This is a genomic window from Pseudoalteromonas sp. DL2-H2.2, assembly GCF_021532535.1.
GTDB classification, from domain to species: domain Bacteria; phylum Pseudomonadota; class Gammaproteobacteria; order Enterobacterales; family Alteromonadaceae; genus Pseudoalteromonas; species Pseudoalteromonas rubra_A.
The window spans coordinates 57,672-115,342 of record NZ_JAKGBD010000005.1 but is presented as its reverse complement, the minus strand read 5'-3'; the positions used below and the strand labels follow the sequence as shown (position 1 = coordinate 115,342).

56 protein-coding genes and 1 riboswitch (2 of these 57 cut by a window edge) are annotated in these 57,671 nt (G+C 50.9%); of the genes, 24 read left to right on the top strand and 32 right to left on the bottom strand.

Annotated features, from left to right (window positions below):
• The 5 genes from L1285_RS10410 to L1285_RS10390 all read left to right on the top strand — a co-directional run.
• Positions 1-287 carry the end of a protein-disulfide reductase DsbD gene (locus tag L1285_RS10410; RefSeq protein WP_442960492.1) on the top strand. 1,543 nt of this gene lie to the left of the window's left edge, so only the last 287 of its 1,830 coding nucleotides appear in the window; its start codon lies off the left edge, out of view; the stop codon is at positions 285-287.
• 236 nt (positions 288-523) lie between these two features.
• The gene (gene aroQ, locus L1285_RS10405; protein WP_235412282.1) at positions 524-985 is read left to right on the top strand and encodes a type II 3-dehydroquinate dehydratase; all 462 of its coding nucleotides are present in this window, start codon (positions 524-526) and stop codon (positions 983-985) included.
• Between the two features lie 19 nt (positions 986-1,004).
• The gene (gene accB / locus L1285_RS10400; protein WP_235412281.1) at positions 1,005-1,469 is read left to right on the top strand and encodes an acetyl-CoA carboxylase biotin carboxyl carrier protein; all 465 of its coding nucleotides are present in this window, start codon (positions 1,005-1,007) and stop codon (positions 1,467-1,469) included.
• Positions 1,470-1,490: 21 nt separating this feature from the next.
• Positions 1,491-2,831, top strand: a complete 1,341-nt coding sequence (gene accC / locus L1285_RS10395; RefSeq protein ID WP_235412280.1) for an acetyl-CoA carboxylase biotin carboxylase subunit — start codon at positions 1,491-1,493, stop codon at positions 2,829-2,831.
• A gap of 168 nt (positions 2,832-2,999) precedes the next feature.
• Entirely contained in the window at positions 3,000-3,185 is a 186-nt protein-coding gene (locus L1285_RS10390; protein WP_442960491.1) for a hypothetical protein, read from the top strand.
• A gap of 14 nt (positions 3,186-3,199) precedes the next feature.
• Here L1285_RS10390 and L1285_RS10385 read toward each other — a convergent pair whose 3' ends face one another.
• The 4 genes from L1285_RS10385 to L1285_RS10370 all read right to left on the bottom strand — a co-directional run bounded on the left by L1285_RS10385 (position 3,200) and on the right by L1285_RS10370 (position 6,238).
• Positions 3,200-3,706: a DUF2489 domain-containing protein gene (locus L1285_RS10385; RefSeq protein ID WP_010383749.1), complete on the bottom strand. Its 507-nt coding sequence runs from the start codon at positions 3,704-3,706 to the stop codon at positions 3,200-3,202.
• A gap of 3 nt (positions 3,707-3,709) precedes the next feature.
• Entirely contained in the window at positions 3,710-4,285 is a 576-nt protein-coding gene (gene yihI / locus L1285_RS10380; protein ID WP_235412279.1) for a Der GTPase-activating protein YihI, read from the bottom strand.
• Positions 4,286-4,307: 22 nt separating this feature from the next.
• Positions 4,308-4,958, bottom strand: a complete 651-nt coding sequence (locus L1285_RS10375; RefSeq protein ID WP_235412278.1) for a class I SAM-dependent methyltransferase — start codon at positions 4,956-4,958, stop codon at positions 4,308-4,310.
• 647 nt (positions 4,959-5,605) lie between these two features.
• Positions 5,606-6,238, bottom strand: a complete 633-nt coding sequence (locus tag L1285_RS10370; RefSeq protein ID WP_235412277.1) for a c-type cytochrome — start codon at positions 6,236-6,238, stop codon at positions 5,606-5,608.
• A gap of 370 nt (positions 6,239-6,608) precedes the next feature.
• On the opposite strand from L1285_RS10370, the gene yihA reads away from it, so the two are divergent.
• Positions 6,609-7,259 (top strand): ribosome biogenesis GTP-binding protein YihA/YsxC, encoded by a 651-nt coding sequence (yihA, locus tag L1285_RS10365; protein WP_235412276.1) that lies wholly within the window; start codon positions 6,609-6,611, stop codon positions 7,257-7,259.
• 31 nt (positions 7,260-7,290) lie between these two features.
• Here the strand turns inward: yihA and L1285_RS10360 are convergent, their stop codons facing one another.
• The 3 genes from L1285_RS10360 to polA all read right to left on the bottom strand — a co-directional run bounded on the left by L1285_RS10360 (position 7,291) and on the right by polA (position 11,569).
• Positions 7,291-7,821: a DUF1285 domain-containing protein gene (locus L1285_RS10360; RefSeq protein ID WP_235412275.1), complete on the bottom strand. Its 531-nt coding sequence runs from the start codon at positions 7,819-7,821 to the stop codon at positions 7,291-7,293.
• A complete protein-coding gene (locus L1285_RS10355; RefSeq protein WP_235412274.1) occupies positions 7,814-8,377 on the bottom strand; it encodes a YceI family protein in 564 nt (187 codons plus the stop codon). Before L1285_RS10355 ends, L1285_RS10360 begins: the two co-directional genes overlap by 8 nt.
• Before the next feature lie 438 nt (positions 8,378-8,815).
• Positions 8,816-11,569, bottom strand: coding sequence for a DNA polymerase I (polA, locus tag L1285_RS10350; protein ID WP_235412273.1), 2,754 nt, complete (start codon positions 11,567-11,569; stop codon positions 8,816-8,818).
• Between the two features lie 434 nt (positions 11,570-12,003).
• On the opposite strand from polA, the gene elbB reads away from it, so the two are divergent.
• The 3 genes from elbB to L1285_RS10335 all read left to right on the top strand — a co-directional run bounded on the left by elbB (position 12,004) and on the right by L1285_RS10335 (position 16,016).
• On the top strand, positions 12,004-12,654 hold the full coding sequence (gene elbB / locus L1285_RS10345; protein WP_046006101.1) for an isoprenoid biosynthesis glyoxalase ElbB: 651 nt from the start codon (positions 12,004-12,006) through the stop codon (positions 12,652-12,654).
• Positions 12,655-12,883: 229 nt separating this feature from the next.
• On the top strand, positions 12,884-13,273 hold the full coding sequence (locus L1285_RS10340; protein ID WP_125716966.1) for a c-type cytochrome: 390 nt from the start codon (positions 12,884-12,886) through the stop codon (positions 13,271-13,273).
• A 169-nt stretch (positions 13,274-13,442) separates the two neighbouring features.
• Positions 13,443-16,016, top strand: coding sequence for a sensor domain-containing diguanylate cyclase (locus L1285_RS10335; protein WP_235412272.1), 2,574 nt, complete (start codon positions 13,443-13,445; stop codon positions 16,014-16,016).
• Here the strand turns inward: L1285_RS10335 and rep are convergent.
• Entirely contained in the window at positions 16,013-18,025 is a 2,013-nt protein-coding gene (rep, locus tag L1285_RS10330; RefSeq protein ID WP_235412271.1) for a DNA helicase Rep, read from the bottom strand. The genes L1285_RS10335 and rep overlap by 4 nt on opposite strands.
• A gap of 127 nt (positions 18,026-18,152) precedes the next feature.
• On the opposite strand from rep, the gene ubiK reads away from it, so the two are divergent.
• A complete protein-coding gene (ubiK, locus tag L1285_RS10325; protein ID WP_125716964.1) occupies positions 18,153-18,422 on the top strand; it encodes a ubiquinone biosynthesis accessory factor UbiK in 270 nt (89 codons plus the stop codon).
• Between the two features lie 6 nt (positions 18,423-18,428).
• Here the strand turns inward: ubiK and can are convergent, their stop codons facing one another.
• The 9 genes from can to L1285_RS10280 all read right to left on the bottom strand — a co-directional run bounded on the left by can (position 18,429) and on the right by L1285_RS10280 (position 28,381).
• On the bottom strand, positions 18,429-19,097 hold the full coding sequence (gene can, locus L1285_RS10320) for a carbonate dehydratase (RefSeq protein ID WP_235412270.1): 669 nt from the start codon (positions 19,095-19,097) through the stop codon (positions 18,429-18,431).
• 9 nt (positions 19,098-19,106) lie between these two features.
• Positions 19,107-20,300 (bottom strand): methyltransferase, encoded by a 1,194-nt coding sequence (locus L1285_RS10315; RefSeq protein WP_235412269.1) that lies wholly within the window; start codon positions 20,298-20,300, stop codon positions 19,107-19,109.
• 75 nt (positions 20,301-20,375) lie between these two features.
• The gene (locus tag L1285_RS10310) at positions 20,376-21,431 is read right to left on the bottom strand and encodes an ABC transporter substrate-binding protein (RefSeq protein WP_235412268.1); all 1,056 of its coding nucleotides are present in this window, start codon (positions 21,429-21,431) and stop codon (positions 20,376-20,378) included.
• Between the two features lie 62 nt (positions 21,432-21,493).
• Positions 21,494-23,038, bottom strand: a complete 1,545-nt coding sequence (gene ilvA, locus L1285_RS10305) for a threonine ammonia-lyase, biosynthetic (RefSeq protein ID WP_235412267.1) — start codon at positions 23,036-23,038, stop codon at positions 21,494-21,496.
• Between the two features lie 2 nt (positions 23,039-23,040).
• Positions 23,041-24,897 carry a dihydroxy-acid dehydratase gene (ilvD, locus tag L1285_RS10300; RefSeq protein ID WP_235412266.1) on the bottom strand — a complete coding sequence of 619 codons (1,857 nt, stop codon included), beginning with the start codon at positions 24,895-24,897 and terminating at the stop codon, positions 23,041-23,043.
• A gap of 109 nt (positions 24,898-25,006) precedes the next feature.
• Positions 25,007-25,930, bottom strand: a complete 924-nt coding sequence (locus L1285_RS10295; protein ID WP_235412265.1) for a branched-chain amino acid transaminase — start codon at positions 25,928-25,930, stop codon at positions 25,007-25,009.
• 18 nt (positions 25,931-25,948) lie between these two features.
• Positions 25,949-26,188 (bottom strand): acetolactate synthase 2 small subunit, encoded by a 240-nt coding sequence (gene ilvM, locus L1285_RS10290; RefSeq protein WP_010383772.1) that lies wholly within the window; start codon positions 26,186-26,188, stop codon positions 25,949-25,951.
• Between the two features lie 32 nt (positions 26,189-26,220).
• On the bottom strand, positions 26,221-27,876 hold the full coding sequence (gene ilvG / locus L1285_RS10285; RefSeq protein WP_235412264.1) for an acetolactate synthase 2 catalytic subunit: 1,656 nt from the start codon (positions 27,874-27,876) through the stop codon (positions 26,221-26,223).
• Positions 27,877-27,979: 103 nt separating this feature from the next.
• Entirely contained in the window at positions 27,980-28,381 is a 402-nt protein-coding gene (locus L1285_RS10280; RefSeq protein WP_235412263.1) for a hypothetical protein, read from the bottom strand.
• A 12-nt stretch (positions 28,382-28,393) separates the two neighbouring features.
• Here L1285_RS10280 and L1285_RS10275 point away from each other — a divergent pair, with 12 nt between their 5' ends.
• Both L1285_RS10275 and L1285_RS10270 read left to right on the top strand, forming a co-directional pair.
• On the top strand, positions 28,394-29,275 hold the full coding sequence (locus L1285_RS10275; protein WP_235412262.1) for a TraB/GumN family protein: 882 nt from the start codon (positions 28,394-28,396) through the stop codon (positions 29,273-29,275).
• A 96-nt stretch (positions 29,276-29,371) separates the two neighbouring features.
• On the top strand, positions 29,372-29,986 hold the full coding sequence (locus tag L1285_RS10270) for a hypothetical protein (protein WP_046006112.1): 615 nt from the start codon (positions 29,372-29,374) through the stop codon (positions 29,984-29,986).
• On the opposite strand, the gene L1285_RS10265 is transcribed toward L1285_RS10270, so the two are convergent.
• Positions 29,970-31,727, bottom strand: coding sequence for a response regulator (locus L1285_RS10265; RefSeq protein ID WP_235412261.1), 1,758 nt, complete (start codon positions 31,725-31,727; stop codon positions 29,970-29,972). The two genes, L1285_RS10270 and L1285_RS10265, sit on opposite strands and share 17 nt — an antisense overlap.
• 173 nt (positions 31,728-31,900) lie before the next feature.
• Positions 31,901-32,077, top strand: a riboswitch (Lysine riboswitch).
• A gap of 113 nt (positions 32,078-32,190) precedes the next feature.
• On the opposite strand from L1285_RS10265, the gene dapA reads away from it, so the two are divergent.
• Genes dapA through L1285_RS10245 form a run of 4 tightly spaced genes read left to right on the top strand, consistent with a single transcriptional unit; the run spans position 32,191 to position 36,158 of the window.
• Positions 32,191-33,087, top strand: a complete 897-nt coding sequence (gene dapA, locus L1285_RS10260) for a 4-hydroxy-tetrahydrodipicolinate synthase (protein ID WP_235412260.1) — start codon at positions 32,191-32,193, stop codon at positions 33,085-33,087.
• Positions 33,088-33,097: 10 nt separating this feature from the next.
• Complete coding sequence (locus L1285_RS10255; RefSeq protein WP_235412259.1) at positions 33,098-33,838, top strand: 2,3,4,5-tetrahydropyridine-2,6-dicarboxylate N-succinyltransferase; 741 nt, start codon at positions 33,098-33,100, stop codon at positions 33,836-33,838.
• Entirely contained in the window at positions 33,838-35,043 is a 1,206-nt protein-coding gene (locus L1285_RS10250; RefSeq protein ID WP_235412258.1) for a PLP-dependent decarboxylase, read from the top strand. The genes L1285_RS10255 and L1285_RS10250 overlap by 1 nt, the downstream gene beginning before the upstream one ends.
• 2 nt (positions 35,044-35,045) lie before the next feature.
• Complete coding sequence (locus tag L1285_RS10245; RefSeq protein WP_235412257.1) at positions 35,046-36,158, top strand: succinylglutamate desuccinylase/aspartoacylase family protein; 1,113 nt, start codon at positions 35,046-35,048, stop codon at positions 36,156-36,158.
• A 136-nt stretch (positions 36,159-36,294) separates the two neighbouring features.
• On the opposite strand, the gene L1285_RS10240 is transcribed toward L1285_RS10245, so the two are convergent.
• A complete protein-coding gene (locus L1285_RS10240; protein ID WP_235412256.1) occupies positions 36,295-36,501 on the bottom strand; it encodes a hypothetical protein in 207 nt (68 codons plus the stop codon).
• Between the two features lie 170 nt (positions 36,502-36,671).
• Between L1285_RS10240 and L1285_RS10235 the strand changes: the two genes are divergently transcribed.
• Entirely contained in the window at positions 36,672-37,694 is a 1,023-nt protein-coding gene (locus tag L1285_RS10235) for a phospholipase A (protein WP_235412255.1), read from the top strand.
• A gap of 39 nt (positions 37,695-37,733) precedes the next feature.
• Here the strand turns inward: L1285_RS10235 and L1285_RS10230 are convergent, their stop codons facing one another.
• Positions 37,734-38,627 carry a bifunctional GNAT family N-acetyltransferase/hotdog fold thioesterase gene (locus L1285_RS10230; protein ID WP_046006120.1) on the bottom strand — a complete coding sequence of 298 codons (894 nt, stop codon included), beginning with the start codon at positions 38,625-38,627 and terminating at the stop codon, positions 37,734-37,736.
• Positions 38,628-38,842: 215 nt separating this feature from the next.
• Between L1285_RS10230 and L1285_RS10225 the strand changes: the two genes are divergently transcribed.
• Positions 38,843-39,532 carry a spermidine synthase gene (locus L1285_RS10225; RefSeq protein ID WP_235412254.1) on the top strand — a complete coding sequence of 230 codons (690 nt, stop codon included), beginning with the start codon at positions 38,843-38,845 and terminating at the stop codon, positions 39,530-39,532.
• 12 nt (positions 39,533-39,544) lie between these two features.
• Here L1285_RS10225 and dtd read toward each other — a convergent pair whose 3' ends face one another.
• Genes dtd through L1285_RS10210 form a run of 3 tightly spaced genes read right to left on the bottom strand, consistent with a single transcriptional unit; the run spans position 39,545 to position 41,856 of the window.
• Entirely contained in the window at positions 39,545-39,982 is a 438-nt protein-coding gene (gene dtd / locus L1285_RS10220) for a D-aminoacyl-tRNA deacylase (protein WP_235412253.1), read from the bottom strand.
• Positions 39,983-40,021: 39 nt separating this feature from the next.
• Entirely contained in the window at positions 40,022-40,963 is a 942-nt protein-coding gene (locus L1285_RS10215) for an alpha/beta fold hydrolase (protein WP_235412252.1), read from the bottom strand.
• Between the two features lie 11 nt (positions 40,964-40,974).
• The gene (locus L1285_RS10210; RefSeq protein ID WP_425331657.1) at positions 40,975-41,856 is read right to left on the bottom strand and encodes a virulence factor BrkB family protein; all 882 of its coding nucleotides are present in this window, start codon (positions 41,854-41,856) and stop codon (positions 40,975-40,977) included.
• 111 nt (positions 41,857-41,967) lie between these two features.
• Between L1285_RS10210 and L1285_RS10205 the strand changes: the two genes are divergently transcribed.
• Positions 41,968-42,630 (top strand): DUF2959 domain-containing protein, encoded by a 663-nt coding sequence (locus L1285_RS10205; protein WP_235412251.1) that lies wholly within the window; start codon positions 41,968-41,970, stop codon positions 42,628-42,630.
• A 55-nt stretch (positions 42,631-42,685) separates the two neighbouring features.
• Here the strand turns inward: L1285_RS10205 and L1285_RS10200 are convergent, their stop codons facing one another.
• Together L1285_RS10200 and L1285_RS10195 are read right to left on the bottom strand one after the other, a co-directional pair.
• On the bottom strand, positions 42,686-43,360 hold the full coding sequence (locus L1285_RS10200; protein ID WP_235412250.1) for a hypothetical protein: 675 nt from the start codon (positions 43,358-43,360) through the stop codon (positions 42,686-42,688).
• Positions 43,361-43,444: 84 nt separating this feature from the next.
• On the bottom strand, positions 43,445-43,717 hold the full coding sequence (locus L1285_RS10195; protein WP_235412249.1) for a hypothetical protein: 273 nt from the start codon (positions 43,715-43,717) through the stop codon (positions 43,445-43,447).
• A 206-nt stretch (positions 43,718-43,923) separates the two neighbouring features.
• On the opposite strand from L1285_RS10195, the gene L1285_RS10190 reads away from it, so the two are divergent.
• The 4 genes from L1285_RS10190 to L1285_RS10175 all read left to right on the top strand — a co-directional run bounded on the left by L1285_RS10190 (position 43,924) and on the right by L1285_RS10175 (position 46,268).
• On the top strand, positions 43,924-44,322 hold the full coding sequence (locus L1285_RS10190) for an RNA-binding S4 domain-containing protein (protein ID WP_235412248.1): 399 nt from the start codon (positions 43,924-43,926) through the stop codon (positions 44,320-44,322).
• 15 nt (positions 44,323-44,337) lie between these two features.
• Positions 44,338-44,778, top strand: coding sequence for a PaaI family thioesterase (locus L1285_RS10185; protein WP_125716942.1), 441 nt, complete (start codon positions 44,338-44,340; stop codon positions 44,776-44,778).
• Positions 44,779-44,868: 90 nt separating this feature from the next.
• On the top strand, positions 44,869-45,087 hold the full coding sequence (locus tag L1285_RS10180) for a hypothetical protein (protein WP_235412247.1): 219 nt from the start codon (positions 44,869-44,871) through the stop codon (positions 45,085-45,087).
• A gap of 83 nt (positions 45,088-45,170) precedes the next feature.
• The gene (locus L1285_RS10175) at positions 45,171-46,268 is read left to right on the top strand and encodes an NAD(P)/FAD-dependent oxidoreductase (protein WP_235412246.1); all 1,098 of its coding nucleotides are present in this window, start codon (positions 45,171-45,173) and stop codon (positions 46,266-46,268) included.
• Here the strand turns inward: L1285_RS10175 and L1285_RS10170 are convergent.
• The 5 genes from L1285_RS10170 to L1285_RS10150 all read right to left on the bottom strand — a co-directional run bounded on the left by L1285_RS10170 (position 46,265) and on the right by L1285_RS10150 (position 52,298).
• Entirely contained in the window at positions 46,265-46,774 is a 510-nt protein-coding gene (locus L1285_RS10170) for a DUF4124 domain-containing protein (RefSeq protein WP_235412245.1), read from the bottom strand. The genes L1285_RS10175 and L1285_RS10170 overlap by 4 nt on opposite strands.
• On the bottom strand, positions 46,771-47,562 hold the full coding sequence (locus tag L1285_RS10165) for a hypothetical protein (RefSeq protein ID WP_235412244.1): 792 nt from the start codon (positions 47,560-47,562) through the stop codon (positions 46,771-46,773). Before L1285_RS10165 ends, L1285_RS10170 begins: the two co-directional genes overlap by 4 nt.
• A 334-nt stretch (positions 47,563-47,896) precedes the next feature.
• Positions 47,897-48,637 (bottom strand): phosphoadenylyl-sulfate reductase, encoded by a 741-nt coding sequence (locus L1285_RS10160; protein ID WP_235412243.1) that lies wholly within the window; start codon positions 48,635-48,637, stop codon positions 47,897-47,899.
• Positions 48,638-48,701: 64 nt separating this feature from the next.
• Positions 48,702-50,426: an assimilatory sulfite reductase (NADPH) hemoprotein subunit gene (gene cysI, locus L1285_RS10155; protein WP_235412242.1), complete on the bottom strand. Its 1,725-nt coding sequence runs from the start codon at positions 50,424-50,426 to the stop codon at positions 48,702-48,704.
• A 54-nt stretch (positions 50,427-50,480) separates the two neighbouring features.
• Complete coding sequence (locus tag L1285_RS10150; protein ID WP_235412241.1) at positions 50,481-52,298, bottom strand: assimilatory sulfite reductase (NADPH) flavoprotein subunit; 1,818 nt, start codon at positions 52,296-52,298, stop codon at positions 50,481-50,483.
• Positions 52,299-52,620: 322 nt separating this feature from the next.
• On the opposite strand from L1285_RS10150, the gene L1285_RS10145 reads away from it, so the two are divergent.
• Positions 52,621-54,267 carry an endonuclease gene (locus tag L1285_RS10145; protein ID WP_442960489.1) on the top strand — a complete coding sequence of 549 codons (1,647 nt, stop codon included), beginning with the start codon at positions 52,621-52,623 and terminating at the stop codon, positions 54,265-54,267.
• Positions 54,268-54,383: 116 nt separating this feature from the next.
• Here L1285_RS10145 and L1285_RS23595 read toward each other — a convergent pair whose 3' ends face one another.
• Entirely contained in the window at positions 54,384-55,013 is a 630-nt protein-coding gene (locus L1285_RS23595; protein ID WP_268836024.1) for a TetR family transcriptional regulator, read from the bottom strand.
• 20 nt (positions 55,014-55,033) lie between these two features.
• On the bottom strand, positions 55,034-57,671 hold the 3' portion of the coding sequence (locus L1285_RS10135) for an efflux RND transporter permease subunit (protein WP_235412240.1). The gene runs 506 nt beyond the window's last position; 2,638 of the gene's 3,144 nt are visible here — the last part of the coding sequence; the start codon falls outside the window, past its right edge; it ends in the stop codon at positions 55,034-55,036.

The following is a 57,671-nucleotide window of genomic DNA, read 5'->3' as shown; positions in this document are numbered from 1 at the left end:
ATCTGTATGCCGAATGGTGTGTGGCCTGTAAAGAGTTTGAAAAATACACCTTTCCCACTGAGCAGGTACAGGCGCAGTTTGCCTACTTCGATACGTTAAAGCTCGATCTGACCGAAAGTAACGACACCACCATAGAGATCATGGAAGCATTTACGGTATTCGGTCTGCCCAGTATTTTGTTCTTTGATGCCCAGGGTAACGAGATCCCCGAACTGCGCATCACCGGATTCCAGGATGCCGACGAGTTCGCCGCTCACCTAGAAAAAGTACGCCAATACGTGCTGTAACCTGCTTTTTAGCGAATGATTCACCACTCATGACACAGAGGCCTGAAGAATTGCCTCTGTGTCTCGTCTCTTCCTATGCTGATTAGACCAGTATTTTGCTGCTATTTACCTTGAACTCTCTATAATAGTTCACGAACGTGAGAAATATTTGCTATTTACCGTGCATACGCTTAAGTTAACAAGGTCTTTTTCGAAAAAAGTCGCTTTGTTTTCTAAATAAAGGAATTTCACGCATTATGTCTACAAATTTGAAGATTTTAGTCCTAAACGGCCCAAACCTGAACATGCTGGGCCGACGCGAGCCGGACAAGTACGGGACCCGGACCTTGAAAGACATTATGCAGAGCCTGACGCAAAGCGCGGTAAATTTGAATGTTGAACTAAGTCACTTTCAGAGCAATAGCGAAGCAGAGCTGATTGAGCATATTCATGCGCAATATGAGCGTGTTGATTGCATCATCTTCAACCCAGCCGCTTTTACGCATACCAGTATTGCTTTGCGAGATGCCTTACTGAGCGTCAGCATTCCGTTTTATGAAGTGCATTTATCAAATGTTTATGCACGCGAGCCCTTTCGTCACAAGTCCTACTTTTCGGATGTGGCACAGGGCGTTATATGTGGATTAGGTACGCTGGGCTACGAGGCGGCATTAATGGCGGCCGTAGCCAAGCTGCGCAAACAAGATAACTCAAATTAACTAACAGGCGGGTCAAGTTATGGATATTCGCAAGATCAAAAAACTTATCGAATTAGTAGAAGAATCAGGCATTGCTGAGCTGGAAATCACCGAAGGTGAAGAGTCGGTACGCATCAACCGTCACAGCAGCGCGCCGGTTATTGCTCAGCCACAGCAATACTCACTACCAACAGCAGCACCAACGCCAGCAGCAGCTCCTGCTCCAGCACCAGCCGCGGAAGCACCAACTGCAGCCAGCGACGCGCCTGCCGGCCATCAGGTAAAATCACCTATGGTAGGTACTTTCTACTCAGCGTCTTCTCCAACTGCTGCGGCTTACGTAGAAGTGGGTTCAAAAGTTAACGTGGGCGACACACTGTGTATCGTTGAAGCGATGAAGATGATGAACCAAATCGAATCTGATAAAGCCGGTGTTGTAAAAGCGATCCTGGTTGAGAATGGCGATGCGGTTGAGTTTGATCAACCTCTGTTCATCATCGAATAATGCTCCTGGAAGGTTAACACTATGCTAGATAAAGTAGTCATTGCAAACCGAGGCGAAATTGCGCTTCGCGTATTGCGTGCCTGCAAGGAGCTGGGGATTAAAACGGTTGCAGTGCATTCAACTGCCGATCGTGATCTCAAACACGTGCTACTTGCAGACGAAACCATTTGTATTGGTAAACCCGCTGCCAGCGAGAGCTACCTGGATATTCCTCGTATCATCGCTGCGGCAGAGGTAACCGATGCGGTTGCTATCCACCCAGGCTATGGCTTCCTGTCTGAAAATGCCGATTTTGCCGACCAGGTTGAGCAAAGCGGCTTTGTCTTTATCGGTCCAAAAGGCGACACGATCCGTCTGATGGGTGATAAAGTTTCTGCAATCGAAGCAATGCGTAAAGCTGGCGTGCCTTGTGTACCGGGTTCTGACGGCCCGCTGACTGAAGATAACGAGCGTAACGTCCAAATCGCTAAGCGTATCGGTTATCCGGTGATCATCAAAGCTGCCGGTGGTGGTGGTGGTCGCGGTATGCGTGTAGTACGGAGCGAAAAAGAGTTATTAGACTCTATCGCACTAACGCAGACAGAAGCACAGCAATTCTTTGGTAATGGCATGGTTTACATGGAGAAATTCCTTGAAAACCCACGTCATATCGAAGTACAAGTACTGGCGGATGGTCAGGGCAATGCCATCCACCTGGGCGAGCGTGACTGTTCAATGCAACGTCGTCACCAGAAAGTGGTAGAAGAAGCGCCTGCACCAGGTATTACCGCAGAAATGCGTAAGTTCATTGGTGATCGTTGTACGCGTGCGTGTATCGAAATCGGTTATCGTGGTGCTGGTACGTTTGAATTCCTGTACGAAAATGGTGAATTCTACTTCATTGAGATGAACACCCGTATTCAGGTAGAGCATCCGGTAACTGAAATGGTGACTGGCGTTGACCTAATCAAAGAGCAGCTGAAAATTGCTGCAGGTCAGCCGCTGTCTATCACGCAGGATGATGTGGTTATCCGTGGTCATGCCATTGAGTGTCGTATCAATGCCGAAGATCCGGACAGTTTTATTCCGTCCCCAGGCAAGATCACGCGCTTTCACCCGGCCGGTGGGTTAGGCATTCGCTGGGACAGCCATATTTATGCTGATTACACAGTCCCGCCGCATTACGACTCAATGATCGGTAAACTGATCACTTACGGTGAAAACCGTGACGTGGCCATTGCCCGAGCACGTAACGCTCTGAATGAACTTGTGATTGACGGTATTAAAACCAATACCCCGCTACACAAGAAAATTCTGGCGGACGAAAACTTCCAAAACGGTGGTACCAACATCCACTATCTGGAAAAGAAACTGGGCCTGTAAGCCCGTCTACGCAGGGGATGTCATTCCCCTGCGTTAATCTGCTCGACCTCCCGGTGTAGACACTTTCAGAACTCACTGCATATTTTTCATTGCATCCAGACGCCACTTCCGTGACTTTAATAGCATGATCCACTTTATCTACGAGCAGGATCTATCTAAGGGAATATGATGTCATTGAGCAGCTGCCTGCTTCAGAAACCGGATATCGGCGCAGCATCGGCACATTTGGTATTAGATGAACAGGTTGGGATCAATACACTGGGAGGGATGATCTTGGTGTTAGGTGGAACTATGCTGGTGACGGGGTTTTCACCCGCCACCTGGCAAACAAAGCGCGCTGCGCGCGCCCGGTAAAGCCTGCTATTTAGCTACTGAAAAACCACGTTTTCGCTGCCTGGCAGCGGCTTAAACCGGCTCAACAGCTTTTCGCAGTCTTCCAGGATCTGCGCTTCCAGTCGCTCTTCAGCACGCCAGCGCTGCGCATCCATCTTATAGATCTCTTTCTTGCTGTATTTTTTGCGTGCTTCGTGGGTTGGCATTTCTTTGACTTCTTCGTACATTTCGTGCACGCCCGGATAGCTCTGACTCAGCTCTATCTCTTCGTCAAAACTATATTGAGACATCAGCACCCACACCCGCAAACAACCCTCAGAGTACTCGCACTGCTTTTGCTGCATCGCTTTGGCTATCAGGTTGATACTATCGGACAGCTTGGCATTGCGCTCCTGGCGAGACCGTGCCAGCTTTTCTTTTTGCTCCTGCTGCAATTTTGCAATCGTGTCTTTCTGTACTTTAAGCTGCCACAGCAGCTTGCCGGCGTAAAATGCCAGACCGGCGATGATCAACGCGCCTACCACAATCGCGGCTATCCACATAGTTTAACGCTCCTCGTCTTCGTCTGTTAACCACTCATTTGCCAGATCATTGCTCATCCACTGATCCAGCTCATCTTCCTGGGGCATATCAGCTTCTTCGAACTCATCGTCAATGCCCAGTAACTCACATAACTCCTGATGGCGTGCCACCGACTTATTGAAGTACTTGGCATCTTTGCCCGTTAATAGCTCACCACGCTCATGACGCTCTAACAGCGCCATCAGACGCTCATCATTTTCCAGTTGGCGCAGTTCTTCTTCCGGCGTTAATGCCACTGGCGCGACCTTCTTCAGCTCCACCTGAGGTTTGAGGTCACGATTAAGCTTAGGCTCGCTGGCCTGCTGTGGCTGAGGTACCAGCGCAACCGGCTTTTTACTGCCCGCACGCGGATCCTTCTTGCTGCCAGAAGTCTTACTCTCTTCTATTTTGGCTTCTTGCGCATTACGTGAACCCGGTTTTTTACCTTTGTGCTTTTTGTTGCGCTGCTCTTTAAGCGCTCTCAGCTCCTGAAGTTTCTCTTTACTTAGCCTAGGTGTGCCAATGTTGCCCACCTTACGGGATTTCTTCTTTCTGGTCATACTAGTCTTTACTCATTCTGTACTATCGCTTAGTCAAAATGATGACATCATTGCCTATCACTTCAACCTGGGTATTAAATTGCTCTGCAATGTAGGCAAATGTCTCACGACTAAAAAACGCGATATGGGTTTGGTCGTTTTTATAGTGCCAGTTTGCAAAACGTGCTGGATCTATTACCAGCTTAGTCATTAATGCCAATGGTGCGCCAGGCTTGAGCATGGCCAGCAGCTGGTGCAGCACTTTACCAGGCTGGGCCAGGTGTTCTATCACTTCACTACAGGTAATAAAGTCATACTGCTGATCCAGCACTTTGGGATCATTGGCATAGTATAAATCATATAGCGCCATCCGATGGCCTGCTTCGGTCAGCATTTTGGCCAACAGTGGGCCCGGCCCACAACCAAAATCCAGGCCAGATTGGGCCGCCGCCAAGCGCTCACACAGCGGTTCAGCCAGCCGGGATAAAAATCGCCGATAGCCGGGATCCATCAGATCATTTTCATGGCTGTCGTAAATGGCTTTTTCCTGCTCAGCGCTTAATCGCTGTTCGGGGGAGACAGACACCAGCTTGCAACACTGACACTGCCAGTAGTCTCTGAATTTGTCCTGATGGTAGTGCGTCAGTGAGTCGCCTTCACAAAGGCCGCAACGCCATGACTGTGGATTTTGCAACTGAGATAAACCGAAATGCCTTAAAGGCCGTATTGTAACAGCAATCAATTAGTGAACAAATATGCACACACAAATAAAAAAGCGGCAGAGATTGCTCTCTACCGCTTACTAATCTGAGCGTCACAAACTGGACACTTCTCCCTTCGACTTTTAAGTCATTATTATTTTTATTGTGGTATCTTCCGTTTTGTTTTTATTGTCACTTCCGTGAACACTTTCCATATTGTTATTGTTATCAAACTTCCAATGCATTTTTTATTTTCGGTCTTCTTGACACTTTCTTGGTCATCCTGCGTATTCAAAGAGAATACCTAATCTTGCCACCGACGCTTCCGATACGAATTGTCCCTGTTTTTGTATTATCTGGCGACAACGAATAATCTACGCCGATCTGAAACAGTTACAACTAAACAATAACAAAATTATTACCTGAATATTTTAGAACAACATTAAACCAATTTTATTACAAAGGGTTACAACTGAACACAGAATGAAATTAAGTCAATTCTTACACCGACTATAAGCACATATCTCACAGCGCTATTGAGATATATCTCACACCACTAGATCAAAAAAAGGCAGCCTGGTTGCTGCCTTTTTTACAATACCCAGAGTTTACACTGGGTCTGTTTTGCATCTATACGACTTTAGTGTAGGCCACCTAAGTATTTAGATAATACTTCAATGTCTTTGTCAGTCAGTTTCTTCGCGATGTCACCCATCATGCCGTTTGGATCGTTGTTACGATCGCCGCTGCGGAACTTTTCAAGCTGCGCTTTGATGTATTCAGGGTGCTGGAATGAGATTTTCGGGAACTTAGACAGAGACGTGCCGTTACCACGTGGACCGTGACATGCAGCACAAGACGGAATACCACGCTCAGCATCACCGGCTTTGTAAAGTTTCTGACCAACTTCAACCACATCTTCAGGTGTAGTACCTGACGACATTGGTAAAGACGCAAAGTAAGCAGATAAGTCTCTCATATCCTGATCCGACAATGGCATAGCCATGCCGCTCATCACAGGGTCCATACGACCTTCTTTACCACCTGAGGTCATACCTAGCTTGAACTCTTGCAGTTGCTTGTAGATATAATCCGCATGCTGACCAGCGATTTTCGGATACATAGTAACAGGAGCATTGCCATCCGGACCGTGACACGCCGCACAAGTTGCAGCCTTTGCTTTACCTGCTTGCGCATCGCCATCAAATGCCGCGACGTTGCTGGCTGACAAGGACCCTAGCAACATAGTTAAAGTTAATGCTATTTTTTTCATGGTAAATTCTCTGTTTCCGACCCTGTAATTTTGACCCCAGCCGAAAAAGCCTCGTTTCTTTTACTGCGTGGGCAAATCTTATTTGAGACCGACTGACCAAGCTTGCTAAATGTGCACTAATTGGCACAGACAAAGTCAACGGACTCGAGTTTTACGTTGCAATTGCTACATTCTACACGATATTAATTTCTCTGGCACGTTTTCTGCTCACATTAAGCCCATAAATTATAGGGATTTGACCTGGATTAAGTTTCCTCTCCAGGACATAGCGTAAAAACTCACCCAGGGTGCAGATTTTATCGGCTTTTGCTTTAGCAACCAAGTATAATAAAATAGACAATAATGAGATCAATCCCCTTGAGGAGTCGAAGTGCTAAAATCCCGCATGCCGTATAACCGTGCTCAGTTTGTAACGAGTGCCCCAGATATTTCCCGATTACCCGCCGATACCGGTATTGAAGTTGCGTTTGCCGGACGCTCCAATGCGGGGAAATCCAGTGCACTGAATGCCCTGACCGATCAAAAGCTGGCGCGCACCAGTAAAACGCCGGGCCGTACTCAGCTCATTAATACTTTTTCGCTCGACGAAGACAAGCGCCTGATTGACTTACCGGGCTACGGCTTTGCAAAAGTGCCATTGGAAATGAAGAAGAAATGGCAGAAGTCGCTGGGCGAATACCTGCAAAAGCGCCAGAGCCTGAAAGGCATTGTGGTACTGATGGACATCCGTCACCCGCTTAAAGACCTGGATATGGATTTGATTAACTGGGCCGCAGGCAGTGATATTCCGGTACTGGCACTGTTAACCAAAGCCGACAAGCTCAAGCAGGGAAAACGCAAAGCCGAAGTATTACAAGTGCGTAAAGCACTGGCAGAGCTGAATGCCGACATTACCGTACACGCGTTTTCCTCTTTAAAAGGACTGGGTTTGAAAGAGCTGGCCTGGCAGCTGGACGACTGGTTTTTGGGACCGTATATCAAAGAAGAAGAGGCAGAGCAGGACAGCCCTTCTGCGCAGTAGCAGACACCGCAGGCTGCGTCGCTCGCGCAGCCTAGCCAATCACAAACGGCGTATCTGCCGACGTTAACACAAACGCCTCCCCCTGGCTTTGCGCCAGTTCAGCCCACTGATAGTAGACCGAACGGCCAACCCGAGCCGACAAACCATAATTGAGCATCAGATATGGGACTGACTGACCCTGATAAGATTTAAGCACCAGGGGAAACTCGCCACACACCGGCCACAAACGCCCGAGATTGTCCTGTGCAATGAGTGTCGGGCCCAGGCCCAATGTAGGTGCCAGTTCACAATATTGCCAGGCGACTATCAAAAATGGGCTGTCGGCGACTGCCACCGGGCAAGTCTCGGACGGAGATTTGAGCAGATACTGGCCCTGCTCGTAGCACAATACACTGGCGAGTAGTTTCACCAGGCCTTCACGTCCTATGGGAGTGCCTTCGTGAAACCAGCGACCCTGTGCATCGATGGCAAACGCGCCAACCCCACATTCGTGGGCATGCCAGCGCCCGGTGGGCGCATGCTGCGTCACATAGTGGGCGATAAGCGCCTCAGTATTACTCACTGAACACCAGGTTGAAAGTAACAGGCACCGCGGTGGCAATGGTATTCAGACCCGCCACTTTGCGCAGCGCTTCGATGCCAGAATCTAAACCAAAATCGCGGCTGTTGATCAGGACGGCACGCAGTGGCGTCACCTGAAGTTGCTGAGCACCTTTATTCACCACCAGATCCACATTGAGAGTTGCAACCTGTCCATGCAATGACAGTGTCACCGGGACCTGACGAATGATCTGCACGCCGGGTTTTAACGCCTTGAGGTGCTGACTCACATTGGCAGTGATCTTCGCTTCGGGAAACTTAGCGACGTCAAACAGCATTTTTTGCATGCGTTCGTTGCGAATGGGGATCAGGCTTTCAACGCTGCTCAGGTCCAGTCTTAAATCCAGTTCACCGGCTTTATTTATGGTGCCAGAAAGCTGCTTAAAGTGATGATTTTCAGCAACGCTGCCAGCCTTGATGGAGGTAAAACTCACATCGCTGTGCGCTGCGTCCAGCTGCCATGCCTGGGCAAACTGAGCTGATAAGCCAAGAATAGAAAAAAGAAGAGGTTTAAGCATGACGAATTCCTTGAAAATGAAAGTGGTCATATTACCTGCATACCCAGAACGGATGCAACGACATAGCGCCTAATACTGGCCTGACTTGGTGTTTGGGATATATTCGAGTAAGAGGGAGAAAAACCGGCTCGCACCATTCACATTGCGAGCCGTTATAGCAATCTGGGGAGAAGCTATCAATACACTGTATCTTCACAAGGAGAGATACATCATCAACAGGATGTCCTACAGGAAGAGGACGCGCGCACTGTAACAAATCACCCAGGCGAAATAAACCATCAAAAGCAAGTTATGCGCCAATTTGATATTTTTTAAACATCAGGCTGCGCATTTTTACCTCTCAGTTACACCTGATACATTTGCAGGGCCCGTCCTTACTGGACTTCGGGCAATAAAAAACACGGCCGAAGCCGTGTTCTTTTTCAGCAAGAGTGCAAATTAATGCGCCTGCTCCCAGTTGTCACCATGGTCCGCTTCAACCAACAACGGCACATCCAGGTCAGCAGCCTCGCTCATCAGCTGACAAATATGCTCACTGTACTGCGCCACTTTGTCGGCTTTGACTTCAAAGACCAGTTCATCGTGTACCTGCATCAGCAGCTTGATGTCACTGTCCTGCTGTGTTGCCAGCCACAGGGCTACTTTGATCATCGCCTTTTTAATGATGTCTGCAGCTGTGCCCTGCATCGGGGCGTTGATAGCAGCACGCTCAGCCGCCTTGCGACGCGCACCGTTACGTGCCTTGATGTCTGGCAAATATAAACGACGGCCGAACAGGGTTTCAACATAGCCCTGCTCTGCGGCTTTCTCTCGGGTCGACTCCATGTACTCCAGCACACCCGGGAAGCGTTCAAAGTACTTATCCATATAGTGCTGTGCTTCGTGGCGCGGAATATCCAGCTGTCTGGCCAGGCCAAAGGCACTCATACCGTAGATCAGTCCGAAGTTAACCGCTTTGGCCTTGCGACGCATATCGGAGGTGACCTCTTCCAGTGGCACTGAAAAGACTTCACTGGCCGTGGCGCTGTGAACATCTTTACCCTCAGCAAAGGCCTTGAGTAAGCCCGTATCCTGAGACAAATGCGCCATGATCCGCAGCTCAATCTGGCTGTAGTCCGCCGCCATGATCACATGATCCTGATCGGCAACGAAGGCCTGACGGATCCGGCGTCCGGCTTCATTGCGGATCGGAATGTTCTGCAGATTAGGATCGGTGGAGCTGAGACGACCCGTGGCGGTCACCGCCTGATGATACGAGGTATGCACACGCTGAGTCTGCTCGTTAACCATCTTAGGCAGTTTATCGGTATAGGTAGACTTAAGCTTGGCCAGGCCGCGATGCTCGATGATCAGTTTAGGTAACGGATAATCATGGGCCAGCTCCTGCAACACCTCTTCTGCCGTCGACGGCGCGCCTTTAGGCGTTTTCTTTAACACCGGCAGTTCCAGCTTTTCAAACAGGATTGCCTGCAACTGCTTGGTTGAACTGAGGTTGAACTCTTCTCCAGCCAGCTCAAACGCTTCCTGCTCCAGCTCTTTAAGGCGCGTCTCAATATTGTGGCTCTGCGTGGCCAGCATGTCGCTGTCGATTTTAACACCGGTACGTTCAATCTCAGAAAGCACGCTGATCAGTGGCAACTCGATGTCTTCAAACACACTCACCAAAGTGGGATGCTGCTGTAATTGCGGCCACAGGTGCTGATGCAAACGCAAAGTGATGTCGGCATCTTCAGCCGCATAGGGCGCGGCTTTATCCAGCTCAATCTGATTGAAGGTCAGCTGATTTTTACCTTTACCGGCTATCTCTTCAAAACTGATATTTTTATGTCCCAGGTATTTCAGTGCCAGCGAGTCCATATCATGGCGCGTACCCACACTGTTAAAGACGTAAGATTCCAGCATAGTGTCAAAAGCAATGCCGTTGAGCTCCAGTCCGGCGCGGGCCAGCACACTCTTATCGTATTTCAGGTTTTGTCCGACCTTCTTATACTTAGGATCTGCCAGAATAGGGCCAATCAACTCAAACACCAGCTGCTTGTCGAGCTGCTCGGGCGCGCCCACATAATCGTGGCCCAGCGGCAGGTAAGCCGCTTCACCGGCAGCGACCGCAAAGCTCATACCAACCAGCTCCGCCTGCATATAATCCAGACTGGTGGTTTCGGTATCAAAGGCAAACAGCTCGGCCTCGCGCAGCTTATCCAGCCAGCGATCCAGTTGTTCGCGCTCTAAAATGGTCTCATAGTCTACCTCAACCAGTGGCGTGACCACAGAGTCCTGCTCTGTGTCTGCGGCTGTTTCCGGCGCGCTCTTACCATCCAGCAGTTCAGCCAGCCAGCGTTTGAATTCACATTGGCCATACAGCTCAATCAACTGATCTTTGTCCATTTCCTGGATCTTGAATTGTTCCAGGTCTTGTTCAACCTCACAATCCAGTTTGATGGTTGCAAGCTCGTAGGATAATTTCAGTTGTGCTTCGTGCTCTGCCAGTTTCTTCGCCATGGTTTTTGAGCCGCGGAAACCCAGATCAGCGATTTTATCCAGGTTGGCATAGAGATCGTCAATCGATCCCAGTCCCTGCAGCATGGCCAGCGCGGTTTTTTCACCCACACCAGGTACACCCGGGATGTTATCCACTTTGTCACCCATCAGCGCCAGGTAATCGATGATCAATTCTGGCCCGATACCAAACTTATCCACTACGCCCTGCGGATCTAAAATGGTGTTGGTCATGGTGTTAATTAACGTGACATGCTCATTGACCAGCTGTGCCATGTCTTTATCACCCGTGCTGATCAGCACATGCCTTTGTTGCTCTGACGCCAGGCGCGAGAACGTACCAATAACATCATCTGCTTCAACCCCTTCAATGCTGACCAGCGGCAGGCCCATGGCACGAATAATATCGTGGATCGGGGCTATCTGCGTGCGCAGATCATCCGGCATCGGTGGACGATGTGCTTTATATTCACTGTACATCTCATTTCTGAAAGTCGGCCCTTTGGCATCAAACACCACTACCATATGGCTGGGCTGATATTGCTTGAGCAAGCTTTTCAGCATGTTGATGACACCGTAAATGGCGCCTGTGGCTTCTCCTTTGGAGTTGGTCAAGTGCGGTGGCGCATGATAGGCACGAAACAAATACGACGAACCATCGACCAGGATCAGCGGATTTTCAGGGATCTGAGACATAGTTATTGGGATCCTAAAATTGGAAGTTTTAAATCTGGGTTAGCATGCCATAAGGACGGGAATAAAACGAGTCTGACACAGTCCAAAACAGCCCATGAAAAATGGGGATGGCCTGTGGATAACTTTGTAGATAAACACGCGCTATCGGCCCACACTTCAAAAGCAAGTCTAGGAATTACATTTAACACACTGAATATAAAAGGAAATTTCTTTTTACTCTTTTATATGCTTTAAGCTAAGATTGTGGACAGTGACTTTGGAGTCAGTTTACAGCCTGCAATTGAATGGCTATAAATTCACCGCTTTTTCTCAAGCGGACGCGTATACTAACACAAACGATCAAAGATCAAAGCAGATCCTTTAGATTTTTTTCTAACTCACGTAATGACAAAATTGCATATATCGAAAATTAAAGACCTTAAAGGGAGATCCCGATGAAACAAGTAGCGATCATTTTAAGCGGTTGTGGCGTCTTTGACGGTGCTGAGATCCATGAATCTGTCCTGACTATGCTGCACCTCGAGCGCCTCGGTGCGCGTTATCAGTGCTTTGCGCCGAATGTTCAGCAGCACCATGTAATCAACCACCTCACAGGAGAAGAGCAGGACGAGCAGCGTAATGTGCTGGTAGAAGCGGCGCGTATTGCGCGCGGTGAGGTCGCAGATCTGGCCACACTGGATCCCAGTGAATTTGATGCATTGATCTTGCCTGGTGGCTTTGGGGTGGCGAAAAACCTCTCTGATTTTGCCTTTAAGGGTGCACAGTCCAGCATCCTGGCAACGGTCAAAGAACAATGTCAGGCTTTTCACCAACAAAGTAAGCCTATTGCTTATTTATGTATTGCCCCGGCACTGATTGGCCACATTCATGCCAAAGGCACACTGGCGACGATAGGCAATGACGAAGCCACGGCTCAGGCCGTTGAAGCTTTAGGTGCCAGTCATATCAATTGTGGCGTGTCTGACATTGTTGTCGATGACACGCATAAAGTGATCAGCACACCGGCCTACATGCTGGCAGGCTCTATCAGTGAAGCATCAGCCGGTATTGAAAAAGCTGTGCAAAAACTCATTGAACTGGCGTAACGCAAAATAAGGCGGCATCACGCCGCCTATTCTATTGTTCGAAAAAACACCACAGCTGCAAAAATTCTCCCCCTTCACCCTGTGATTTTTTGCCCTAACGCAATAAATTTTATTTTTTAGTCGCTTATAATCAAGTTTACGTTTTATAAATTAGTTGGTGACGTTATAATCGGCTTAATTCCGTCATCCATCGTGATAGATCACGTTCAATTTGAAGTGAGCAAGGTAAATGAAGAAACTTTCAGCAGCACTGTTATTGCTATCTACTGCGGCAATCGCACAGCCATTCGACAATTCTTTAACTGAAGAAGCGATTAAAAAGCGTCTTGAGCCTGTAGGCTCTGTCTACCTGGCGGGTGCCGAAGATACTGCTGCCGCTGCCCCAACTGGCCCACGTACTGGTGAGCAAGTATATCAGGCCTCCTGTTTCGCTTGTCATGGCACAGGCGCGCTAGGTGCACCTAAAACAGCTGATGACTGGGCACCTCGTATTGCAAAAGGCAAAGACGTACTACTTGACCACGCGATCAATGGCTTCAATGCCATGCCACCTCGCGGTACTTGTATGGACTGTAGCGATGACGAAATTGCGGCAGCCATCGACTTCATGATTAAGTAAATAATCGCCGCATGGGGATGGATAACACATCCCCTTCAATGACGTGTCTTGTCGCAAAATTCACCACAATTATCACCATATTGTTATTAAAATTTTGCACTTGACCCCTCATTGTAAAAGTGAAAATATAAGAACAATAAATAGACAATAACAACTCTTGGTTTCATCATTGGAAGATCCCAGCGTCCTAGTTCGCAAACTGACTCGAAAAAACCGCCGTTTAGAGTCCTTGCTGAAAAAATATAAACAAAACTCACACCTGCAGCATGCCCTGATCCAGTTATCAGAGCAGGCCAGCACAGTGGCGGAGTTGACGCTGCTATATCCCGCTATTCACAGCATTTTAGAACAATACCTGCCTAGTAAAAGCTTTTATGTGGTGTTACAAAACCAGTTCACACAGGGGCTTGAGCTTTCTTATTTTGTTGACGAAAAAGATGGCATTTCGGTCCCTTTGCATGAGGCGAACCACTTTAGTCAGGGAATAACGGGCTACGTCTTTAAAAATCGACAAACTTTGTATCTGAACCGCCAGCAAATGGAGCACATGAGTGCACAGGGGCTGTTCAAGGCATTGGGCACCCAGGCTGAGCATTGGGTGGGCGTGCCTATTTTCCGCGAAAAAACCATTATTGGCGTTATGGTGTCGCAAAACTATGCGGCGGACGAGCATTACAGTGAGCAACAAGTAGAGCTGCTCGAAGTCATGTCTTTGTATCTGGCAACCGCCATTGAGCGGGTCAAAAAACGCGAGCTGTTAGAGTCTGAAGTTAAAATTAGAACCCGTGCTCTGATGCAGAGTAACGAGGCGCTCAATACCGAAATTGAGCAACGTAAACGAGCGCTGGAACGGCAACAGATCTTGTTTAAGATAGCAGAGCTGGCAACGCAGTTCAGCGACATAGACGACGTATACCAGCAAGTTCACCAGATCATGCGCTCCATAACTTTTGCCGATAACCTGTTTATTGCGCTGCATGATAAGGCGTCTAACTGGCTCACTTTCCCATACAGCGTGGATGAGATGACCCAGTACAAGCCACGGCCCTTTGCCAATGGCTACAGCGAACTGGTGATCACCACTGAGCGCAGCCAGCTGATCGACACCAAGCGGGCACAAGTACTGATCGATAATGAAATTGTCAAACGACCCGACAATTATCAGCTACAAAATGCCGCCACCAGTTGGCTCGGCGCCCCACTGAAAACGGCAAAAGGGGTGATTGGTCTTATCGCCTGCCAGGCCTATAACCATGAATACGAGTACAATCACGAGGATGTTGAATTAATTTCATTTGTCTCGAACCAGATTGCCTCGGTTTTACAAACGCATTTAGCCAATCAGGCACTCAAGGCCAGTAACCTGGAGCTGGAACATCGAGTTGCTGAAAAAACCAAAGAGCTGCGCCAGACCAATTTGCATTTACAGATGCAAATAGAAGAGAGAAAAAAGATTGAGCAGCAGCTGTATCATGATGCGCATCATGATCCCCTGACCACGCTGCCAAACCGTTTGCTGTTCCTGACTCAGCTGGAAAAAACCTTACAAAAGTACCAGCGTTACCCGGACAATAACTTTGCCGTTTTATTTATCGATCTCGATAAGTTTAAGGACATCAACGATGAACTGGGTCACCAGGCAGGCGATCAGTTCTTAATCTGGGTCAGTAAAGCCTTTTCAGAATGTATTCGTGAGCACGACTTACTGGCCCGTCTGGCCGGTGATGAGTTTGTGATCCTGCTGGATCATCTGAGCGATCGCCAGCAGGCAGAAGACGTTGCCAAACGTTTGATCAGAGTGATGCAACAGCCGTTTTGTATGAAAGGCGTATGCATGCAAAGTGGCGCCAGTATTGGTATTACCTACAGCAACAAAGACTACAAAAATACTGATGAGATCATCCGTGATGCCGACGCGGCTATGTATTACGCCAAAAATGCCGGCCGCGGGCGCTACGAGTTCTATCATCCGCTGCTCAGCGCAGCCAGCACCCAAAGCAAACAAACGGAATACCACCATCTCAGCGCTCTGCCGGTACACTTTCGCAGTACCGAAATCGTCAATATGGCCAATCATGGCCAGCATATTGTGATGTTAGAGGCGTTCGGCGAACACCCGGTCCTTGGCAGCACCAGCTTCGACATTCTCAAAAAATTTGCCGCCGCTAAAGATGAGCAACTCAAAATAGAAATGCAGCTGCTGGGTCAGGCACTCGAGCAGGCCACAACCCTTGGCAAAGCGCAAACTGCCGATGTGCTGTTTGCCTGCTCCTGTGCCATTTTGGAAAGCACCACCTTTGGCGAGCTGAAACAATTACTCAGCCAGCGTGCCAGCAACCTGTGTTTGTTGTTTGATGAAAGTGAGATCCGCTACGCATCGAGTATGCAGCTGGAAAACCTCAAAGAGCTGTGCAGCCTGGGGATTGCGGTTGGCCTGAATGACTTTGCCAAAGATCGCTGCGATCTGGCGCTGGTCAGTCATATTGAGTTTAAATATTTGCTGCTCAGTTCAACGTTCAGCAAGCGGGTCTTGCAACAAAACAGCTATGACGTGCAACTCCAGGGGATCCTGGCGGTCACGGCGCTGAAGTCCATTCAGGTTATCGCCAAAGGCCCCGCTATTTTAAATTTCAGAAGCCTGCTGGAACGTCACGGACTGAGCCTGTTTTTTGGCAAGCAACAAAGCTTGTCGGGGGCCTGTCAGAACGATCCGGCCACCACACACGAATCACTGCCGCTTTAACGTTTTAACATCGCCCGCAGATTGGCCACCCGGGCCTGACCTTTCTCCATGCGCTCGGCCTGTGACTGCACAGGCTTTTTGCCCTCACTTTGAATATCATCTTGCGGCATTTCCTGCACAAAACGACTGAGCTCCGGGGTGATCTGCTCACCAAACTGACGACGACTCCTGGCGTAGGTCATGGTCAGCGTCTGCTGTGCCCGGGTTACGCCCACATAGGCCAGACGACGCTCCTCCTCCACATTGTCTTCGTCGATGCTGGTCTGGTGCGGCAACAAGCCTTCTTCCATACCGACCATAAAGACGTGTGGATATTCCAGTCCTTTCGAGGCATGCAAAGTCAGCAGTTGCACCGCATCGCTGTCGTCTTCTTCTTCATTGCGCTCCAGCATGTCACGCAGGGTCAGTTTGCTGACCACCTCGGGCAAGGTCATGGGTGGATTGTCGGCATCGCCCGTGAGCATGTCGCTGATCCAGCGGTACAGTTCAGATACGTTCTTCATGCGCATTTCGGCGGCTTTGGCGCTGGGCGACGACTCATACAAATAGGCTTCGTAATTGATCTCCCGCACCATGTCTTTCACGGCTTCCAGGGTATCTCCGCGGGTGGCCCTGTCGCTCAGCTCCACCACCCAGCGGGCAAATCCCATCAGGGCATTCAGACCACGGCCGCTGAGACGCTGTGGCAGCTCAGGTTCAAAACAGGCAGCAAATAAACTGATGTGCTTATCGTTGGCCAGACTCCCCAGCTTCTCCAGCGTCACCGGCCCAATCTCACGGCGCGGGGTATTCACGATCCGCAAAAACGCATTGTCGTCGTCCTGATTCACCAGCAGGCGCAAGTACGCCATGATGTCTTTTATTTCACTGCGGGCAAAAAACGACATACCGCCGCTGATCTTATAAGGAATGCGGTTAGCCATCAGGGCTTTTTCGAATACCCGTGCCTGATGGTTACCCCGATACAAAATGGCGTAGTCTTTGTAACTGGTGCGCTTCATAAACTTATGGGAAATGATCTCCGCCACCACCCGCTCGGCTTCATGCTCTTCATCGCGAGTTGGGATCAGGCGCAGTGGATCCCCATATCCCAGTTCGCTGAATAGTTTTTTGTCGAACTCATGGGGGTTATTGGCGATCAGAATATTCGCCGCCTTCAGGATCCGCCCGGCACTGCGATAGTTTTGTTCCAGTTTAATCAGGCGCAGCCCCGGAAAGTCTTTGCTCAGCAGCACCAGATTTTGCGGCTTGGCACCGCGCCATGAGTAGATAGACTGGTCGTCATCTCCTACCACAGTAAAGCGGGCACGCTCACCCACCAGCAGTTTTACCAGCTGATACTGGCTGGTATTGGTATCCTGATATTCATCCACCAGCAGGTAACGAAAACGCGCCTGCCAGCGCTCGCGCACTTCGACTGAGCTATTTAACAGCAACGTGGGGATCATGATCAGATCGTCAAAATCGAGTGCGTTATAGGCTCTGAGCTGAGTCTGATAGCGGGCATACAGCTGGGCAAACAACGCTTTTTGCGCTTCACCGGCTTCACGAATGGCGCGCTCGGGCTGGATCAGTTCATTCTTCCAGTTACCAATTTGCATCTTTAGCAGGTTGAGCAGATCTTTGTCGCGATCCAGCTCTTTTTCGGTCAGTTCGGCCAGCAGCTGATGGGTATCCTGATCGTCAAACAGAGAAAAGCCCGGCTTATAGCCCAGCGTTTTCACTTCCTTTTTAATGATCTCCAGTCCCAGGGTATGGAAGGTCGAGACCCACAGCCCTTTGGCTTCTTGCTTGCCCAGTGTCTGCGATACCCGCTCACGCATTTCTTTGGCGGCCTTGTTGGTAAAGGTCACCGCCGCAATGTTGCGCGCCTTGTACTCACATTGTTGCACCAGATAGGCTATTTTATTGGTGATCACCCGGGTTTTACCAGAGCCGGCACCGGCCAGTACCAGACAGGGTCCGCTGATATACTTAACGGCTTCGTCTTGTTTCGGGTTCAGTTTCATATTCTGTGATCACCTTTAGTCAATAAGCTGCTAAGTTTACCGTAATGCTCAAGTGGATCCCAAGCGCTTTTAACCGGTGACCGCTTTAGGTAAGATAGAGACTATAATCAAGCTTAGAGGCCAGCCCATGATCAACCCAGCAAAAATTGAAGAAATCGCCAAGCAGATCTCCAGTAACATGCCACAAGGTGTGAAAAACCTGGCAGATACCTTTGAAAGCAAAACCAAACAAGCCATTCAAAATAAACTGGCAGAGATGGATTTTGTCAGTCGTGAAGAATTTGATATTCAGAGCAAAGTGCTGATCAAAACCCGTGAAAAGCTGACAGAACTGGAAGCCAAAGTGGCTGAATTAGAGGCGAAGCTGGCCGCTCAGGATAACAACCAGCCAGAATAGTCAATGCTACAACTGGTAACGCTTGGCCAGGTCCACCAGGGCCCGCTCGTAGTGCGTTGCCAGTTGCTCTTCTTGCTCTATCTGAGTATTCAGCTCTTTGAGCAGGCCATCGGCCAGGCCATACACCCAGCCGTGAATGGTTAACTTCTGACCCCGCGCCCAGGCATCCTGTACCACATTGGTTCGGCATACATTACGAACCTGCTCAATCACGTTGAGCTCGCACAAAGCATCGCAACGCTTTTCAGGGTGGATTTCATTGAGCATCGCCTGATGCATTTCTTTGACATCACCGACATGGCGCAGCCAGTTATCTATCAGACCTAAGCGGGCATCTTCCAAAGCCGCACGAACACCACCGCACCCATAGTGACCGACCACCAGCACGTGCTCGACTTTCAACACCTCAATGGCGTACTGCATCACAGACAAACAATTATGGTCGGTATGCACCACCACATTGGCCACATTACGGTGAACAAACAAGTCCCCCGGCATTAAGTCGACAATCTGGTTAGCCGGTACCCGTGAGTCGGAGCAGCCGATCCACAGATAATTAGGATTCTGCTGCATCGATAGCTTGGCAAAAAATTCCGGGTTATTGGTCTGAGTCTGTTTCGCCCACTGGCGATTGTTGTTGAGCAAGTGTTGCAGCTGGCTGTCAGACTGACACATGGCTATTCCTTATTCTGCTGACTGACACCGTGTCGCCTGGATCAAGATATTTCTAGGTGTCAGTGATTTATGACAAAATTCTGAGAGGCTGACATCATACCCGGCCTGTTCAAGATATAACACCCTGTCGAGCACCAGCCACAATTCAATGGCGCGGCGAAAGGCATGACGCACCAGCTCAATGCGCTCTGTGATGCGCTGTCTTGCCCGCCCTTGTGCCAGGTAATGGTCCGCATCAAAGTGTGCCGGTAAGTCTAGCTGTTTCTGCTCAGCCGCCCAGTGACAGAAATCAACAAAGGCACCAGAAAAAATCGCCTTATTCACTGACGGCACACTGAGGTACTGAGTATCGCCAGTGACATTGCGGCGCAGCGCATCAAAAGCCAGTCGCCACTGCACTTCCCGCTTGCGTATTTTGGCCACTCTGCCGGGCGCCGTCACGGTTTCCTGCAGTGCCAGTTTCATATCACTGTGTGACAAGGCTAAGGTACTGCACGCCGCAACATCACTCATTGGCTGATAGGTGGGCTCAGTAAACAGGTGATAACAACAGGGTGACAAACTGATCTGCTCACACCCTGCGGCGCAGGCCTCTGCCATAAAAGTCTGATGCAGACGGCCGCACGCATGCAGTGCCACAGCCTGCTGGCGTGGCTTAAAATAGTGCGCAACGGGATCTTTGAGCACATCGGCACAATGAAACGTCATCGCCAGTTTTTGTTGCTCAGCACTGTGCTGCCCTTGCTGGCACAAGGCTGCCTGCAGCTCCACACTGTCGACGTGCTCAGCGCCCAGATACGCCAGCAGTCGGCCCAGGTGACCTTTCCCGGCGCACCACTCCAGTACCGGGCGCTTTGCCTGATAAACGTGGGCAACAAAGTCCTGTAACTGAGTCAGCTTACGGCCCTTGATGCCATTGCTGAGCCAGAACGGAAATTCCGGACGACTCGCTTGTGCCTGAGCCAGGGTTGCCAGCTCTGGCAACGTTGCTAATGCCGGTATATGGGGCAGCAAAAACGCCAGTAAATCAGCGGGCTCATGGTCCAGTGCGTTCACTTGTTCATCGCTTAGCGACAACAAAGCACTTTTGAGTTCAGGCCAGGGAATATCCGTATGATCGAAGGCCAGCAACTGCCAGTACTGACGGGTGTCCGCAAGCAGAGCATCCAGGGCTAAAAACTGAGAATGAAAGGAACTGCGCATACAAGTCACCGGCACCGAACGAAACAAAGGGCGCTCATTGTATGCGCTCGCGCCCTGTGCGCAAAGCACTGACCGTCATTTTAAGGTAAAACGCCGGTGGCGGAAAAAAATCAGGTGTATGTACATGGGCACACAAATCATCGCCACTATCACCGCTAAGGTCAGCATCCATGACCAGCTGGTTTCTTCCTGATCTGGCTCGGCATATATAAACTGATGTTTTTGTTCGTGAAAATTGGCAAGATCAAGTCGATAAAGCTGGGCTATCCACAACCAGCGCGCCTGCGACATGGCACCCAGTGCAATCCCCGGTGCTTTAATAAAGGGCATCAGTTTATCGGCCTCATTGGCCAGCGCCGCGATGCTTTTGCTTGTCGCGTACTCAGCCTGAGTGACCGCCAGTGCTTCATCGGGATTGCTCATGGCGTAGCGCCAGCCCTGTAAGGACGCACGGCGAAACCGGGCAACGGTTTCAGGCCGGTAATTCAGCACATCTTCGGAGGTAAATAAGATATCGGCATAAACGTTCAGGCCAAAATGCTTAGGGCAGATCTGCCGGGTAGCTACCCCCTGCTGCGCCAGCTTAAAGGGCTCATTAGAAACATACACCTGCAGCGCATCGAAACTCCCGGCAACAAAGTCTTTGATGGGTTCCAGTCCGGCGTACAATGGCAGGCGTGACACGTCAATTCCGGCCCGCTCCAGCATCACCACCAGCTCTGCCCCCTCAACGCGTCCAAGGTGGCTGATCTTTTTGTCCACAAAGTCTTTGGGAACATAGATGTCGCTGTCGGCACGGACCATCCAGCAATAAGGAGAAGACTGGAAAATCGCAGCCAGCGCCACCAGTGGCTTGCCCTGCAAACGCTGCTGCAAAATGCCCGAGTGAGTCACACCAAACTGGGCCTGTCCCGACAGCACTTTAAACTGCTCATCCGGATTATCCTGATCGGCAGGCACAATTTTTACGTCCAGTCCCTGCTGGCGAAAAAAGCCCTTATGCTGGGCCATGTAGTAACCGGCAAATTGAAACTGATGGGTCCATTTAAGTTGCAGCGTCACTTCTTCCAATGCGCTAAGCGCACAGCTCTTGCACAACACAATGACCAGGATAAAGTGGGAGTAATTCATTATGGTACGCGCCCGGGGCCTGCCTTGTTACAACTATAGAAGGCACCGGACACAATGCAAAATTAGCTGACGCGACGATCCGCCTGTGGCATATCGTGCTGAAGATACTGGTTAAAACACGGATTATCTGTTTCTTCCTGATACTGATAACCCAAACGTTGCAGGTGCTCATCAAAGCGCGCTCTGTCTTGTGCACTGAGCTCAAATGCCGCCAGTACATTGCCCTGCGCCGCCCCGTGATTTCGATAATGGAACAAAGTGATGTTCCAGTTGCTGCCCAGGGTCTCCAAAAAGCGCGCGAGTGCACCCGGATATTCTGGAAATTCGAAGCGAAACAGCCGCTCACTGAGCGCAACCGGCGGCTTGCCGCCGACCATATAGCGAATGTGTAATTTTGCCAACTCGTTGTCGGACAGGTCGGTAAACTGATAATTCGCCTCGCTCAGACTGGCTTTGAGCTCCCGCAGTTCCTGCTCGCCGCCACGTAATCCGACACCGGCAAAAATCTGGGCCGTTTCACCACCAGCATATCGATAGTTAAACTCAGTGATTGCACGACCCGATAAAGCATGGCAAAAGCGCTTGAAGCTGCCTTTGGATTCTTCTATGGTCACCCCCAGCAACGCCTCGCTGCGTGCTCCCAGCGCCGTGCGCTCGGCAATATACCTTAAGCGATCAAAGTTGAGGTTAGCACCAGACAACACAGAAGCCAGTGTCAGACCCTGTTCATCACTGCTCTGGCACCACTTCTTTAAGCCAGCTGTGGCCAGCGCCCCGGAAGGCTCTGCAATAGCCCGGGTTTCAACAAAAATATCCTGCACTGCTGCACAGATCTCATCCGCACTCACAGTGACAACCTCATCACAATATTGCTCGGCAAGGCGAAAAGTTTCGCTGCCAATGCGCTTTACCGCAACGCCGTCAGCAAAACTACCAACCCGCTCCAGCTCGACCGGATGCCCGGCTTCCATCGCCGCTTTCAGGCAAGCGCTTTCTTGTGCTTCCACGCCAATCACGCGGATCTCCGGACGCAATGACTTTATATACACCGCCATCCCGGCCAGTAAACCGCCGCCGCCAACGGGTACGAATACCACATCCAACTGATGCAGCTGTTGCATCAGCTCGCGTGCAACGGTCCCCTGGCCGATGATCACGTCTTTATCATCAAATGGGGGGACAAACACACCGCCTTCCGATTTACATAAAGACTGAGCGTACTCCTGCGCGGCATCAAAATGATGACCATACAAGACCACTTCACCTCCCTGGCTGCGTACCGCATTGACTTTTATCTCTGGTGTGGTCACCGGCATAACAATGACCGCGCGATGCCCCAGATGAGCGGCACTTAATGCCACTCCCTGAGCGTGATTGCCCGCAGACGCCGTCACCACCAGGCTGTTTGCCGGTAGTTTGCTGAGCTTGTTAAAAGCGCCGCGCAGTTTAAAGGAATAAACGGGTTGCTGATCTTCGCGCTTGAGCCAGACATGATGTCCGAGCCGGGCGGAAAGCCCACTCAGCTCACTGACCTCGGTTTCCCGGACCAGCGGCGAGACATTGGCCTGCACTACAGCACGAAAATAATCGAGCTCTTTTGCCACCATGATTAACTCAATGCCTCCAGCTTCTCGAAATCGCGTACCGCGCCTTTATCTGCACTGGTTGCTAACAAAGCATAGGCTTTCAGAGCAGGGCTGACATAACGCTGACGGTCCAGTGGTTTATAGGCCATTTTACCGCGGGAATCTTGCTGCTCTTTACGTGCCTGCAGCTGCTGTGCATCCAGTAATACGTCGATGCTGCGTGCAGGAATATCAATGCGAATGATATCGCCATTTTCCACCAATGCCAGCGCACCTCCACTGGCAGCCTCTGGTGAAGCATGACCAATCGACAGGCCTGACGTGCCACCAGAGAAGCGGCCATCGGTTAGCAAGGCACAGTCTTTATCCAGCCCCATGGACTTGAGGTAGCTAGTCGGGTAAAGCATTTCCTGCATACCCGGCCCACCTTTGGGGCCTTCATAGCGGATCACCACCACATCGCCTTTTTTCACCTTGCCTCCGAGGATCCCCTCCACGGCATCATCCTGAGATTCAAACACTACGGCCGGACCTTCAAAGCACAGCATGTCATCATCGACCCCGGCACTTTTCACGATACAACCATCCAGCGCCAGGTTACCGGTCAGTACTGCCAGACCCCCGTCCTGACGAAACGCGTGTTCAACACTGCGAATGCAGCCTCCTTCGCGGTCCAGATCCAGTTCATCCCAGCGACACTCCTGGCTCATAGCCTGTGTGGTGCGCACGCCTGCGGGACCTGCACGATAGAAGGTTTGCGCACGCTCATTACTCGGATCGGTGGCATCCCAGCGCTTAATGACCTCGCCAAGTGTACCGCCTGCCACATGGCCAACTGCTAAGTCGAGTTTGTCGGCTTTGGCCAGCTCATTGAGGATCGCCATAATGCCACCCGCACGGTGAACGTCTTCAATGTGATACTGCTGGGTTGCCGGTGCCACCTTGCATAAGAAAGGCGTGGTACGAGATAAGCGGTCGATGTCGGCCATATCAAATTCGACCCCACCTTCGATGGCAGCCGCGAGCAAATGCAGCACGGTATTAGACGAGCCACCCATGGCAATATCCAGGGTCATGGCATTGGTAAACGCAGCCTGGTTAGCAATGTTACGCGGCAGTGCAGCCTCATTGTCTTTGCCATAATAATCTTCGCACAATGCCATGATGCGCTTTGCGGCCCCTTCATATAAAAAACGGCGATCGGCATGGGTGGCCAGAGTAGTACCATTACCCGGTAATGCCAGGCCCAGTGCCTCTAATAAACAGTTCATAGAATTGGCGGTAAACATGCCTGAGCAGGAACCACAGGTTGGGCAGGCCGAGCGCTCTACCTGCTCGGAGTCTTCGTCGCTGACACTGGGGTCTGCGCCTTTGACCATGGCATCAACCAGGTCGAGTTTGATGTCGATGTCGGCGAGGCGCGTTTTGCCCGCTTCCATCGGACCACCAGAGACAAAGATCACCGGGATATTCAACCGCAGCGCCGCCAGCAGCATGCCCGGGGTGATTTTGTCGCAGTTTGAAATACACACCATGGCATCGGCGCAGTGGGCATTCACCATGTATTCTACCGAATCGGCGATGAGATCCCTTGATGGCAAAGAATACAACATGCCACCATGGCCCATCGCTATGCCATCATCGATGGCAATGGTATTAAATTCACGCGGCACACCGCCGGCATCCCGGATGGCATCGGCCATCAGCTCGCTGAGTTGATTGAGGTGCACGTGCCCGGGCACAAACTGGGTATACGAGTTCACCACCGCCACAATGGGCTTATGAAAATCACTGTCGGTCATCCCGGTGGCGCGCCATAGTGCGCGGGCACCTGCTTGTTGTCTGCCTTCAGTGGTTGTTTTGCTGCGTAACTTTGCCATGTTGACCCCTTTTCCAGTTTGCGCTGCCCCATCTGGCAACGGCTTTCCTCATTCCAAAAATTCATTACCGGACCTGCCGGTCCGGCGTGTATACGTTAATGTGCTGGTGTTATTCGTTGACGTAATCCAGCCAGTTTTGCGGATCGTCACTTTGCCCTTTCACCAGGTCAAAGTAGGCCTGCTGAAGCTCGGCAGTGATTGGTCCGCGTTGGCCATCACCCACCTGAATTTGATCCACACTGCGTACCGGTACCACTTCGGCCGCCGTGCCCACCATAAAGAATTCATCCGCCAGATACAGACCTTCACGGGCGATAGGCTCCTCTCTGACTTCATAGCCACGCGCTCTAGCCAGATGCATAATGGTGTCACGGGTTAAACCGGGCAAGATGCTGGCGGTGGTTGGCGGGGTATAGATAATGCCCTTGCGGATCACGAACAAGTTCTCACCGGCACCTTCACTCAGGTAGCCGTTAACATCCAGTGCGATGCCTTCAACATAGCCGTGACGTTTAGCTTCTGCCGTTATGAGCTGGGAAGACAAATAGTTACCGCCCGCTTTAGCTGCAGTTGGCATAGTATTGGGTGCAAGACGCTGCCAGGAGGAAACACATGCGTCCACACCATTCTCTAAACTGCCTTCGCCCAGGTAAGCGCCCCACTCCATTGCCGCAACAGTCACCTCCGCGCGGTGTGATTTCGGGTGTACACCCAGACCAACGTGGCCTAGAAAGGCAAAAGGACGCAGGTAAGCATTGGTGAAACCATTTTTAGCTACCGCGTCTTTACACGCCTGCATGATCTCTTCTTGAGTGTAAGGGATCTCGATGCGATAGATTTTGGCCGAATCAAATAAACGCTGAATATGATCCTTGAGACGGAAAATAGCCGGACCCTTTGGCGTATCGTACGCGCGGATCCCTTCAAATACGGAGCTTCCATAATGTATGGCATGACTGAGCACGTGCGTGGTAGCTTGCTCATAAGGGATTAGTTCGCCATTATGCCAAATGTATTGTGAAGTTTGTGTCATTGTTTAAAACCTTATTTATTATATTGCCTGCTGTAGTGTATGCAGATCGACTGACTGCACTTCAACCAGCTTATTTAATTGTGACGTCAATAGATAGATGGGTTTGTCACTATCTACCGTCATTTTGACGTGAAATAACTCTTCATGGCCCTGAAGCTCCAATTGTGTCAGGCGAAACCCGCGATGACGGGCGACGCGCAAAAAACGCTCGACTGCGATGGCCTGGTTGTTTACCGCTACGGTGAGTTGATGTTTCATGGTGTTCGCTCCGTCAAAGGAAGTAAGTAAAATTAATCTTGCTGTTGCGATTGCGTCAGCATTTCATGGTTTGCAGCGCCCGGCGGTACTAATGGCCAGACATTTTCTTTGTCGTCGATGCAGGCATGCAATATATAAGGGCCCGTTGAAGCCAGCAGCGCATCGACCGCTCCATCGACCTCATCCGCGCGGGTGATGGTCTGTCCCGGAATACCGAACACCGCAGCCAGTTGCACAAAGTCTGGGTTATCTGACAAATTGGTCTCACTGTAACGGCCATCAAAAAAGAGCTGCTGCCACTGGCGTACCATGCCCAGGCGCTGATTATCGAGGATGACGATTTTGACCGGTAAGTTATTACGTCGTATAGTCGCCAGCTCCTGTATATTCATCATGATAGAGCCATCACCGGATACCGTGATCACCATATCTTCCGGGCGAGCAACCTGCGCTCCGATGGCAGCCGGCAAACCAAACCCCATGGTGCCTGCGCCGCCACTACTCAGGTGATTACTTGGATGGCTGAATCGCATATGTTGTGCCACCCACATCTGGTGTTGGCCCACATCACAACACACCACCCCCGTATCCGGCATCAAGCGACTCAAACGGTTCAGCAAATATGGGGCATATACCTTGTCACCAGGATAGTCGTAACGCCACGCGTGTTGTTCGGCCAGCGCGCTGATGTGAGCACGCCAGGGGGCTGGTGCCAGTTCGCCCTGTAATAAAGGTAATGAGACTTTCAAGTCAGCAATCAATGAAGCCGCTGCAGGTTTGCGCTTACCCACTTCAGCCGGATCAATGTCCAGATGGATCACTTTGGCATTCGCGGCAAACTTAGCCAGGTTGCCTGTTACCCGGTCGTCAAAGCGTGCCCCGATACACACCAGCAAATCACACTCCTGCACTGCCAGATTGGCAGCCTGACCACCATGCATCCCCAACATGCCCAGATCGTAGGCATACTCAGGCCTCACACTGCCTAAAGCTTTGAGTGTCGACACCGCTGGCATCTGTGTACGTTGCAAAAACGCCATTAGCTCGGCCTGTGCATCTGCACTGTGAACACCTCCGCCCACATAAGCCACCGGCTTTTTCGCCTGCGCCAAAAGCGCATTGGCTTTGTCCAGCTCAAAACTCGACAATGGCGTTGGCTGATACACTTCGGATTGCCAGGCAGTCACCGGAACCTGCGCTTGCTGAATGTCTTTTGGAATATCGACTAACACAGGACCTGGACGACCTGACTGTGCAATATGCATGGCCTGCTGCAGCACTTCTGCCAAATCTTCACCACGTTCAACCATGAAACTGTGCTTAGTACAGGATAGCGACATACCCAGTACATCAACCTCCTGGAAGGCATCAGAACCAATGGCAGCTGTAGGCACCTGACCAGTGATAGCCAGTAGCGGTACCGAGTCCATCATGGCGTCAGCCAGAGCTGTCACCAAATTGGTTGCGCCCGGGCCTGATGTCGCAAAACAGACGCCCAGCTTACCTGTGCTTCTGGCGTAGCCAACCGCTGCAAACCCGGCACCTTGTTCATGGCGCGTCAGATAATGCTTCAGCGGCGCACCGTACAGCGCATCGTAAATCGGCATGATGGCTCCACCCGGATACCCGAATACCGAACTCACCCCTTGTTTTACCAGCATGTCTATAACCAATTGTGCGCCTGTCATTGTTTTGCCCATTGCCCTTTGTCTTTGAATTTGGCCCTAAAACGAAAAAGCCCCCCGAACTTTTCAGTGCGGGGGGCTTTTTGCTAATACTTTTTGAACAGCACTAACCAGCCCCCGCGGTAATAATAATCACCACGTTGATAACCACGACTAGTAGAGAAACTGTTTTTAACATGTCACTGCTCTTTTTGAATAAACGATTAGGTTGCACATACTTTAGACACGCCTTAAGCGTGCTGCTGTGCTCTTTTTTTATTAGTAACCCGTGAGACCCCAACAAGTCAACCCCAAAAACTATGCTCTTTTCTTGTTTCAAATTAAGCAAAAATAAAAGTTTATTCAAAAAGCAATTTAAAATCAGATAAAAAATACCCAACTTAAACATCCTCTCCCTTTTAAGCTGACGTGAATGATCTTTCCCACACAATTCATTCTTTCCAGTCACATCATTAAATTTTTGTGATTTACTCTGAGAATTGACTATGATGTACCCACTTTTTAACATTTGGAGTACTCCATGCCTCACTTTATTCGCCTGACACATCTAATGGGTGTGCTCTTTATCGCCCTGTTTAGTCAGCTTGCAATTGCGCAACCCGCACTATGGAGTGTAGAAAAAAACGGGGTAACCTCTTACCTGTTTGGCACTGTGCATGTGGGTGACAGCAAAATGCACGGCCTGGATAACCGTATCAAAACGGCCATAGCAAACAGTCAGACGGTGGTAGTCGAGCTAAACACGCAAGCCATAGGCGCACTGGAGCTGCAACGCAGAACCCTGCCCTTTATGCTGCAAAAGCAGGGCCGCACCCTAAAAACCAGTTTATCCGCGGAGACCTATCAACAAATCCAGCGCTACTTTGCTGAGCGCCAGATTGACATAGCCCTGTTCGATAATTACCAACCCTGGTTTGTGATGCTGACGATTTTGCAGCTGGAATATCAAAAAGCCGGATTCAGTGAAGAATTTGGCATTGATAAACAAGTCATAGAGTATGCCGCAGGCTTAGACAAACCCATTATGGAACTGGAAAGCCTGGAGCAGCAACTCGCCTTGTTCAGCGCTTTGGGCATTCAAAGCGACGCTATGCTGGTCGACACACTCAAGCAGGTGAAAGACTTTGACAGTTACTTTACCAAGATGATCAACGCCTGGAAAAATGGAGATTATCAGCAGCTTGATGTGTTTTATAAGCTCAGCTTTGATGGCAGCAAATATGGTCAGCAAGCCGAACAGGCGATGCTCATTGAGCGTAACAATAACTGGGTAACAAGCCTCACCCCTAAGCTTACCAACAGCTCTCATTTTATTGCCGTTGGTGCGCTGCACTTGCCACAACAGCATGGCCTGATTAAGCAGTTACAGGCTCAAGGTTTTAAGGTAGCACGCATCAAGTGACTATCTTAAACGCGACTTTTTTGTGTCTCTTTTAAACCTTCTCGATTTACTTCGCGTCTCAGAGATATCAATACCCTACACTCGAAGGACAACGGGATGAGAAAAAATATCATGATTGGGGCACTGCTGGTGCTCAGTGCCGCCGCGCAGGCAAAAGAGACACGCACACTGACACAGACTTTTGAGCTGGCCGACAGCAAAGAGCTGGAAATCCAGTTTCCGATTGGCAAACTCAAAACCGAAAGCCATACGGGCAAAACCATCGAGGTCACCATCGTCCTTGAGCCTGCTGAATACGACCTGGATAACATGGCTGGTGTGCTGGAAGACGTGCAACTGGACAGTCGCCGGGCAGGCGACGACTTAAGCCTGAGCATCAATAATAAGTATGTAAAACAACACTGGACTGTGAAAGTACCCGAGTCGATGGAGCTGGATGTTGAAATTGATGTCGGCAACGTCAAGCTGCTCGGATTAAACAATGATGCCGATGTCGAAATTGGCGTCGGTAATGTCAATATAGAATCAAGTGCTAAAGACTTTCGCCGCGTACGATTTGACTCAGGTGTAGGAAAAACCCGCGTATCCGATCTGCCGGGTGAAGCCAATACCGACCGTAACATGGTCGGTGAAACGTTGCGCTATCGCGGTGATGGTGAACACAGTCTCGATATCGAAGTAGGCGTTGGCAATATTACTCTGCGTCGCTAAACGATAAAATTTTGCCCAGGGCGCGCTCCAGTGCAGCCTGCTCTACCGGCTTAAACAAATAGTCGGTCGCGCCCAATTGCATGGCCGACTTAATTGCCTGCTCAGAGGTGTTTGCCGTCAGTACCAGGATCGGCGTCGATAACATCAGGGTCTGGCGGATCTCCTTGATGGCTTTAAAGCCATCCATGATGGGCATGTTCAAGTCCATCAGGATCACATCAAAAGACTGATGCGCTAATACGTCAACAGCCTGCCCGCCATGGCTGGCATGAATGCTGGTAATGGCCATACTCTCAAGCATTTTTTCGATGATTTTGGCATTCAATTGATTGTCTTCTACCAGCAACACTTTACTGTTGCGGGCCACACCACTGACTTGCTCCGGCTCCGGAAGCCGCTTCAAAGGCACACTGAGCAGCGCTTTTGTGCCGTGCGGCTCACGGGCAACAAACGCCAGCTCACCAGACATAATCGCCAGCAGCAGATTGCAGCGCGCCAGACCCAGCTGCAAGCCCTGAAAGTGGTGCCCATTCGGATTGTTTTCCGTGGGCGGTGCATTAACCTGGGCAATATTAAAACCCGGTCCGCTGTCTTCTATTTCACAGTAAAAACGCCAGTTCACTTCTTCATCCTGTGCGCTGACCTGTTCAACCCGGGCAGACAAACTGACGCCGCCCTGCTCGGTAAACTTCACTGCATTATCAAGTAACTGGCCTATCACCCAGCTCAGACGTTCATGATCGCATTCAAAGATTTTTTCGCTGTGGCTGTTAAAGTGATAGCTAAAATCCAGGCCTTTCTCTCTGGCTAACAACCGATAAGTGGCGACTGGCTGCCCCAGCGTGTCGGTTAGCCGAGCCGGGTGGCAATTTAGTTCTGGTTGCTGTTCGTCAGACAGCCGATTGTAATCTTCCACTGACGCGATCAGGGCTTTTAATTGCTGGGCCGCCTTATTGGCCTGCGCCAGATAGCCCTCACGCTGAGATTCCTGATACAAATGCAAATACCCCAGCACCGCCTGTAATGGCGTGCGCAGCTCGTGGCTGGCACGGGCCAGAAACATCGCCCGGCTTTGATTGGCATGCTCTGCTTTTTGGCGTGTTTGCTGCAACCGCTCAATGGCGCTGGCGATACTGCGCTCCATCGGAAAAAAGATCCACTGAATCTCCGCCAGGAGCAGAAAAAGCCCCAGCAACCACATCAGCAGTTGCAGGTTTCTGAGCCGCTCTATCTTGCCATTGGTAAAGTCTTCGAACAGCAATACGGCATGATCCAAATCTTGTAGCAACAACTGAGAACGGGTGTGAATTTCCTGGATTTGACTTAAACTGGGCTGCTTAGCAGCGTTTGATAACAGCGCCATGTACTGTTTTAACTGATTATCTAAGTCCCCTGGCTGGGCAAAATACCAGCTATGCAGCTGTTCATTCAGATGTACATAATCGTCGCCATCGCGCATCAGCAAAAAGTCATGGTTACTTTGCAATAGCTGCAATGCATTGCTCAGAGCCTGACGGTTTGCGGCCACATTTTGCTCACCCATGATGATCACATACTCCAGGTGCAGCGCCGCTTTTTGCGACAGCATACGCTGCATACCCGCAATATTAATTACCCTGGCGGCCTGTTTTTGCTGTTCCAGCAGATACAAAGTCAGCCCGGTTGTCATTGTCAGCAACAGCAACATAATCACCAGCGCGACCAGGTATTTCAGGCGATAGCGCGTAACCAGATTGTTCAAATCATCCCTCCATATGCGAGCCTAATCATCCAGGCGCCAGACTCTTTTCCAGTTTAGATTAAATTTCAAACTTTTGCCGACAGTGACTTGACACCCAGACGGCCAAAATGTTTCAATGCGCTCGTACCCTATTTTATCCAGACGGCCATGCTGCCAAAAAGCGTGGACGTCTTAGGGCTGGAAGAGGTGCGTTATTCAGGTATTTGAGTGGAGGAGAGCAAACTCCCGCGAAACTCAAAGAGGGGAATTAACGCCGAGAAGCACTGCGTTTTGCTTACGTAATGCTTCGGGCGACTGGGTTGAATCCCAGCGACTGTCACCAACACATTTGGTGGAGAGCTTCTGGTCTTAGAAACAATATGGCCAGCGGCCTATTCTTTTTAAGTCCATTGCTCTTCGAATTTTAAACGGTTCGGAGCGGGACTCTTTCCTGACTACCGGACCAGCAAGAAGTTCGGTAGAGATGAAATCACACGTTCAGTTATCTAACCAGTTATCTGACTACCCGTTATGGACGGCCTTGGTCACGCCCTTTGACGCATGCGATCAGGTCGATTATCACAGTTTACAGCAGCTCGTCGCACAGCAGGTCGACGCCAATAATGGCATTTTGCTGCTTGGCAGCACCGGAGAAGGCCTGGCCCTGACCCTGGCCGAACAACGCAAAATCGTCGAATTTGTCTGCGCACTCGCACCACAGGTGCCAATCATGGTGGCCGTTGGCGGCATTAATCTGGCTGCCCAGTTAGAGTGGGTTGAGTTTTGTAATAGCCAAAATATCGATGCCCTGCTACTGGGCTCGCCCGTTTATGCCAAGCCCGGAGTAGTGGGTCAGACGCAGTGGTTCGACGCCTTGCTCAGTGCCGCGAAGGTGCCCTGCATGATCTACAATGTCCCCGGACGTAGCGCCGTTGCAATCGCTCCCGAAGTACTGACCAATCTGGCACACCACGACAACCTTTGGGCACTCAAAGAGGCCAGCGGCGACATAGCCACGTTTGAGGCCTTTCGCCGTGCCTTGCCTACTTTGGCCATTTACAGTGGTGACGACGCATTGATGCCCTATTTTGCACAAGCCGGTGCGGCCGGATTGGTTTCTGTGGCAGCCAATGCCTGGCCCGCCCAAACCGCAGAGTTTGTTCGCCGTGCATTGAGTGGCACCAGCCCCAACCTGTTTACCACCTGGGCCGATGCCATCCATAGCCTGTTTGCCGTCGCTAATCCCATCCCGGTAAAAACGCTGATGCACTTGCAGGGCCAGCTGGCAACGCCACACCTCAGGCCCCCACTGACACACTTGGAACTGACAAATCACGCGGCACTACATGCCGCCAACGAACAGATTTTATCCTGGAATTAAGAGACTCCCTATGACCTGGTCAACACTATTAGATAATTTAGAAAACGGTTCACAACGTGCAGCAAGTCAAGACGAGCACGGTAACTGGCATGCCAATGTCGAAGTTAAAGAAGGTATTCTGGCTGCCTTTCGTGCCGGTCAAAACACCGAATATCCCGGTGGCTTTGTCGATAAAGACAACCTGGCGCCGCGCGGTTTTTCCGCCGATGATGCGGTTCGTATGGTGCCCGGAGGCAGCAGCGTGCGCCGCGGTGCGTATGTAGCCCCCGGCACCATCATAATGCCACCCGCCTACGTCAACATCGGCGCCTATATCGACAGCGGTACTATGGTCGACAGTCACGCGCTGGTGGGCTCCTGCGCCCAAATTGGTAAAAATGTACATCTCAGTGCGGCTGTACAGATCGGTGGCGTACTGGAGCCGGTTGGTGCCAGCCCGGTGGTGGTTGAGGATGATGCGTTCATCGGCGCAGGCTGTGTACTGGTAGAGGGCGTAGTGGTAAAACAAGGCGCGGTGCTGGCACCGGGTGTGCGCTTGTCAGCCAGTATCCCTGTTTATGACTGTGTGAATGAGCGTACGCTGGAAAAAGGCGAAGCCATTCCCCCATTTGCCATAGTGATCCCCGGTTCGCGTCCGGCTTCCAGTGACTGGGCTAAAGCACAAGGGCTGAGCATGTCCTGTGCGCTGATTGTCAAATACCGCGACGAGCAAAGTGACGCCTCATTAGAACTTGAAGAGGTGCTGCGCTAATGACCACTTTGAGTACGCCATTGCACGAGCAACTAACGGCCCTTTGCAACGATCTGGACTCCCCGTTTTTTGTCTACGATCTGGATGCTTTGAGTGCGCATGTCAAGCAACTCAGCGCACAGAACGTGGTAAAACTCTGGTATGCCGTTAAAGCCAATCCGTTATCCAGTGTACTCAACACCCTGGATGACGCCGGCTTTAACTTTGATGTTGCAAGCCGGGGCGAACTCACGCAGGTACTGGCCCAGGACATTGCGGCCGAACGCGTACTCAACACCGGGCCGGCCAAATCTCCGGCCCAGATCCAACATTTTCTCGATGCTGGCGTCACCACCTTTGTGGCTGAAAGCCTGAACCAGGTGCGCTGGTTACACGATGCGGCACAACAACACCAAACAACCTTAACTGTGCTGCTGCGTGTGCAATTGCGCTGGCCAGCAGGCGACAAAAACCCGCTCGGGGGCGACAGCCTGACCCCGTTTGGACTCGGGTGTGAACAGTGGCGGCAACTCACGTTGAGCGACTATCCGGCACTGGATTTTGCGGGTCTGCATATTTTCCAGTGGGGCAATATGCTGGATGCAGCTCAGCTTGCCAGCTTATGGCAGCAAATGGTGCCACCTCTGATGGCATTGAGTAACCAACTGGGCATGACGCTGAGGATCCTGGACCTGGGCGGCGGATTAGGCGTGCCTTATGAACCGGAGCAGCAACCACTTGACTGGGATCAGATTATCGACAGCCTGGCCGCCATCAAGGCCGAAGCGGGCGTGCAGGAGCTGTGGATGGAGTTGGGCCGCTATGCGGTCGCGCACTGTGGCTACTATCTGAACCCGGTTGTAGAGCAAAAAGAAAACTATGACGAACATCAGCTGATCCTTGCAGGTGGTATCAATCACCTGCTGCGCCCGGCGGTAACCGGTCAGGCTTTTCCGGTCCAGGCACTGCGCGCATCTCCTGCCGTTGATCGCCAGTATCATTTGCATGGTCCCTTGTGTACCGCGCTGGATCACCTCGGGACTCACCCCCTGCCTGAAGACCTCGGGTATGGCGACTGGCTGATATTTAGCCAGTGTGGTGCCTATGGCTTTACCGAGAGTATGCCTTACTTTCTGTGCCATGAACTGCCGGCTGAATATGTCTTTAAACAGGGCCAGCTGTACTGCATCCGACAAAGTGAAAACGCCGACTATTACCTGAGGTAAGCATGAACACAATCACACAGCAACACATTCAGGTTGGTGAAATCGCCAACGGTCTGCCTTTGACTATCCCGGTTTACCGACTGCAGGGCAATGGCAGCGGGCCAAATGTGTATATTCAGGCGAATATGCATGGTGCCGAGGTGCAGGGTAATGCGGTGATCTACGCACTGCTGGAGCAACTCAAGCACCTCACCCTGGCGGGGGATATCACTCTGGTGCCTTATGCCAACCCGATTGGCTGTAACCAGAAATCCGGTGAGTTTACCCTGGGGCGCTTTGATCCCATTACCGGGGTAAACTGGAATCGCATGTATCATGATCACAGCGCTCTGGCACAGCACTGCCTTGCAGAGCACGGTGAAGACTCAGATAAAGCGCTCATCGCCGCCTTTCGCGCGCAGTTATGTCAGGCAACCGAGGCGCTGCTGGAGGCACCTGCACATACTCTAACGACAGGTAAACGCATTGCACTGACACTGCAAAAACTGGCACATCAGGCCGATATTGTCCTGGACCTGCACACCGGCCCAATTTCGGCTAAGCACCTATATTGCCCGGAATACGCCACAGACAGTGCGCGCTACTTTGACATTCCCCACGTGTTGTTGATCCCCAATGAATTCGACGGTGCGATGGATGAGGCCAGCTTCTGCCCCTGGTGGCAACTGAGTAGCGCCTTACAAGCGCAGGGCCGCGACTTTCCCGTAGCCGTAGAAGCCTTTACCGTGGAGCTGGGTTCACAGGAAAAAATCGATCTGGATGAAGCGGTGGAAGATGCCAACAGCATCCTCAGCTACCTGACGCACAAAGAAGTGATAGCAGATGGCAGTCATCAACCAAAGGACATCAAACGCTATGCCTGTGCACTCAAAGATTACCTGACCTACTATGCGCCGATGGGCGGCATGGTGGAATATAAGGCGCCGCTGGGCGGACACATTAAGACAGGAGACTGCATTGCGCGAATTTTGCGTATGGAGCAGTACTTGTCTGAAACGCCTTTACATACATTGCGCCTGGATAAAGATGCCATTGCCATCCTTCATTTCGCGTCGGCGAGCGTCAATCAGGGCACTGAATTATATAAGTTTTTCACAAACTACTATGAGCTGTAGTGTGCCTTTATGAATTGGCCAAGCCCCCGGTTGGTATGACCTATAGAAGGAAACAAAGATTGCGTGAGAGTAGGTGAGCAAACCTCACTTGCTAAGGTGGGGCGGCAACATACGTTGCCGCCGGCCTTTTTACGCGTTAAAAAGGTTTAATACAAATTTTATTAGGCGCTGAATAGCAATCATCGCCGGTTGGACAACCAAAATATGCCGCAGTGTCGCAACCTATTGAATTACAGACAGTCGCCCCTGATTCGCCCCCTGCGATGTGTGGCGTTTGTTGCTGCGACAGCGACTGAACGTGAGTAAGTTGCTTGATACTTTTTTTGTGTAGTTTAATTTTCATGTAAATCTCCTTTTATGCATTTTGCATAACTAACCTACTGCCATGTTGAATAAAAATCAACCACCTCATACCTTGACAAATTAACAGATAGTCATGCTTTGTCCTTCTTCGTTTTTTCTTTACCATGATACTATGCTTATCAATTGCTATAGACTAAGGACTGCCTGCCTATGAAACTCAGGATTCTCGCTGCGTTATCTTTGCTGACCTCTTCTTCTGTGCTCGCCAGTGAACAGGACGACCCGGACGACTTAGAGCTGATCAAACAATGTGTACTGAACGAGATCATCGCCGGAGATCAACAACAAACCGTTGCACAGCTCAAAGCCTACTGCCAAAAGCTGAACGAAACCCGCCTCAGTAAGCTGGACCGCCGCATGGCACGGGAAATGGTGACAGAAAACAACCGTAATGTACTGACACCACACAACCGCAACTATATTTTGCCGGCAACCTATGTCAAAAACCCAAACTCCCGGCCCTTTGACGGCTTAAAAGCCATCCAGGAGGAAGAAGGCGAGCCTCTCGATCATATGGAGGTCAAATACCAGATCTCGATGAAAGTGCCGCTGTATCGTCATTTTGAAGACAAAGATCAGGCGGTGTATGTTGGTGTGACACTGCAATCCTACTGGCAGCTTTATAACAAAGATATTTCCTCTCCGTTTCGTGAAACCAATTACGAGCCGGAGATCTTCTGGGTCAACTTTCTGGACGATGAAAACGTGCTGTGGGGTGACGAAATGGCCATTATTCTGGGCGCATCACACCAGTCAAATGGCCGCAGCCAGCCGAACTCGCGTTCCTGGAACCGCCTTTATGCCAACTTTATCTGGGAATATGAGGGCTTCGTATTCAGCTTTAAGCCCTGGTACCGCCTGCCGGAAGATGACAAGCCAGAGCCATTAGCGGCAAAAGGCGATGACAACCCGGATATTCATAAATACATGGGTTATTTTGAGCTCAGTGGTGCCTATCGCCATGGCAAGCATGAATTTGGTTTTATGACCCGGAACAATTTTAACAGCGACAATCATGGCGCCATACAACTCGACTGGTCATTTCCTTTACTGGGCTCTTCGCGGGTGCGTGGTTATGTGCAGTACTTTAATGGCTATGGCGAGAGTTTAATTGACTACAACGCCCATATTCAGCGTCTGGGCCTGGGTATTGCAGTCACCGATCTGCTCTAAGCTCACTATCACGGCCTGCTGGCGCAGGCCGTACAATCCTTATTTGATAACCACAAATATACCTTCAAATTTCGCCACCAGCACATCGCCATCATAGACGTTCACCGGCACCCGGTATTTCGCTTTGCCCTCATCGTTGAGTGCGCTCAGCTCACCACTACACTCAGCCAGTGTCACCGTCGCACAGGGTGCGGTCGTCAGGGGTTTAAGATACTGAATATTGGCATCCGCCAACACAATATTCCCTTCCAGGGCCAGCTCTTTGAGCGCCAGATAAGTCGCCCCCCAACCGGTTAAGGTCGCCATGCTGTAAACCGATCCGGCAAACATCGAGTTATGCAGGTTCAGGTTTGCTTTGAGATCGGCACGGGTTGAGAACTGCCAGTCGGTATAGCTTTCTACCTTAATGCCCATCGCATCGCTGATAGGGATCGACTCGCGCCAGGTATCCTGTAACACTTGGGTCCATTGCGGATGGCGGAACCAGCCCGGCTCACAAGGGCGTTGTTTAACCATTTTCCAGTGCTGCACATCGCCATAAGACAGGTGGGCTTTTTCAATCATTTTGTAGCCATGGCGCTCATAAAAGGCCAGCGCCCGCTCTCTGGCAAACAGCACCAGCTCTTCGGCCTTCTGCGTCCAGGCAATTTTTTCCAGCTCATGCAGCAAACGGCTACCAAGGTGATGACCACGATGCGCCTCATCAACTGCCATGTAACGGACCTGAGCTTGCTGTTGATTATTAAAGTGCAAACGGGCCACGCCAAGCACCTGGCCTTCGTTATTTTTGATATAACGGTGCTCAGCCTCCTGCTCAAGGTCGTCCTGCTCGCTGCCTCTGGGCTGATCCCAGGGGGCCCGCAGTACCTGCCATCGTAATTGATAATACGCTTGCCAATCTTCACTGCTCTGTGGCGCTGTTATTTGAAACATGGTGACTCCTGTGCTTTTCCTGTCGCCGAGGCGATATGCTCGGCCTGTGCAACCTGCTCCCACTGTTTTACGGGGAACTTTTGTCTAATTTATGGACCTTACCTTACAAGAAAAGTGGGCGACTGGGAATGATTGGCCAGATTTGGCCAATTTGTCATGTAAATTCAACGAAACGCGCTGGCAGAACTGTGAAGCCCAGCTATGCTGATGTAACTATGCAAGATTTTATAACCGAACCCGGCACCATCAGTAACGAGTTTGTGCACCAGAGTCATCAGCTCGGGCACCTGCTGTATTGGCACAAGCATGGCAAAATCAGCATACAGGTACGTCAGGAAAAATCCTTACGCTGGTTACTGATAAACGACATACTGCAATCCGTGATTGAACTCAATCATCCGGAGAAACTACTTTTTCCGCATTTACAGGTGTTAGCTGCGTTGTGGCAAAAATGCCCCGCGCCTGGCAAAGTGCTGGAACTGGGGCTCGGCGCCGGTGCTATCCGGGATTATCTGCATATCAGCTACCCGGACTGTCAGATCACCTCTATCGATAATAACCCGGATATCATCCACTGCTACAAGCGCTATTTTGGCGGCGACCCTATTTCAAATGTCAGCTGTAGCGATGCCTATCAGGCACTGGAAAACAATGGCCATTATGACTGGATCATCCTGGATTTGTTCAGCCAGCTGGATGCGCCGCGGTTTTTGTACGAACACAAGTTTTACACACAAATTCGCGCCACACTCAACGAAGGCGGGCGCTTGTATATTAATTTTCTTGCAGAGCATGATTCGCAATTAAAACAGCTCGAGCATCTGCTTATCACCAACTTTGGCAAAAAACCTTTCGTACACAAAGTGCCCGATTACGCCAATCACATTATTTCACTGACGCGCTGAGCACACTCTCGATTACACCGACAAGTTAAAGGTCACCGGGCCATCGTTGCACAGGCTCACCTGCATATCGGCCGCAAAACGGCCAGTGGCGACACGCAGTCCCGACGCTTTTGCCTGAGCAACAAAGTATTCGTAAAGCGCTTCGGCTTGCGCCGGTGTGGCTGCAGAAGAAAAGCTCGGCCGCATACCTTTTTTGGTGTCCGCCGCCAGCGTAAACTGAGAAACCACCAGCAACTCACCTTCGATGTCTCTCAGGCTCAGATTCATTTTGCCCTGGTCATCGGTGAAAATACGATAGTTACTGATTTTGTGCAGCAAGCTGTCTGCACTTTTTTGCTCGTCGGCCTTTTCGACGCCAAGCAGGACCAGGATCCCCTGGCCAATTTGACCGACACATTCTCCCTCGACCACCACACTGGCCTGACTGACTCTTTGAATTAATCCCTGCACTGTTACCTCAATGGTTTGCGGATATGATTGATAATGCGCCTAATGTGCCAGCTTACACAGCAGCAGATCAGCAGCGCGACGTATGGCTTCGGAATATACTGCATTTGTAGCGCAGTGCCCAACTTCTTCGAGGATCAGCAAGCGGGCATTGAGTTGCTCCGCCAGTGCCTGGGCCATGGCAAAGCGGCAGACATAATCATGGCGGCTATGGATCATCCAGACCGGTAAATGCTTAAGCTGTTCGGCCTGATGAAAGATCTGTTGCTCCTGAATAAAGCAGCGCGAGTTAAAATAATGCACCATGATCCTGGCCTGTTGCACCACTGCCTGTTCATGGTCCAGCTGATAGCGCTGTGCCTGACTACCCACGCTCAGCTGGCGGTCCCAGTCATGCCACTGCTGCGCTGCCCGGCGCACTGCCACTTCGTCATCACAGTGGAGTAACTGCGCGTAGCGCGCCAATACCGCCTTGTAGTCTGCCTCTCCCTGACTGAACATCTGATAGCGCTCCGGATAGAATTGGGCGCCAACACCACTGACACCATACAACCACTGTAAGTCACTCTGGCACGCCAAAAAAGACGCCCACAATATTAGGCCCTGCACCCGCTTGGGATGACGCTGAGCAAACAACAATGCCAGCGTAGCGCCCCAGGAGCCACCGGCCAGTACACACTGGCTGATGTCCAGATAAGACAGCAAATGGTCAATATCTTGCAGTAAATGCTCGGTGGTGTTGTACGTGAGTTGTTGCGGCGAAGACTGGCCACAGCCACGCTGGCTGTACAATATAATGCGATAGCGTTGTGGGTTAAAATAACTGGCCGAGCTGCGACACAAGCCGCTGCCCGGGCCGCCATGACAGATCACCACCGGGATCCCGGTCTCCAGACCAAACTCTTCTACGTGTAGCTGGTGTCCATCAGACACCGCCAAATGAAAACTTCGCCGCGGCGACTCCAGCCGATATAATTGCGTCATTGCACACCTCTTTATTCTGGTGTGTCTTGATCCTCACAATCCTTTTCGGACAAACAGGCAGTAAATTCGGCCCCTAACAGCACCACCATCCAGGACAAGTACACCCAGACAAATAAAATAGGCACTGTGGCCAGGGCACCGTAGATCACCTCATACGAGGGGAAATGGCTGATATACAGGGCAAAGCCTTTTTTAGTTAGTTCAAATAACAAAGCCGCAAAAAATGCCCCGGGTATCGCTGCCTGATAAGACACGCGTGTATTTGGTACTAAAGTATAGAGCATAAAAAAGCCAGCCATGGAAATAACATAGGGCAAAAGCTTCAATAAGAAACCGCTGAAGCCCGGGATCCCCTGATCGGCAAACGATACCAACGAAACGATATAAGAGGTCACCCCTATGCTGGCACCCAGCAATACAGGGCCCAATGTCAGTACCATCCAGTAAATCGCGAAGGAAATCATCATGGGCCGGGACTTTTCAACCCGCCAGATGCGATTGAGCGCCGCATCCACATTGCGGATCAGTAACAGCGCAACCGCCGTCAAAAAGCCAATCCCCACCGCAGTCATCTCGTTGGCATTGCCGGTAAAGGCACTAATGTGAGATTTAATGGTGTCTGTTGAGGTGGGCACAAAGTTATTAAAAATAAAATTTTCTATCGCATCCCGGGCATCCTGAAAGCCGGGGAAGGCACTGAAAATTGCCACCCCAACTGCCACCAGCGGGATCAGTGATAATAAGGTCACATACGCCAGATAGCCGGCGTTGATGGTCAGTTGATCTTCCTGACAACGTTTAAAAAAGCGCTGCCACCAGTCGGGCTGGCTTCTGAGCAACGCACGACATTGCAAGTCAAGACGTTGCAACCGCAGGCGCCATAATTCATTCATCATTACACAGGTTTACAGAGTGAGTTTTGCACATCTTACCAATCCCAGTCATAATTCATAGGGTCAGATTTAAGTATAAGCCGTTATGTATCAACTGCATTAGGAAAGCCGATGAACAATTCTGTGTTAACAACGAGCCTCATTATCTTAAGCCTGAGCCTGCTCAGTGCCTGTCAAAGCGCGTACTATGCCGCTTGGGAAAAGGTCGGGGTGCATAAGCGCGAAATTTTAGTGGACCGTGTGGAAAATACCAAAGAAGCACAACAGGTCACGCAACAGGAGTTTCAGTCTGCGCTGGAGCGCCTGACCACTTTGATTAACTTTGATGGTGGCGAATTACAAAGCGTGTATCAACAACTCAATGATGATTACCTCGCCAGTGAAGCCGCGGCGCAGGACGTGCGCACCAACATAGACAAAGTAGAGGATGTTGCTGAAGCCCTGTTCTCAGAATGGCAGGATGAGCTGACGCAGTATTCGAGCGCCAAACTCAAGCGCCAGAGCGAGCAAAAACTGCGTCAAACGCAGCGCCAGTTTGACAAGCTGCTACGCTCAATGCGCGCCAGCGAAGCCAAAATGCAGCCGGTCCTGGATTCGCTCAAAGACAATGTGCTGTACTTAAAGCACAACCTCAATGCCCAAGCGATTGCCGCGATCAAAGGCGAGTTCAGTGGTTTAAAACGCGATATTCAGTCGCTTATCACGGATATGAATCGCTCTATTGAAGACTCCAATGCCTTTATCGCGAGCATGAATAATACCAATCAGCCATAAACGAGACGCCATGTTCAGCAACGGTTAGCTCAGCCTGTTAACCGTTGCTACCGAGCTACCCGGCATAGATCACCTGCAAATCGCAGTTAAAGATGGGGATGGCGGCATAACTGCGATGTCCCATTACCTGGTAAGTGGCAGCTGGTTTCTCTCCAAATCGCGTTTGCACTGTGTGTGACGTAACTTGATAGGCTTGCTGGATGGTCCCCTGACCGCTATCCCAGATCAGAGTTAGATAAGGATGGTTATAGAGCCACTTCCCTTGCGTCATTGTGTCCGTAAGCAACCAGTCTCCCGTTGTCTTTAGCTCAATCTGAAATGCGTCCAACGCGCAATTGTGTGAAAACACTACCTCAGGCAGAGCCACTTGCGCCAGCTCACCGGGAAAGTACAGGCCGTAGTTTCCTTCACTGAAACGATGATATTCGCCGTTAAACTCCTGCACATCGAGCCCGCTATAGCCTAACGCTTGTACCACCTCTGACAGCTGTGAGATCAGCACATCATTTTGATCCGCGGGAAAACGATTCAGACGGACAGTATCACTGTCACTGTTGTACTCTACAGGCACAGCAAGGTCATTTAAGACATAGTTTATATTGGCCTGCTCTAACTGACTCACCAATATTTTTTGCTCTGTGTCGTCCAAAGACGAGTGGAACACATGTACCACAGGATGAGTGCTGCAGGCGCTCAGCAACACGCACCCAACCAAAGACCATAACCGCATGAAAACTCCTTATTCTTGTTATTATGGTCTGAGTAAATCATAGTTGCGCAAGCGCTGTCCAATATGTCAGCACATCTCGCGGGTTTAATGGCTGCGTGTCAGCCAGTTTTGCACTGCGGTTTTGGGATACACAATCTCTTTAAACAAGCGGTGGCGCTCAAACTTCAGGTCGTTTTCCTGACTGGGTAAGCCAGCTTGTACCTGGCTGTGATGTTCATTAAATCGTGAGATCAGTGTCAATTTGTCTCTGCCCTGATTGAGCTGAGTATTGAGATAACCACGCACATCATCTGCTGTCATTAACCCCGATGCCTCTAAGTTCATCAGATCTTTTTTTAGTGCAGAACGGATCCCCATGGAGTGTCTCCTGTTGTCATAATTTACAAAAGCCGCAGCGAATGACTGCTAAAAGCGACGGCCCTGGGCCGCCCGACTCCGATCGGCGTGCAAGATACACACCAAATGCTGCAATTACATTAAAGACACGGTGACAAACGAAAAAGTTTCGTGGTTCACCGCAGCGTCGCGCTATACTGTCGCAAAACATCCAGTGAGGTTGTGATATGAATCAAGAATATATCGAAATTGAGCTCGAAGAAGAGCCAATTGAACTTTGTAACCTGTTAAAAGTATTAGACTTTGCAGAAAGTGGCGGGCAAGCTAAGCAGCTTATTGCGGCAGGATATGTGGGCGTTAACGGCGAACTTTGTACGGTTAAACGCAAGAAATTGTACGCCGGTGACACCCTCTATTTTAACGAAGAAACCTTTATGCTGACTCTGGCAGAAGGTGCTATTCCGGCCGAACGTAGCCAGCCAACACCGCCAGTTGCGCACCAAAGCAGTGCACCTGCAGCTTCTGATAAAGGCAAAAAGTCCAGTCAGTCAGGCAAAAAGCGACGCAATAAGCAAAAGAATAATGTCGACAGTGTGACGGGCAGAAAGCCCATTTCGTTTGGATAAACCGGAGCGTATCACATGAGTATCTGGTATCGGCCTGTCACTTTGGCAGAGTGTCAGGCACTGGATGAAGGCCATCATCAAAAAGGCACCCTGATGAAAACCTTGGGGATCAGCATCAGTGAAATTGGTGATGATTACCTGGTAGCCACTATGCCGGCAACCCCGGCACACCACAATCCGCTTGGCATGGTCCACGGCGGTGCCAACGTGGCGCTGGCCGAAACCGTGGCCAGCTATGCGGCCAACTTTGTGGTCGACTTTGAGCGGTTTTATTGTGTTGGTCAGGAGATCAATGCCAATCACCTTAAAGCATCGCGCAATGGAACCCTCACCGCCACAGCCCGCCCTTTGCATCTGGGTCGACGTACCTCGGTTTGGGAGGTGAAGATCGTCAATGCACGGGGCGAGCTCTGCTGTGTTGCCCGTATGACCGCCGCCGTTGTTGAACGTCGATGACATTAACCGCTGCCCGTTTGATATAGCGCAAACCTTTTTATTATTTACAATAGCACAATGATCTCAAGCCAAATTCAGGAGGCTGAGATCATGCTCCCGCAAAAACGCCTGATTGTTATTCTCCACTGTGTGATTGTCTGCGGACTGTTACTCATTTTTACCGGCCACACCCTGCTAAGCGCACAATGGCTCGCAGAGCTGGGGCCTACAGGCTATGCGCTCGGTGCAGCCTGCATTGCCATAGGCCTGATCTGCTCATTGCCCACCAAAATCTATCTGACTATCCTACTGATGCGCAGAGAAAAGTAGCGGCTACGGCCGCGTTCCCGGCTTTGCCTCTGTGCGGGCATTTCGCTACAATTTGTCTCTCAGTTTCTCATTCAGATATATCCATGGACCACGTAGATACAGTGATCATTGGCGCCGGGGTCGTAGGCTTAAGCCTCGCGGCCCGCCTCAGTCAGACCCGCCCGGTGCTGGTCATCGACCAGATGGGACAATTCGGCGAACACACCAGCAGCCGCAACAGCGAAGTGATCCATGCCGGACTCTATTATGATGCGCACAGCCTCAAAGCGCGCCTGTGTGTGCGTGGTAAGGCCTTGCTGTATGAGCACTGCGAGCGCTTCCACGTACCGGCTAAACGACTCGGTAAAATTTTATTCGCGCGCACAGCCGCTGAGCAAGACAAGCTGGCTGCAATCGAGGCGCAGGCAAAGCGCAATGGCGTACATGACCTGACCCCACTTAGCCAGGCACAAATTGCCGAGATGGCCCCCGGACTGCGTGCCAGTGCCGCGCTGTTTTCTCCGTCTACCGGCATTATCGACAGTCATCAGTTGATGCTGTCTTTGGTGCATCAGCTGGAGCACGCAGGTGGTAACCTGGTCTGCCACACCCGCTTTGACTCGGCACAACCAACGGCCAACGGGTTTAATCTGGTCCTGGATTGTGACGGCGAAAGCTTTAAGCTGAGCTGTAATACACTGATCAATGCAGGCGGCCTGTTTGCGCAAGATAATGCCAAACGCATCCATGGGCTGGATGCAAACCATATTCCACAAAGCCATTTATGTCGTGGTCAGTATTTTTGTTATCAGGGTGCCCATCCATTTCATCATCTTATCTACCCAATGCCGGAGCAACACGGCCTGGGGATCCACGCCACGTTAGACATGGCCGGTCAACTCAGATTTGGGCCAGACACCCAGTTTATAGATAAGCTGGATTACCAGGTGGACGCTCAGGCAAAAGCCCGCTTTGTTGCAGCCATCCAAAGCTACTGGCCCGCACTGGACCCTGAACGGTTACAGCCGGACTATGTGGGAATAAGGCCTAAGTTATATCGAAGTCAGGGGCAAGACTTTGTTATTGAAGGGCATCAACACCATGGGATTAACGGTCTTATCAACCTGTTTGGCATTGAGTCACCCGGTCTGACCGCCAGCCTGGCGATCGCCGAGTATGTTGAGGCGCAGCTTAAACGCTAGAGCTCTTCGAGCTTTTTGCTGCGCTCCTGCATCAGTTTTTCGATGTTCTGGGCATCCTGTACCAGCTTTTTGATGTCGCTCGGGCTCATGTTGGCGGGTAAGTCTTTGGGAATGCGGCCGGCATCTTGCTGCTCTTTTAGCTGCTTAAGAATATCGGTGTTCTCCGCCGCCATAATGGTGATTTTGCTCGGATCCAGCGTCATTTCTTCACTCTGCCCACGGGCATTTGGCCGGTCTGAGTAATGCCAGTTGCCCTGCGCATCCTGCCATTTATAGATTTTACTGGGTTTTTGCTGAGACGCAGGTTCATCCGAACTGTTTACGATATCCACCGCTTTATCCAGCTGCTGCTTTGACTCGTCCAGTATTTGCTGGGCCTGAGTTTGCGCCTTGCCGAGGATATCATCCAGGCTTAACCAGGTGCGGCCGTCAGGCCGCTTTAAAACAAACAGCGATGCCACGCCGACCAGCATCACCATAATTAACAGATAACTTGCGTACTTCATTGCGGCACTCCTTTTATATCGAGGCCATACTTTAACAGTATAGAGCGATATTCGGTAGAGTGACGAAAGCGCATAAAGAAATCACTAAATTGTGCGCAGCCTTTTAGCCCCAGCGCACTGCGATTAAACTGTAATTGTAATGCCGCGGTATCGACCACCTGATGCACTTTAAGCGCAGTGATAAATTTGGGGTTACTCAGCTGGAGCCAGCGAATGGTGGGCAGGCTCATAAAAGCAAAGCGACGGTCCTCTTTCACCGGCGAGGCAAGCGCATCCAGCATCTCCCGCTCAGAGTAAAACAGCTTCTGCTGCAACTGCCCCTGTGTCAGTGCTTCCTCTACGGTCGGGTAGGTGTAACCAAACCGGCCAAGCATAATGAAATCCTGATAACTTTGCGTGGGCACTGCGCCATCCTGATGAGTGATCAAGACATCTTTGACCCAGTATAACCCCGGGCTCCAGCACATCGGGCTGTCACCCCGATACCAGGATTCAGACTCCATTCGCACCTGGATCCTGTCGTGGCTGATCAGCTTTTTTGAGCGCTCTTCCGGAATATAATCTACGTCCACCGGCGCGCCATTCAGAGTAAAATGGGTTAGCAGCTCAGGGAGCACACCGGGACGCTCAGGGTCGCCGGTCACAAAAGGCGGAAAGGCGTTGTAGGGTAAGGCGACACGCAGCACCGACAACTCGCTTCCTGTCGGTGGCAAGGGCGAGACAGCACTGTGACCACTGATTGACATCAGCCACAGCAACAGACCAAACAAACTGCGTATTGAGCGCATCGCATTCACCTACTCTTTTCCCTCGTTAGTCACAGTGTAGCGTTTCAGTCTCATTTGTGACAAAAAAGCGGACCGGGCTGTATCGCCGGGTCCGCTTATTATATTCGTGCTCTGACAGAGACGTTTATACCAATTTTCTTAATTAAGTGTTCTATTTTGAGGCGAGAAAATATGGTCGATAACACCGCTCTCGCGTCCTGCTATCGCTGAGGCACCTACATCCATGTAGGCGAGGCAAAATTTTGCTATTTAGTTGTTCTAAATGAAAAATTTTTAACACCGTTAGCGTCATATTTGCTCCTTCAAATTGACCAGGTAGTAAGTGAAATTGGTATTAAATACCGTCCCCGTCAATGTGCAAGCCACATTCCCGGTTAAGGCCAAAGAAACGCGTTTCCTCTTCGCTCATACCTGGCTCCAGTTTACGGGTGGTATGCACATCACCCATAGACACATAGCCTTGCTCCCATAAAGGATGATAAGACAAGCCATGTTTGGTCAGATACTGGTACACGTCACGGTTGTGCCAGTCGATGATCGGATACACCTTCACCGTCCCACGGCTTATCTCTAAGATTTGCTTATCGGCGCGGGTAGAAGATTGCTGACGACGTAAACCACTGAACCAGGTGCCTGCCTGAAGCTCTTTTAAGGCCCGGGTCATCGGCTCTACCTTGTTCAGCGTGTTATAGCGCTTAATGCCCTCTTCACCCTGCTCCCACAGTTTGCCGTACTTGGCTTCCTGCCACGCCGGGCCCTGCTCGGCACGATAGACTTTCAGATTCAGGTTCAGCTGCTCAGTCAGCTCATCAATAAATTGATAAGTTTCCGGGAACAAATACCCGGTGTCCGTCAGTACCACAGGAATATCTGGACGCTGACGGGTTACTAAATGCAGCATCACCGCAGCCTGAATACCAAAGCTGGACGACAAAATCGGGTTATCTGGCAAGTTTTCCAGCGCCCAGATCACTCGCTCTTCAACACTTTTTTGCGCCAGCATGCCGTTGGCATCATTTAATAATGCCTGCTGTGAGGCCTTATCCAGTGTCAGGATTTGTTTAAAGTCACTCATTACTCATTCCCAGTATTCCACCACAACTCACCGCTGTGGTCAGGGGCGCCGAGCGCCCACTGTATTATGCATGGAAGTCGGTTTTAGATACCTTAACTTCAGCCACAATTTCCTTACGGATCACAAAGTCACCAAAACATTCATCCGGCTGACGCTCTGTGGCCCACTGGCCAATCAGCTCGTCCAGTGCCGGCAGGTAGACCTCTTCACCGACATTTTCCAGATACAGTTTCGGGATCCGCGTCCCGGCACGGTTACCGCCCAGGTATACGTTGTATTTGCCCGGCCCTTTACCGACAAAGCCAATTTCTGCCAGCATGGCGCGGCCACAGCCGTTTGGACAACCAACCACACGCAAGATGATGTCGTCGTCAGCAATCTCATGTTTGGCCAGAATTTCTTCCGTTTTTTCAATCAACTCAGGCAGGTAACGCTCGGCTTCCGCCATGGCGAGCGGACAGGTTGGCAAAGACACACAGGCCATCGAGTTTTTACGCTGCTCAGTATGCGCATCATCAATTAGGCCGTGTTCACGGGCCAGCTGTTCAATCTCATCTTTTTGCTCTGCCGGCACGCCCGCGATGATCAGGTTTTGGTTTGCTGTCATGCGGAAATCGCCCTGATGGATCTCGGCAATCTTGCGACAGCCGGTTTTCAGCGATTTGCCCGGGTAATCCAAAATCCGGCCACTTTGAATAAATACCGTCAGGTGGTGCTTACCATCAATGCCCTCAACCCAGCCAATGCGGTCGCCACGATGGGTGAATTCATACGGACGGCTCGGTGCAAAGGTCACACCGGCACGTTTTTCTACTTCCGCTTTAAACGCATCGGTACCAAAGGTATCCAGCGTATATTTGGTTTTTGCGTTCTTACGATTCGCACGGTTACCCCAGTCACGCTGTACACCAACCACGTGCTCGGCCACCGCTAGCGTGTCGTCCAGGCTGATAAAGCCAAAGTCATCGGCCTTACGTGGGTAGGTGTTCACATCACCATGGGTCATGGCCAATCCGCCGCCCACCAGGACGTTGAAGCCAACCAGCTTGCCGTCTTCAGCAATGGCGACAAAGTTCAGGTCGTTAGCGTGCACATCCACTTCGTTGTTAGGTGGAATAGTCACTGTGGTTTTGAACTTACGCGGTAAGTAAGTGCTACCTAGCACCGGCTCTTCTTCGGTGGTTTCCTGCTTTTCACCGTTTAACCAGATCTCGGCGTAGGCACGGGTTTTTGGCAGTAAATGCTCAGAAATGCGTGCCGCCCACTCGTAGGCTTCCTGGTGTAGTTCAGACTCAACCGGGTTGGTGGTACACAGTACGTTACGGTTTACGTCACCGGCGGTGGCGATGGAGTCAATGCCCACATCGTTCAGCGTCAGGTGCATTTCTTTAATGTGTGGCTTCAATACACCGTGGAACTGGAAGGTCTGACGCGTGGTCAGACGAATGCTGCCATACTCGGTTTTTTCTTCAGCAAATTTGTCGATAGCCAACCACTGATGCGGCTTGATGATCCCGCCCGGCATTCGCGCACGCAGCATGACGTTGTGCATCGGCTCGAGCTTTTGCTTGAGTCGCTCGGCACGAATGTCGCGGTCATCCTGCTGATACATACCGTGGAAACGGATCAGCTGAAAGTTGTCGTCAGTAAATCCACCGGTCAGCTGATCGCCCAGGTCGGTTTTAATGGTGCCACGCAGCAGGTTACTCTGGGTTTTCAAACGCTCGTTATCTGACAGTTTGGCGTTCGGGTCGAGCTTACTGTTGGGTTTGTAATCGCTATTGCTCATCTTTATTCCTAAATTCTTACACTGTGACGGTGTGTACTGACTAATCCCGCAGGATTAGTACACGTCTTTTTGATAGCGACCCGCGCTGCGTAGCTCTTTGAGATACTCTTCAGCTTCCTCGTCGCTCTTACCTGCATACTGCTTAACGATGTCTACTAATGCCTGATGAACGTCCTTGGCCATACGGCTGGCGTCTCCACACACATAAAAGTGCGCACCATTTTGCAACCATGTATACACGTCCTGACCCTTTTCGCGTAAACGGTCCTGAACGTAGATTTTTTCTGCCTGATCGCGGCTAAAGGCCAGATCAATGCGATTCAGTACGCCCGATTTCACGTACTTTTGTAATTCAACCTGATACAGGAAATCCTGAGTAAAGTGTGGGTTACCGAAGAATAACCAGTTGTCGCCCTCAGCATCGCGTGCCTCGCGCTCTTGCAAGAAGGCGCGGAATGGCGCAATACCGGTACCAGGACCGACCATAATCACGGGGGTATTGTCGTCTGCTGGTAAACGGAAATTATCGTTATGCTCACTAAACACTTTAACCTGTGTGCCTTCCTCAACGCGATGCGCCAGGAAACCAGAGCAACCGCCCTGATGGGTTTCACCAAAGGCCTCAAACTCCACCAGACCCACTGTCAGGTGCACTTCTTCTTCTACTTCAGCCTGGCTCGACGCAATAGAATACAAACGCGGCTGGATCTTACGACAGCTGTCAACCAGCGCCTGCGCGCTGAGTGTTCCCGGCTGTTGCTTGATGATATCGAAAATCTGACGCGCTTCGATGTACTCACGCAGCGCGGCTTTGTCACCGGCCAGTGTACTCAGCTCTGCGTTATTCGTTGCAGCCGCATACTTTTCGACAAAGCCTGGGTAAGACTGAGTCAGCTCCAGCTTTTCAATCAAGGCAGTGCGCAGTGTCAGCGTCTCGCTGCCCAGCGTCACTTCGCTGTCACCTTCAAGACCAAGCAGGCCGATAACCTCGTCCACACGTTGTTCGTCATTGAGGAAAAAGACGCCCAGTGAATCACCCGGCTGATATTGAATGTCTGACCCTTCGAGTGAAATTTCGACGTGGCGAACATCTTTGGTCGAGTTACGGCCAGTGATCTTCTGTACCACAGAGATTTCTGCGCTGAACGGACTTTGCTTAGTGTACTGGCTGGCATGGGCACCGGCCGTTGCCAATGGCATGGCTACTACATTGGCACCACCTTCTGCCTGCTGTGCCTTTAGCGCAGGCTCAAAGGCATCGAGTGCACTGTCAATCCAGGCTGTTGCCTGATCTTCATAGTCCACATCCAGATCTGCACGGGCAACCACAGATTCGGCACCCAGCTTTTGCAAGCGCTCTTCAAAATCAATGGCCGTCTGACAGAAAAACTCATAACTCGAGTCGCCAAGGCCGAGTACTGCGATTTTAACACCATCCAGTTTCGGGGCTTTTTTACCGGCCAAAAAGGCGTGCAAGGTTTCTGCGTCTTCAGGTGGCTCACCCTCACCATAGGTCGAAACAGCCACGGCAATAAACTGCTCTTTCTTCAGTGCCGCAGGCTTGTAGTCAGCCATATTAACCAACTTGGTTTGCAGGCCGCGTGCTTTAGCGGCACTTTCTAGTTGCGCCGCAACCCCTTTGGCATTGCCGGTTTGAGAACCGTACAAAATCGTCAAAGGTGCTACTTCTGCAGCAGCCGCAGGTGCCTGTCCTAATGTGCCGGCAAGTGCGGCGGTGTTGGCGTTGGCAGCCAGATAACCACTGACCCAGGCCTGCTGGATCGGATTAAGTTCCGCCACTAACCCCTGTAATTTTTGCAGTTGTTCTTGTGTCAGCGGACTGGCCGCGGCACTGAGTTGACTTAACAACATGATGATTGTTTCCCCATAACCCTTATATAGCTTGCCCCGCCGAACTGCCCGGCGGTTCCACCCGCGCACAGTTGCAATTCGGTCATTTTCTTAGCATGCAGGATACGCAACTCACCGCGCGACAAAAAGAACAGTATCTGCTTTGTTATTCCATTTGGTTATGGATATTCAAAAACTCCAAATAAAACAGATTAAAAATCATTGTACCGATTTTTACAATTAAAAAGTTAACGACAATGTAACAGAAACCCTTTAAACTCCCACTCGGTTTTTAACAAATAAACAACAATACAAATTAAAAATAGAACACGGGAATAATAAAATGATTACAAGAAAAGGGCCTTTGTGCCTGACAATGGGCCTGGCTGGCAGCGCGTTAAGCCTGCTCAGTACCATGGCATGGGGACAGGTAGACAACGGAGATTTCGAGCAGTGGCAGCTGGGTACACCCAGCAACTGGACCACCATTGATTCGGGTATCTCATTGACTACCGAACAGAATCGCGTTTACAGCGGACAGACGGCGGCGGCTGTCAATGTGCTGACAACAACGCAGGGGAATACCGATCTGGCACAAACCGTCACGGTTGAGGCCGGTAAAACCTACACCTTCAGTACCTGGGTCTACCATACTGAAGGCGGCGTCAGGGCTCGCCTGGTCGCTGACGGTTATCACAATTATTCGGATCCGCAACAGTTAAACCAATGGCAACAACTGCGCCATGATTATACGGCCACCAGCAATGGCCAAATCACGGTGGGGCTGCGTTTTTATGACGTCAGCGGATTTGACGGCAATGAAACCGTCTATGTTGATCACTTTCAGCCCAGCGGCACTACGAGCACACCGCCACCAACCGGTGGTGCCTGCCAGGCCAATGCGCTGACCTTCAACCTGACCACAGACAAGTACGGTGAGGAAACCAGCTGGGTGATTAAAAACGCGTCCAATGCGACCGTCGCCAGCGGCCAGAATTATGGCGCTAACCAGAGCTACAGTGAAAACCTGTGCTTAACTGACGGCTCATACACTTTTACGATATATGACAGCTATGGTGACGGTATTTGTTGCAGTTATGGAAACGGTTCATATAGCCTGAACGGTTCATCCGGGACGATAGCGTCGGGTAGCCAGTTCACTTCATCGGCTTCACACAGCTTCACATTGGGCACCGATAATGGCGGTGGCGACGGTGGTGGTGATACCCCTTCCGGCTACTACAGTGCAGCTGCGGGTTTATCAGGTTATGCCCTGAAAACGGCCCTGCACAACATCATTACCAGCCATAATAATCAGGGTTATGGCGCTATCTGGTCGTTCATCGATCAGTATGAGCGCGACCGCTACTTTGAGAACAATGGCACAGTGCTGGATCGCTATTCTGAAAAGCCAAGCGGCACGGACAGTCACGAGTTTACGGCGGTGGGCGATCAGTGTGGCACCGCCCGCATTGAGGGCGATTGTTACAACCGTGAGCATTCATTTCCGAAAAGCTGGTTTGGTGGCAAAATTGAGCCAATGAACTCAGACATTCACCATATATTTGCCTCCGACGGCTATGTGAATAACCGCCGTAGCAGCTTCCCGTTTGGCGAAGTCGGCAGCAGTACTTATGTCTCAAGCAACGGCAGTAAAGTGGGCAGCGCCTCGGGCATAGGTTACAGCGGTACTGTGTTTGAGCCGATTGATCAGTTCAAGGGCGACTTTGCCCGCGCTTATTTTTATATGGCCACGCGCTATCAGGATCGTATCAGTAGCTGGCAGAATTATTCCAGCTACAGCGATGCGGTACTTAATGGCAGCAGCTCCCAGGTCTTTGAGAGCTGGGTAGTCACTATGCTCAAACGTTGGCATCAGGCCGATCCGGTTGATGCACTGGAGCGTGCCCGCAACGAAGGTGCCTACCAGTATCAGGGCAACCGCAACCCGTTTGTGGACCACCCTGAGTTTGTAGAGCAGATCTGGTAATTCATGCCCATCCAGTAATAGGTATCAGGCTCAGCGCACAAGGCCGAGGCTAAGCCGAACCAAAAAGGCAGACACGAGTTTATCGTCACAGGTCTGCCTTCACAGGTCCGCCCCCTTTATCCATCGACTTTCAAACCGCCACCGCGCAAAATGATCCTGACCGTCTGGGTCACGGTCTGAGACAATATGCCCTCGCGGGTTGTGAGCCATTGAAACAGAGCACCCACCAAAGCATTGAGCAGTGTTTGACTCAGCGCTTCAATGTGCGCTGCATCCGGGCGTGGACCCTGCCACTGACTTTCGTCCATTTCAGTAATAAATGCGCTAAAAATATCTCGGGCTTTCTCGAGATCATCCTTGTCCCGCTTGAGTAACGCACTGAACTCATCGGTGTATTCACACTTAAACAAGATGACTTCCTGAAAAGCAATCAGGGCCTCTGATTGTTCCAGAGTCTCAAAATAAAAGGTGATTGCCTCAATCAGATTTGCAGTGCTGGGCGTCATAGTTTCCAGCTTCTGCTGCGCGGCCTCATCCAGGGGCAGCGCATATTCCTGGGTGATCGCCTCCAGCACTTCAAGCTTATTCTTGAAGTGCCAGTAAAACGCTCCTTTGGTCACGCCCGCAGCCTTAGAAATATCCATCAGGGTCGTGTGCGCGACCCCTTTTTCACTGAATAGCTGCAGTGCGGATTTGATCAATGCCAGGCGTGTCTGCTCGGCTTCCTCTTTGGTTCTTCTGGGCATCGGTAGTTTCCATCCAGGTATTAAACAGGCTTATCAGATAGTGGCCGCGAGACTAGCATGTACATTGCCGGTATGACAATCATGGCCACCAGAGTCGATGCCAGCAAGCCAAAGATAATCGCAAAGCACAACGGGAACCAGGTCGGGTCACTCAACCCCAACGGCACCAAGCCAACTATGGTGGTAATACTGGTACCAATAATGGGCCTGAGGCGATCCGCCGCGCCACGGGCACAGGCATCACTGAGCTCCACCCCGGCTTTAATATGGCCGTTAATGGTGTCCAGCATCACGATGGCGTTGTTGACCACAATCCCGACCAGTGCGATTAACCCTATCATGGCAGGGAAGGAAAAGGGGATCTGAAACACCCAGAACCCACTAAAGGTACCTATCAATGCCAGCGGAATGGTAAACAGCACCACCAGTGGCTGTTTAAATGAGCCCAACGCCAAAGTCAGAACCGCAAATACCATCATGATTGCCAGCACAAACACCACCCCGGCCGAGCCATAGGTTTCTTCAGCGTTTTCCGCTTCTCCCGCATAGCTATACCTGTACCCCTCTGGCCAGGTTTGCTGCCATGCCTGTAGGTGGGGCTCAAGCTGTGCAATCACTTCACCAACGGTGATCCCTTCTACTTTGGCTTTGATAGTAATAGCACGCTGAGTCTGGGCATGCGTATATAGTGGCGGCACCGAATCAATCTCATATTCCACCAGGTTGCCACCGGGGACCAGCTCCCCCTCAGGGGTAAATAAACTGATCAGGCTGATCTCGGCCAGAGACTTAGGGCCGCCGATATCTTCATCCCGGCTCTCCCAGTATGTACTGAGTCGGATCTTCAGGTCGTCCTCCGTCCCCGCAAGTTTAAACTTGCCGTATTCATCCGCTTCGGTTGCCAGGCGCAGCTGACTGGCAAAATCTTGCTCGGTAATACCGTGAAAATTCAACGCTTCCCGGTTGGCCGTCAGTCTCACCTGACTTTGCCACGCCCCCAGGTTATTGCGCACATCAGTCACCCCGTTAATAGTAGCCAACTGCTGCTGAACCTGACTGGCATATGCCGACAGCTGCGCCATATCAGAACCACTGAGCACAATTTGTACGGGGTCATCGTTGCTGGACCCGCCCACTTCAGGTGTAAACAGCAGGGTAATCCCTGCAACGTCGGCCAGCATCTCATTCAGGCCCGCTCTGAGCTCAGGGATATATTCATAGGCTAACTGAGAGCGCTCATCCTTAGGCACGAATAATGCCGAGAACCCCACCAGATTCGGATTTTCATTGAGCAGTAACTGGTCACTGATGGAGCTGATTGCTCTGGGGCTTTTCTTGCCCACGTACATAGTCACGTTTTCAAAGTACGGCTGCGTGGCCAGATACGCGCCTGCCCGCTCGGCCACCGAGCGACTTTGTGCCAGTGTCGCATCCGGGCCCAGCTCTATGGTGATGGCAAGGTTTCGGCCGTCTGCCTTTGGATAAAGCAGTGACGGCAGCGTGCTCATCAGCCCAATTGAGATCAGCCACACAATAACGCTGCCTGCAACCCAGGCGCCCGCGCGTCGGCGACTGCGCAGGGCAAACCGATTCAGCCAGCGCTGCAAACTTTGCCCGGCGATCTGAGTCAGCCTATCGACCCTGCTCATCTGAGTCTGTTTAGCGTTGCTCAGCAAATATTGCGATAAAGGAATACAGATCACAAAGGCAATCAGGTAACTCAGTACCAGGCACAACACGGCGGTAATGGGGATCAGACGAATAAACTTACCATCTACGCCGCCAATGGCCATCATGGGTGCCATCGCCAAAATGGTGGTCAGCTGGCCTGAAAACGCGGGCATAGCATAGGTCTTCACAGTTGCCAGCGCAGCCTCCTTAAACGACAGGCGTTTGCTGTAGAGGTTGTCGTGCATGCCTTCCATCACCAGAATGAAGACATCCACCAGCATGCCCAGTGCCAGCACCATACCGATGATCATCATGGTATTCAGGGTATAACCGAATAGACCCAGGATCATCAGCGCGCCTAGAAATGTAAGTGGGATGGCTGCGCCCGCGATCAGTGCTTCCCGCCAGGTGAGTAACACCATCAGAATAATGAACACCGCCAGCATGGCCTGCCAGATATTGCTAAACACATTGGCAAATGACTCATCAATCAGCGCGCTTTCATCGCTGATGATCTGTACTTTCAGACCATCCGGCCAGAAACCCTGTGTCTGATAGTCAGCCATCGCTGTTTTCACTTCATTGATAAGCGTAATGGTGTCAACGCCCGGACGTTTTTTCACCCCCAGAGACACCCCCTGGGTAAAAGGCTCTCCCAGTTCAGAGAAATACGTTTCGCTTTTTACTTTATCTAGCCCTTTGTAAACCAGCGCCACTTCTTCGAGCCGGATCAGTCGATTATCGTTCAGTCTTACAATCGGCAGCTGCTGCAATGCTCTGATATCATCAAAACGACCCGCAAGATAAAGACGGTGAATACGATTACCATCGTCATACTCACCCCAGCTGGTATCCAGGTTAGCCTCTTCAATGCGCTGACGAACCAGATTAGGCGATATCTTCAACGACCTTAACCTGTCCGGTAGCATGCGCACATGCACTACTGTTTCACGATAGCCGCCCTTATCCACCTTTTTTACCCCAGGC

Coding starts and splice junctions, on each gene's coding strand:
- aroQ (WP_235412282.1), top strand. CDS start 524: ATGTCTACAAATTTGAAGATTTTAGTCCTAAACGGCCCAAACCTGAAC.
- accB (WP_235412281.1), top strand. CDS start 1,005: ATGGATATTCGCAAGATCAAAAAACTTATCGAATTAGTAGAAGAATCA.
- accC (WP_235412280.1), top strand. CDS start 1,491: ATGCTAGATAAAGTAGTCATTGCAAACCGAGGCGAAATTGCGCTTCGC.
- L1285_RS10390 (WP_442960491.1), top strand. CDS start 3,000: ATGTCATTGAGCAGCTGCCTGCTTCAGAAACCGGATATCGGCGCAGCA.
- L1285_RS10385 (WP_010383749.1), bottom strand. CDS start 3,706: ATGTGGATAGCCGCGATTGTGGTAGGCGCGTTGATCATCGCCGGTCTG.
- yihI (WP_235412279.1), bottom strand. CDS start 4,285: ATGACCAGAAAGAAGAAATCCCGTAAGGTGGGCAACATTGGCACACCT.
- L1285_RS10370 (WP_235412277.1), bottom strand. CDS start 6,238: ATGAAAAAAATAGCATTAACTTTAACTATGTTGCTAGGGTCCTTGTCA.
- L1285_RS10355 (WP_235412274.1), bottom strand. CDS start 8,377: ATGCTTAAACCTCTTCTTTTTTCTATTCTTGGCTTATCAGCTCAGTTT.
- polA (WP_235412273.1), bottom strand. CDS start 11,569: ATGTCTCAGATCCCTGAAAATCCGCTGATCCTGGTCGATGGTTCGTCG.
- elbB (WP_046006101.1), top strand. CDS start 12,004: ATGAAACAAGTAGCGATCATTTTAAGCGGTTGTGGCGTCTTTGACGGT.
- L1285_RS10340 (WP_125716966.1), top strand. CDS start 12,884: ATGAAGAAACTTTCAGCAGCACTGTTATTGCTATCTACTGCGGCAATC.
- rep (WP_235412271.1), bottom strand. CDS start 18,025: ATGAAACTGAACCCGAAACAAGACGAAGCCGTTAAGTATATCAGCGGA.
- ubiK (WP_125716964.1), top strand. CDS start 18,153: ATGATCAACCCAGCAAAAATTGAAGAAATCGCCAAGCAGATCTCCAGT.
- can (WP_235412270.1), bottom strand. CDS start 19,097: ATGTGTCAGTCTGACAGCCAGCTGCAACACTTGCTCAACAACAATCGC.
- L1285_RS10315 (WP_235412269.1), bottom strand. CDS start 20,300: ATGCGCAGTTCCTTTCATTCTCAGTTTTTAGCCCTGGATGCTCTGCTT.
- L1285_RS10310 (WP_235412268.1), bottom strand. CDS start 21,431: ATGAATTACTCCCACTTTATCCTGGTCATTGTGTTGTGCAAGAGCTGT.
- ilvA (WP_235412267.1), bottom strand. CDS start 23,038: ATGGTGGCAAAAGAGCTCGATTATTTTCGTGCTGTAGTGCAGGCCAAT.
- ilvD (WP_235412266.1), bottom strand. CDS start 24,897: ATGGCAAAGTTACGCAGCAAAACAACCACTGAAGGCAGACAACAAGCA.
- L1285_RS10295 (WP_235412265.1), bottom strand. CDS start 25,930: ATGACACAAACTTCACAATACATTTGGCATAATGGCGAACTAATCCCT.
- ilvM (WP_010383772.1), bottom strand. CDS start 26,188: ATGAAACATCAACTCACCGTAGCGGTAAACAACCAGGCCATCGCAGTC.
- ilvG (WP_235412264.1), bottom strand. CDS start 27,876: ATGACAGGCGCACAATTGGTTATAGACATGCTGGTAAAACAAGGGGTG.
- L1285_RS10280 (WP_235412263.1), bottom strand. CDS start 28,381: ATGTTAAAAAGTGGGTACATCATAGTCAATTCTCAGAGTAAATCACAA.
- L1285_RS10275 (WP_235412262.1), top strand. CDS start 28,394: ATGCCTCACTTTATTCGCCTGACACATCTAATGGGTGTGCTCTTTATC.
- L1285_RS10270 (WP_046006112.1), top strand. CDS start 29,372: ATGAGAAAAAATATCATGATTGGGGCACTGCTGGTGCTCAGTGCCGCC.
- dapA (WP_235412260.1), top strand. CDS start 32,191: ATGAAATCACACGTTCAGTTATCTAACCAGTTATCTGACTACCCGTTA.
- L1285_RS10255 (WP_235412259.1), top strand. CDS start 33,098: ATGACCTGGTCAACACTATTAGATAATTTAGAAAACGGTTCACAACGT.
- L1285_RS10250 (WP_235412258.1), top strand. CDS start 33,838: ATGACCACTTTGAGTACGCCATTGCACGAGCAACTAACGGCCCTTTGC.
- L1285_RS10245 (WP_235412257.1), top strand. CDS start 35,046: ATGAACACAATCACACAGCAACACATTCAGGTTGGTGAAATCGCCAAC.
- L1285_RS10240 (WP_235412256.1), bottom strand. CDS start 36,501: ATGAAAATTAAACTACACAAAAAAAGTATCAAGCAACTTACTCACGTT.
- L1285_RS10235 (WP_235412255.1), top strand. CDS start 36,672: ATGAAACTCAGGATTCTCGCTGCGTTATCTTTGCTGACCTCTTCTTCT.
- L1285_RS10230 (WP_046006120.1), bottom strand. CDS start 38,627: ATGTTTCAAATAACAGCGCCACAGAGCAGTGAAGATTGGCAAGCGTAT.
- L1285_RS10225 (WP_235412254.1), top strand. CDS start 38,843: ATGCAAGATTTTATAACCGAACCCGGCACCATCAGTAACGAGTTTGTG.
- L1285_RS10215 (WP_235412252.1), bottom strand. CDS start 40,963: ATGACGCAATTATATCGGCTGGAGTCGCCGCGGCGAAGTTTTCATTTG.
- L1285_RS10210 (WP_425331657.1), bottom strand. CDS start 41,856: ATGAATGAATTATGGCGCCTGCGGTTGCAACGTCTTGACTTGCAATGT.
- L1285_RS10205 (WP_235412251.1), top strand. CDS start 41,968: ATGAACAATTCTGTGTTAACAACGAGCCTCATTATCTTAAGCCTGAGC.
- L1285_RS10200 (WP_235412250.1), bottom strand. CDS start 43,360: ATGCGGTTATGGTCTTTGGTTGGGTGCGTGTTGCTGAGCGCCTGCAGC.
- L1285_RS10195 (WP_235412249.1), bottom strand. CDS start 43,717: ATGGGGATCCGTTCTGCACTAAAAAAAGATCTGATGAACTTAGAGGCA.
- L1285_RS10190 (WP_235412248.1), top strand. CDS start 43,924: ATGAATCAAGAATATATCGAAATTGAGCTCGAAGAAGAGCCAATTGAA.
- L1285_RS10185 (WP_125716942.1), top strand. CDS start 44,338: ATGAGTATCTGGTATCGGCCTGTCACTTTGGCAGAGTGTCAGGCACTG.
- L1285_RS10180 (WP_235412247.1), top strand. CDS start 44,869: ATGCTCCCGCAAAAACGCCTGATTGTTATTCTCCACTGTGTGATTGTC.
- L1285_RS10175 (WP_235412246.1), top strand. CDS start 45,171: ATGGACCACGTAGATACAGTGATCATTGGCGCCGGGGTCGTAGGCTTA.
- L1285_RS10170 (WP_235412245.1), bottom strand. CDS start 46,774: ATGAAGTACGCAAGTTATCTGTTAATTATGGTGATGCTGGTCGGCGTG.
- L1285_RS10165 (WP_235412244.1), bottom strand. CDS start 47,562: ATGCGCTCAATACGCAGTTTGTTTGGTCTGTTGCTGTGGCTGATGTCA.
- L1285_RS10160 (WP_235412243.1), bottom strand. CDS start 48,637: ATGAGTGACTTTAAACAAATCCTGACACTGGATAAGGCCTCACAGCAG.
- cysI (WP_235412242.1), bottom strand. CDS start 50,426: ATGAGCAATAGCGATTACAAACCCAACAGTAAGCTCGACCCGAACGCC.
- L1285_RS10150 (WP_235412241.1), bottom strand. CDS start 52,298: ATGTTGTTAAGTCAACTCAGTGCCGCGGCCAGTCCGCTGACACAAGAA.
- L1285_RS10145 (WP_442960489.1), top strand. CDS start 52,621: ATGATTACAAGAAAAGGGCCTTTGTGCCTGACAATGGGCCTGGCTGGC.
- L1285_RS23595 (WP_268836024.1), bottom strand. CDS start 55,013: ATGCCCAGAAGAACCAAAGAGGAAGCCGAGCAGACACGCCTGGCATTG.